Source organism: Curtobacterium sp. PhB142, assembly GCF_004341255.1.
GTDB lineage: Bacteria > Actinomycetota > Actinomycetes > Actinomycetales > Microbacteriaceae > Curtobacterium.
The window spans coordinates 515,097-571,373 of sequence record NZ_SLUT01000002.1 but is presented as its reverse complement, the minus strand read 5'-3'; the positions used below and the strand labels follow the sequence as shown (position 1 = coordinate 571,373).

At 71.1% G+C, this 56,277-nt stretch carries 58 protein-coding genes and 1 tRNA gene (2 of these 59 running past the window's edge); 14 read left to right on the top strand and 45 right to left on the bottom strand.

Translation table 11 applies throughout. From position 1 onward, the window contains the following. A protein-coding gene (locus EDF31_RS06075; RefSeq protein ID WP_131845502.1) for a hypothetical protein crosses the window boundary here: on the bottom strand, positions 1-317 show its 5' portion. The gene continues 175 nt to the left of window position 1, outside the view; 317 of the gene's 492 nt are visible here — the first part of the coding sequence; its start codon is at positions 315-317; the stop codon falls past the left edge of the window. 144 nt (positions 318-461) lie between these two features. Between EDF31_RS06075 and EDF31_RS06070 the strand changes: the two genes are divergently transcribed. From EDF31_RS06070 to EDF31_RS06055, 4 genes are all read left to right on the top strand, one after another. Beyond that, the gene (locus EDF31_RS06070; protein ID WP_243649887.1) at positions 462-977 is read left to right on the top strand and encodes a GNAT family N-acetyltransferase; all 516 of its coding nucleotides are present in this window, start codon (positions 462-464) and stop codon (positions 975-977) included. 39 nt (positions 978-1,016) lie between these two features. Further along, positions 1,017-1,682, top strand: a complete 666-nt coding sequence (locus tag EDF31_RS06065; RefSeq protein WP_207896037.1) for an alpha/beta hydrolase — start codon at positions 1,017-1,019, stop codon at positions 1,680-1,682. A gap of 94 nt (positions 1,683-1,776) precedes the next feature. Then, on the top strand, positions 1,777-2,679 hold the full coding sequence (locus tag EDF31_RS06060) for an arginase family protein (RefSeq protein WP_131845501.1): 903 nt from the start codon (positions 1,777-1,779) through the stop codon (positions 2,677-2,679). A gap of 110 nt (positions 2,680-2,789) precedes the next feature. Further along, positions 2,790-3,383, top strand: coding sequence for a hypothetical protein (locus EDF31_RS06055; RefSeq protein WP_131845500.1), 594 nt, complete (start codon positions 2,790-2,792; stop codon positions 3,381-3,383). 82 nt (positions 3,384-3,465) lie between these two features. Here EDF31_RS06055 and EDF31_RS06050 read toward each other — a convergent pair whose 3' ends face one another. The 4 genes from EDF31_RS06050 to EDF31_RS06035 all read right to left on the bottom strand — a co-directional run bounded on the left by EDF31_RS06050 (position 3,466) and on the right by EDF31_RS06035 (position 5,751). Further along, positions 3,466-3,909: a barstar family protein gene (locus tag EDF31_RS06050; protein WP_111084620.1), complete on the bottom strand. Its 444-nt coding sequence runs from the start codon at positions 3,907-3,909 to the stop codon at positions 3,466-3,468. Between the two features lie 255 nt (positions 3,910-4,164). Further along, positions 4,165-4,238: transfer RNA gene (locus tag EDF31_RS06045), tRNA-Pro, on the bottom strand. Positions 4,239-4,321: 83 nt separating this feature from the next. After that, on the bottom strand, positions 4,322-4,924 hold the full coding sequence (locus EDF31_RS06040) for a hypothetical protein (protein ID WP_131845499.1): 603 nt from the start codon (positions 4,922-4,924) through the stop codon (positions 4,322-4,324). Beyond that, positions 4,921-5,751, bottom strand: a complete 831-nt coding sequence (locus EDF31_RS06035; RefSeq protein ID WP_131845498.1) for an endonuclease/exonuclease/phosphatase family protein — start codon at positions 5,749-5,751, stop codon at positions 4,921-4,923. The genes EDF31_RS06040 and EDF31_RS06035 overlap by 4 nt, the downstream gene beginning before the upstream one ends. Positions 5,752-5,821: 70 nt before the next feature. On the opposite strand from EDF31_RS06035, the gene EDF31_RS06030 reads away from it, so the two are divergent. Together EDF31_RS06030 and EDF31_RS06025 are read left to right on the top strand one after the other, a co-directional pair. After that, a complete protein-coding gene (locus tag EDF31_RS06030) occupies positions 5,822-7,303 on the top strand; it encodes a hypothetical protein (RefSeq protein ID WP_131845497.1) in 1,482 nt (493 codons plus the stop codon). 76 nt (positions 7,304-7,379) lie between these two features. Beyond that, positions 7,380-9,527, top strand: coding sequence for a RecQ family ATP-dependent DNA helicase (locus tag EDF31_RS06025; RefSeq protein WP_131845496.1), 2,148 nt, complete (start codon positions 7,380-7,382; stop codon positions 9,525-9,527). Positions 9,528-9,649: 122 nt separating this feature from the next. On the opposite strand, the gene EDF31_RS06020 is transcribed toward EDF31_RS06025, so the two are convergent. The 6 genes from EDF31_RS06020 to EDF31_RS20295 all read right to left on the bottom strand — a co-directional run bounded on the left by EDF31_RS06020 (position 9,650) and on the right by EDF31_RS20295 (position 15,592). Further along, complete coding sequence (locus EDF31_RS06020; RefSeq protein ID WP_123293894.1) at positions 9,650-10,171, bottom strand: hypothetical protein; 522 nt, start codon at positions 10,169-10,171, stop codon at positions 9,650-9,652. Between the two features lie 137 nt (positions 10,172-10,308). After that, a complete protein-coding gene (locus EDF31_RS06015) occupies positions 10,309-10,950 on the bottom strand; it encodes a hypothetical protein (RefSeq protein WP_131845495.1) in 642 nt (213 codons plus the stop codon). 125 nt (positions 10,951-11,075) lie between these two features. After that, entirely contained in the window at positions 11,076-12,596 is a 1,521-nt protein-coding gene (gene der, locus EDF31_RS06010) for a ribosome biogenesis GTPase Der (protein WP_123293896.1), read from the bottom strand. 108 nt (positions 12,597-12,704) lie between these two features. Beyond that, the gene (cmk, locus tag EDF31_RS06005; RefSeq protein WP_111084641.1) at positions 12,705-13,361 is read right to left on the bottom strand and encodes a (d)CMP kinase; all 657 of its coding nucleotides are present in this window, start codon (positions 13,359-13,361) and stop codon (positions 12,705-12,707) included. A gap of 239 nt (positions 13,362-13,600) precedes the next feature. Then, on the bottom strand, positions 13,601-14,713 hold the full coding sequence (locus EDF31_RS06000) for a prephenate dehydrogenase (protein WP_131845494.1): 1,113 nt from the start codon (positions 14,711-14,713) through the stop codon (positions 13,601-13,603). Between the two features lie 87 nt (positions 14,714-14,800). Beyond that, the gene (locus tag EDF31_RS20295; protein ID WP_243649904.1) at positions 14,801-15,592 is read right to left on the bottom strand and encodes a pseudouridine synthase; all 792 of its coding nucleotides are present in this window, start codon (positions 15,590-15,592) and stop codon (positions 14,801-14,803) included. Positions 15,593-15,823: 231 nt separating this feature from the next. On the opposite strand from EDF31_RS20295, the gene EDF31_RS20290 reads away from it, so the two are divergent. Further along, entirely contained in the window at positions 15,824-16,810 is a 987-nt protein-coding gene (locus tag EDF31_RS20290) for a hypothetical protein (RefSeq protein ID WP_243649885.1), read from the top strand. 49 nt (positions 16,811-16,859) lie between these two features. On the opposite strand, the gene scpB is transcribed toward EDF31_RS20290, so the two are convergent. The 9 genes from scpB to EDF31_RS05950 all read right to left on the bottom strand — a co-directional run bounded on the left by scpB (position 16,860) and on the right by EDF31_RS05950 (position 23,803). Beyond that, on the bottom strand, positions 16,860-17,573 hold the full coding sequence (gene scpB, locus EDF31_RS05990) for an SMC-Scp complex subunit ScpB (protein WP_243649883.1): 714 nt from the start codon (positions 17,571-17,573) through the stop codon (positions 16,860-16,862). Next, the gene (locus EDF31_RS05985) at positions 17,563-18,366 is read right to left on the bottom strand and encodes a ScpA family protein (protein ID WP_111084610.1); all 804 of its coding nucleotides are present in this window, start codon (positions 18,364-18,366) and stop codon (positions 17,563-17,565) included. The genes scpB and EDF31_RS05985 overlap by 11 nt, the downstream gene beginning before the upstream one ends. Next, positions 18,350-19,225 carry a ParA family protein gene (locus EDF31_RS05980; RefSeq protein WP_111084609.1) on the bottom strand — a complete coding sequence of 292 codons (876 nt, stop codon included), beginning with the start codon at positions 19,223-19,225 and terminating at the stop codon, positions 18,350-18,352. The genes EDF31_RS05985 and EDF31_RS05980 overlap by 17 nt, the downstream gene beginning before the upstream one ends. A 97-nt stretch (positions 19,226-19,322) precedes the next feature. Next, on the bottom strand, positions 19,323-20,150 hold the full coding sequence (locus tag EDF31_RS05975) for an SseB family protein (protein WP_131845492.1): 828 nt from the start codon (positions 20,148-20,150) through the stop codon (positions 19,323-19,325). Between the two features lie 4 nt (positions 20,151-20,154). Then, positions 20,155-20,901 (bottom strand): bifunctional 1-(5-phosphoribosyl)-5-((5-phosphoribosylamino)methylideneamino)imidazole-4-carboxamide isomerase/phosphoribosylanthranilate isomerase PriA, encoded by a 747-nt coding sequence (gene priA / locus EDF31_RS05970; RefSeq protein WP_111084607.1) that lies wholly within the window; start codon positions 20,899-20,901, stop codon positions 20,155-20,157. 111 nt (positions 20,902-21,012) lie between these two features. Next, positions 21,013-21,648: an imidazole glycerol phosphate synthase subunit HisH gene (gene hisH / locus EDF31_RS05965; protein WP_123341022.1), complete on the bottom strand. Its 636-nt coding sequence runs from the start codon at positions 21,646-21,648 to the stop codon at positions 21,013-21,015. Continuing rightward, entirely contained in the window at positions 21,645-22,247 is a 603-nt protein-coding gene (hisB, locus tag EDF31_RS05960; protein WP_131845491.1) for an imidazoleglycerol-phosphate dehydratase HisB, read from the bottom strand. The genes hisH and hisB overlap by 4 nt, the downstream gene beginning before the upstream one ends. Next, positions 22,244-23,350 (bottom strand): histidinol-phosphate transaminase, encoded by a 1,107-nt coding sequence (locus tag EDF31_RS05955; RefSeq protein WP_131845490.1) that lies wholly within the window; start codon positions 23,348-23,350, stop codon positions 22,244-22,246. The genes hisB and EDF31_RS05955 overlap by 4 nt, the downstream gene beginning before the upstream one ends. Positions 23,351-23,425: 75 nt before the next feature. After that, entirely contained in the window at positions 23,426-23,803 is a 378-nt protein-coding gene (locus EDF31_RS05950; protein WP_111084603.1) for a LysM peptidoglycan-binding domain-containing protein, read from the bottom strand. 235 nt (positions 23,804-24,038) lie between these two features. Here EDF31_RS05950 and lexA point away from each other — a divergent pair, with 235 nt between their 5' ends. Beyond that, positions 24,039-24,683 carry a transcriptional repressor LexA gene (gene lexA / locus EDF31_RS05945; RefSeq protein ID WP_123293903.1) on the top strand — a complete coding sequence of 215 codons (645 nt, stop codon included), beginning with the start codon at positions 24,039-24,041 and terminating at the stop codon, positions 24,681-24,683. A gap of 179 nt (positions 24,684-24,862) precedes the next feature. Here the strand turns inward: lexA and hflX are convergent, their stop codons facing one another. Further along, positions 24,863-26,401, bottom strand: coding sequence for a GTPase HflX (gene hflX / locus EDF31_RS05940; RefSeq protein WP_111084601.1), 1,539 nt, complete (start codon positions 26,399-26,401; stop codon positions 24,863-24,865). 61 nt (positions 26,402-26,462) lie between these two features. On the opposite strand from hflX, the gene EDF31_RS05935 reads away from it, so the two are divergent. Then, on the top strand, positions 26,463-27,074 hold the full coding sequence (locus EDF31_RS05935; RefSeq protein ID WP_123341026.1) for a methyltransferase: 612 nt from the start codon (positions 26,463-26,465) through the stop codon (positions 27,072-27,074). A 177-nt stretch (positions 27,075-27,251) separates the two neighbouring features. Here the strand turns inward: EDF31_RS05935 and dapF are convergent, their stop codons facing one another. The 14 genes from dapF to EDF31_RS05865 all read right to left on the bottom strand — a co-directional run bounded on the left by dapF (position 27,252) and on the right by EDF31_RS05865 (position 42,065). Beyond that, positions 27,252-28,142: a diaminopimelate epimerase gene (dapF, locus tag EDF31_RS05930; protein WP_131845489.1), complete on the bottom strand. Its 891-nt coding sequence runs from the start codon at positions 28,140-28,142 to the stop codon at positions 27,252-27,254. Beyond that, the gene (miaA, locus tag EDF31_RS05925) at positions 28,139-29,134 is read right to left on the bottom strand and encodes a tRNA (adenosine(37)-N6)-dimethylallyltransferase MiaA (protein WP_347812684.1); all 996 of its coding nucleotides are present in this window, start codon (positions 29,132-29,134) and stop codon (positions 28,139-28,141) included. Before miaA ends, dapF begins: the two co-directional genes overlap by 4 nt. After that, complete coding sequence (miaB, locus tag EDF31_RS05920) at positions 29,121-30,614, bottom strand: tRNA (N6-isopentenyl adenosine(37)-C2)-methylthiotransferase MiaB (RefSeq protein ID WP_123341028.1); 1,494 nt, start codon at positions 30,612-30,614, stop codon at positions 29,121-29,123. Before miaB ends, miaA begins: the two co-directional genes overlap by 14 nt. Positions 30,615-30,640: 26 nt before the next feature. Then, entirely contained in the window at positions 30,641-31,507 is an 867-nt protein-coding gene (locus tag EDF31_RS05915) for a regulatory protein RecX (RefSeq protein ID WP_131845488.1), read from the bottom strand. Then, positions 31,504-32,565 (bottom strand): recombinase RecA, encoded by a 1,062-nt coding sequence (gene recA / locus EDF31_RS05910; protein ID WP_111084595.1) that lies wholly within the window; start codon positions 32,563-32,565, stop codon positions 31,504-31,506. Before recA ends, EDF31_RS05915 begins: the two co-directional genes overlap by 4 nt. A gap of 282 nt (positions 32,566-32,847) precedes the next feature. Next, on the bottom strand, positions 32,848-33,072 hold the full coding sequence (locus EDF31_RS05905) for a DUF3046 domain-containing protein (protein ID WP_111084594.1): 225 nt from the start codon (positions 33,070-33,072) through the stop codon (positions 32,848-32,850). A 77-nt stretch (positions 33,073-33,149) separates the two neighbouring features. After that, on the bottom strand, positions 33,150-33,458 hold the full coding sequence (locus EDF31_RS05900) for a helix-turn-helix transcriptional regulator (RefSeq protein WP_027464765.1): 309 nt from the start codon (positions 33,456-33,458) through the stop codon (positions 33,150-33,152). Between the two features lie 154 nt (positions 33,459-33,612). Beyond that, positions 33,613-34,158, bottom strand: coding sequence for a CinA family protein (locus tag EDF31_RS05895; RefSeq protein ID WP_243649881.1), 546 nt, complete (start codon positions 34,156-34,158; stop codon positions 33,613-33,615). Next, a complete protein-coding gene (pgsA, locus tag EDF31_RS05890) occupies positions 34,155-34,823 on the bottom strand; it encodes a CDP-diacylglycerol--glycerol-3-phosphate 3-phosphatidyltransferase (RefSeq protein ID WP_131845487.1) in 669 nt (222 codons plus the stop codon). Before pgsA ends, EDF31_RS05895 begins: the two co-directional genes overlap by 4 nt. Continuing rightward, the gene (locus EDF31_RS05885; protein WP_131845486.1) at positions 34,820-37,729 is read right to left on the bottom strand and encodes a DNA translocase FtsK; all 2,910 of its coding nucleotides are present in this window, start codon (positions 37,727-37,729) and stop codon (positions 34,820-34,822) included. The genes pgsA and EDF31_RS05885 overlap by 4 nt, the downstream gene beginning before the upstream one ends. Before the next feature lie 119 nt (positions 37,730-37,848). Continuing rightward, positions 37,849-39,525 (bottom strand): ribonuclease J, encoded by a 1,677-nt coding sequence (locus EDF31_RS05880; RefSeq protein ID WP_111084591.1) that lies wholly within the window; start codon positions 39,523-39,525, stop codon positions 37,849-37,851. Positions 39,526-39,574: 49 nt separating this feature from the next. Next, positions 39,575-40,552, bottom strand: coding sequence for a 4-hydroxy-tetrahydrodipicolinate synthase (dapA, locus tag EDF31_RS05875; RefSeq protein ID WP_111084638.1), 978 nt, complete (start codon positions 40,550-40,552; stop codon positions 39,575-39,577). A gap of 182 nt (positions 40,553-40,734) precedes the next feature. After that, the gene (locus EDF31_RS05870; protein WP_123938807.1) at positions 40,735-41,235 is read right to left on the bottom strand and encodes a dihydrofolate reductase; all 501 of its coding nucleotides are present in this window, start codon (positions 41,233-41,235) and stop codon (positions 40,735-40,737) included. Next, positions 41,235-42,065, bottom strand: a complete 831-nt coding sequence (locus tag EDF31_RS05865; protein ID WP_207896040.1) for a thymidylate synthase — start codon at positions 42,063-42,065, stop codon at positions 41,235-41,237. The genes EDF31_RS05870 and EDF31_RS05865 overlap by 1 nt, the downstream gene beginning before the upstream one ends. A 54-nt stretch (positions 42,066-42,119) precedes the next feature. On the opposite strand from EDF31_RS05865, the gene EDF31_RS05860 reads away from it, so the two are divergent. Continuing rightward, entirely contained in the window at positions 42,120-43,040 is a 921-nt protein-coding gene (locus EDF31_RS05860) for a TIGR01777 family oxidoreductase (protein ID WP_131845485.1), read from the top strand. 7 nt (positions 43,041-43,047) lie between these two features. Here EDF31_RS05860 and EDF31_RS05855 read toward each other — a convergent pair whose 3' ends face one another. Both EDF31_RS05855 and EDF31_RS05850 read right to left on the bottom strand, forming a co-directional pair. Beyond that, entirely contained in the window at positions 43,048-43,458 is a 411-nt protein-coding gene (locus tag EDF31_RS05855) for a tetratricopeptide repeat protein (protein WP_131845484.1), read from the bottom strand. Between the two features lie 64 nt (positions 43,459-43,522). Then, positions 43,523-44,269 carry a dihydrodipicolinate reductase C-terminal domain-containing protein gene (locus tag EDF31_RS05850; protein WP_243649879.1) on the bottom strand — a complete coding sequence of 249 codons (747 nt, stop codon included), beginning with the start codon at positions 44,267-44,269 and terminating at the stop codon, positions 43,523-43,525. Positions 44,270-44,292: 23 nt separating this feature from the next. On the opposite strand from EDF31_RS05850, the gene EDF31_RS05845 reads away from it, so the two are divergent. Next, on the top strand, positions 44,293-44,784 hold the full coding sequence (locus EDF31_RS05845; protein ID WP_131845482.1) for a GNAT family N-acetyltransferase: 492 nt from the start codon (positions 44,293-44,295) through the stop codon (positions 44,782-44,784). Here EDF31_RS05845 and EDF31_RS05840 read toward each other — a convergent pair. Both EDF31_RS05840 and EDF31_RS05835 read right to left on the bottom strand, forming a co-directional pair. Further along, positions 44,781-45,383, bottom strand: a complete 603-nt coding sequence (locus EDF31_RS05840; RefSeq protein WP_111084585.1) for a histidine phosphatase family protein — start codon at positions 45,381-45,383, stop codon at positions 44,781-44,783. The genes EDF31_RS05845 and EDF31_RS05840 overlap by 4 nt on opposite strands. 8 nt (positions 45,384-45,391) lie before the next feature. Next, entirely contained in the window at positions 45,392-46,726 is a 1,335-nt protein-coding gene (locus tag EDF31_RS05835; RefSeq protein WP_123938811.1) for a pitrilysin family protein, read from the bottom strand. A gap of 246 nt (positions 46,727-46,972) precedes the next feature. On the opposite strand from EDF31_RS05835, the gene EDF31_RS05830 reads away from it, so the two are divergent. Then, complete coding sequence (locus EDF31_RS05830; protein ID WP_131845481.1) at positions 46,973-47,620, top strand: TetR/AcrR family transcriptional regulator; 648 nt, start codon at positions 46,973-46,975, stop codon at positions 47,618-47,620. Positions 47,621-47,862: 242 nt separating this feature from the next. Here the strand turns inward: EDF31_RS05830 and EDF31_RS05825 are convergent, their stop codons facing one another. Next, positions 47,863-48,828, bottom strand: coding sequence for a ferritin-like domain-containing protein (locus EDF31_RS05825; protein WP_131845480.1), 966 nt, complete (start codon positions 48,826-48,828; stop codon positions 47,863-47,865). Between the two features lie 243 nt (positions 48,829-49,071). On the opposite strand from EDF31_RS05825, the gene EDF31_RS05820 reads away from it, so the two are divergent. Continuing rightward, positions 49,072-49,599, top strand: coding sequence for a YbhB/YbcL family Raf kinase inhibitor-like protein (locus tag EDF31_RS05820; protein ID WP_131845479.1), 528 nt, complete (start codon positions 49,072-49,074; stop codon positions 49,597-49,599). Between the two features lie 69 nt (positions 49,600-49,668). On the opposite strand, the gene EDF31_RS05815 is transcribed toward EDF31_RS05820, so the two are convergent. Further along, positions 49,669-51,936: a polyribonucleotide nucleotidyltransferase gene (locus EDF31_RS05815; protein WP_123293920.1), complete on the bottom strand. Its 2,268-nt coding sequence runs from the start codon at positions 51,934-51,936 to the stop codon at positions 49,669-49,671. A 281-nt stretch (positions 51,937-52,217) separates the two neighbouring features. Between EDF31_RS05815 and EDF31_RS19880 the strand changes: the two genes are divergently transcribed. Continuing rightward, entirely contained in the window at positions 52,218-53,432 is a 1,215-nt protein-coding gene (locus tag EDF31_RS19880; protein WP_165901337.1) for a hypothetical protein, read from the top strand. Positions 53,433-53,442: 10 nt separating this feature from the next. On the opposite strand, the gene EDF31_RS05805 is transcribed toward EDF31_RS19880, so the two are convergent. The 4 genes in view from EDF31_RS05805 to EDF31_RS05790 are tightly spaced (each overlapping or abutting the next) and all read right to left on the bottom strand, a layout consistent with a single transcriptional unit that may run on beyond the window. After that, positions 53,443-53,676 (bottom strand): ferredoxin, encoded by a 234-nt coding sequence (locus EDF31_RS05805; protein WP_131845478.1) that lies wholly within the window; start codon positions 53,674-53,676, stop codon positions 53,443-53,445. Then, positions 53,673-54,989 carry an NADH-ubiquinone oxidoreductase-F iron-sulfur binding region domain-containing protein gene (locus tag EDF31_RS05800; protein ID WP_131845477.1) on the bottom strand — a complete coding sequence of 439 codons (1,317 nt, stop codon included), beginning with the start codon at positions 54,987-54,989 and terminating at the stop codon, positions 53,673-53,675. Before EDF31_RS05800 ends, EDF31_RS05805 begins: the two co-directional genes overlap by 4 nt. Beyond that, positions 54,986-55,543 (bottom strand): ferric reductase-like transmembrane domain-containing protein, encoded by a 558-nt coding sequence (locus tag EDF31_RS05795; RefSeq protein WP_131845476.1) that lies wholly within the window; start codon positions 55,541-55,543, stop codon positions 54,986-54,988. The genes EDF31_RS05800 and EDF31_RS05795 overlap by 4 nt, the downstream gene beginning before the upstream one ends. After that, a protein-coding gene (locus tag EDF31_RS05790) for an FAD:protein FMN transferase (protein WP_207896041.1) crosses the window boundary here: on the bottom strand, positions 55,543-56,277 show its 3' portion. It continues 225 nt past the right edge of the window; the window shows 735 of its 960 coding nt (coding positions 226-960); its start codon lies off the right edge, out of view; it ends in the stop codon at positions 55,543-55,545. The genes EDF31_RS05795 and EDF31_RS05790 overlap by 1 nt, the downstream gene beginning before the upstream one ends.

The following is a 56,277-nucleotide window of genomic DNA, read 5'->3' as shown; positions in this document are numbered from 1 at the left end:
CGGTGTTGCCGCATGACGGCCTCCCGGGCTGTGCCCGCGCACTCCGCAACGAGTCGGTCGTACTCACGGACTGCGCTGAGGTGATCGCCGAGGTCACGTTTGCAGTCTGCGATCAGTGCCCGCACGCGCAGGCTCTCTGGGAGTCGTTCGAGGCCCTCGAGGGCGTTCTGCGCGTGACCGGTCCACAACAGTTCAATGACTGCAACCAGCGGGTCACCTGCCATGCCGTCACGGAACTTCGCGAGATCGGTGATCGCTGGCCGAAGGTCAGCGCACCGAATGACCCAGCCAGGTCCGCCCCCGACGTCACTCGTCATGGCAACACCGTAGAACGGATTGCCCGTGATCCCTCATCCACTCGCCAACACGACCTCGGCCCGCCCGGTAGCCGACCGATTATCGGACCGCTGCGACCGGGGGCTTCGGTCGTATCCACTTAGTCCATCCCTTAGCGTCGCGTCGTGGATCAAGACGAGCTGGCAGTCGAGAGGGCGACGATCGAGGACGTTGCGTTCGCGCAAGCGCTCATCGTTGGCGCGCGGGAGTGGTTGCGATCGCGCGGGATCGACCAGTGGCAGGACGCTGTGCCGAACTCTGTCCTAGTCCGGGACACAGAGCAGGGAAACCTCTTCGTCGTGCGTCGAGGTCCGGAGGTAGCGGCGATGGTCACGGTCTACGACTCAGATCCCGAGGTTTGGGGCGATGATGCGAAGCCGGCACTCTACGTGCACCGACTTGCGGTTGGGCAAGCGCATCGCGGGGCTCAGCTCGGGGAACGGTTGCTGCGGTGGGTGGAGGAGCAAGCGCTCTGCCGTGAGCTGCGAGCAGTGCGGCTTGACTGCGCGACCGACAACCCCGGACTCCGCCGGTTCTACGAACAGCGCGGCTTTCAGTATCTCCGCGATCTGACGGTCACCGCCCCTGACGGCGGACGCATGCTGACGTCAAGCCTCTACGAACGCCTGCTCGTCCGCTGAGCGATCGGATAGTGAAGCTAAGGGTGATTGGCTGGGTGCGTGACGGCGCCCGAAGTGATCCTCGTGCACGGCTTGTACCACCAGCCGCAGCACATGCAGCCAATCCAGGCAGCTCTCGAAGAGCTGGGCGCGATCGTGCACGTTCCTCGCCTGCACCGTGGGTCTCTCGCCGCAGACACCGGTGCCGTGCAACAAGTCGTCGACGCTTGTCGGAACGAGCCGGTCTTGGTCGCCCATAGTTACGGCGGGGCGGTCGCCGCCGGTGTGCGGGGAGCGGCCTCCTTCGTCTTCATGGCAGCCTTCGCACCCAACGTCGGGGAGAGCTGTGCGCAGCTTGGTGGTGCCGACGCACCGGTGAACGCCTTCGTGCGACCGCACCAGGAAGGTGGCACGTTCATCCCTGCCGAGGCGGCCGCCGAGTTGTTCCACGCGGACTGTGATTCGCAGGCGGCGCAGCGGGCGGTGGACCTACTCGTGCCGCAGGCCTCCGGGCACGGAAGAGGTGTCGTCGAAGCAGCCCCGTGGAAGCGTGCGTTCAGCCGCTACATCATCTGCTCGGATGATCGCGCGATGAGCCCCGCGCTGCAACTCCGGATGGCGATGCGATGCAGCAGCCACGAAGTGCTCAGCGCCAGTCACTCGCCGTACATCTCACAACCCCAACAGGTAGCAACCTCGGTGCTGAATAGCAGCCCAGTCCGGTAGCCGATCGTCAATCGGACGCCCCTCGCCGCGGTGTGCTGTCGTATCCATTTAGCTGCGCGAGGAGGAGCGGAGCCGTTCTGACAGGATCGGTCGGATGATCGCGCTTGTCTCGGCCCCGACCAACCTCGGCCTGCGGCCACCAGAGCTGGGCGCAGTCCCCGGAGCGGCAAAAGCGCCCGAAGCGCTCCGCGAAGCCGGTCTCTACCGCCGGTTTGTGGAGCAGGGAGCGGCCGACGCCGGCGTGGTCCTTCCTGGTCGGTACGTTGACGACGACGCAACCCGCAGCCCGGGTGTCGTCCGAAACGAGGGCGCGATGATCGATCATGCGCGGCGGCTTGCGGACCGTATCGATGCGGTACTGGCGACCGGGGCGGCGCCATTGGTCGTCGGTGGAGACTGCAGCGTGCTCCTCGGGGCCGGCCTGGCGATGAAGCGACGTGGCGGTATCGGGCTGGTGCACGTGGATGGGCACACCGACTTCCGGCATCCGGGGAACAGCCACGAATGTGCGAGCGTCGCGGGGGAGGACCTGGCCGCCGCAGTTGGGCTCCACTGGCCCGCCGTGTCTGACATCGACGGTGCCGGCCCGTACTTCGACCCCGCACAGACTGCACATGTCGGCTGCCGCGACGGCGACGCCGAATTGGCGGAGGTTCGCACCGTGGTCGGTGCAGTCGTACCAACCTCAGAGTGGCGTGGTCGCGGCACCACTGCCGTCGTCGACGTCCTGCGGACGACAGCGGGTGCTGCCGGCTATTGGTTGCAAGTCGACGTCGATGTGCTCGACGCGTCGGTGATGCCCGCCGTCGACAGTCCCGACCCGGGCGGCTGCGCGCCGGAGGAACTGATCGAGCTGCTTCGCGGGCTCGCACCTCGCGCTGTCGGCGCGTCGATCACGGTCTACGACCCAGACCTCGACCCCAACGGCAGGCACGCACGCCTCTTAACGGACGTCCTCACGGTCAGCCTCGGTGACCTCGGAAGCGAGCTGCAGTAGCAGCGTCCGGTAGCGGATCGTCAACCGGACGGTTCGCACGCCGCTGTCGCAGTGCTCTCGGTGACGGTGTGAGCATTCCGCTGCACCGCGGGTTCTGGCATTGTCGATCCGTGCGCCCGTCGACGATCCTCCTCGCCGCCATCACCGTCGTCTTCGGCGCCGCGACGATCGTCCTCGCGGTCTTGATCGGCAACGACGAGGGCCGAGCCCTGACCACCGAGCTCCGTCTCGGCATCCTCATCACGTTCGGGTTCGGCGTCGCCTGCGTCACCACCGAGATCAACCACCGCCGGCGGGCGCGCCTACAGCAGAAGGCCGAGATCCATCCAGGTACCGCGTTCGTCACCGCGCACGCGACAGATACGACGGCCGCCGACCTCGCGGCTTGGAGCCCGAGGCTGCGCATCTGGTTTCCGTGCGACCTCGGCTTCGACCGGACGGGCATCACGAGCTGGTCGACGCGCAACGACGGGCGGGGGACACCGATCGCCCTCCGTTCGGAGGTGCTCGGCTTCGATGTGTTCAGCGAGCCCACACCGCGCGGCGTCGCGTACAGATGGGGGATCGTGGTCCACCTTGCAGCCAGAACATCGGGGCCCGGAGCAGTCCACTTGTGGGTGGCCGACGACCAGCCGGCGCAGGACGAGTACGCGATGCGCCGGACGATCAGCCGGATCGAGTCCGCGCTCGGCAGAGGCCGCTGACCAAGCCCGTGCGGTACCGGCGGCTCCGAGCCATGGGGGTCTACCGCTCGAGGCGGTCAGCCCGTCTGGTTGACGATCCCCTTCAGGACAGGATCGTGAGGAGGCGATTCCCGAAGAGTGCTGCGTAGCGTCCCTGCCTCTGAAGAATCTGCTGCACGGAGTCGGCGGTCCGTGGGAGTCGTTGAGCGAAGTGGTCGAAGCCGGAGAGGATCAGGACGAGGCCAGTCTCGGATGCATCCCATCCGTAGTCCGCCTCGGCGACGTCTGACATGCAGTCGTTGAGCGCGTCCAAGTTCTTCCCGAAGTGGCGAGGGAACTGAAGGCCCTTCGCGAAGGCCATGAGCATCTGCTCGTCGTCACTCCAGGCCCCGGCGTCCATCGCTATGACCCGGTAGCCCTCGCGCCGAAGCCACGTCTCAGCGTTACGCAACACAGCATCGTTTCGCAGCCTGCCGACGAACCCGTCCCGGGCGATCTCGAAGTCCAGCCTGTTGCCGAGGATGTTGTCAGTGGAGAATGCTGGCACGCTCGAACCGTAGTACGCCAACAGGTCGCAGTAGGGCCGTGCACGAGGCGCAGAGAGTGGCCGTCGCTGCCCGTCCGCGTCTCTGATGGAGGTCCCGATGGACGTCCGCCAGCCGGTCCCGTCGCGGAACGCGGTGCGTCGATCACGTGAATCCGAGGGGCGCCATGTGACTGCCTTGCACAGCTGCCACCCAACAACGAAGAAGCCCACCGAGATCCTCGGTGGGCTTCTGTCGTCGTGTCAGACACGTTTCGGTCGGGCTGACAGGATTTGAACCTGCGACCCCTTGACCCCCAGTCAAGTGCGCTACCAAGCTGCGCCACAGCCCGCGAGTTCCGGAGAACTCAGGATCCCGGAGGATCCTCGCCCGCTTCCGACCGGAGCGCGAGCGACCGGTCCAGCATAGCGGACGTCAGACCCCCTCCGTGCCACGGCGAGTCGGCCGCACCACCTCGCGCCGCGCCGCCAACCACGGCAACCCGAGCCCGACGAGCAACCCACCGGCCCCGTCCGCCGCCAGGTCCCCGATGGTGTCGTCGTACCCGACGTAGATCGCCGAGTCGACGAAGTTGTGCCCGAGCCACTCCCCCATCTCCCACGCCGCCCCGATCGCGAGCCCCGCACACAGCCCGAGGATCGCGACGACCACTCGTCGTTCCCCGTCCGGCGCCGGCACCGCGCGCAGGTCGGCGCCGATGACGTACAGCACCGCGGCGAGCAGCCCGGTGAGGACGACGTGCATGAACTTGTCCCACAGGAACACGCTCGTGTACCACTCGAGCACGCTCGACCACCCGGCGAGGAGCACGAGCACGCACACCGCCAGGTCGAACGCCGGCCGCAGTCCGAGCATCCGCGGCACCACGACCCCGAGCAGCGACAGTGCCATCACCGGCAGCGCGGTCCCGCCCCATCCGATGCTCGCGACGACCAGGCTCACGAGTGTCAGGGCACGCACCACGTCGGCCACCAGGAACCTCGGGCGCAGGAACGTCGGTCCGAGCGTCCGGATCACGAGGCCCACCGCACGACTGCGTGGACGGCCGCGTGGTCAGAGGGCCACACGCCACCCGGCCGCCGGTTCGACACGGCCACCCGGTCGACGGTCGTGTCCGGCGTCACCAGGACGCCGTCGATGCGCCGGCCACCGACACGCGGGCTCCCGTAGTGCGGGTACGTCCCGTACGGCTCGCCCACCTGCCTGGAGGCCCGTCCCCAGCTGTCGACGACGCCAGCGTCCGCCAGTGCTCTCCATGGTGCGGACCCTGCCGGACTGTTCCAGTCGGCCATCACGACGGCAGGCAGGCCGCGCTGTCGCACGATCCGGCCGAGGAGTTCGGCGGACCGCATTCGGGCCCACGGCGATGCGACGTCGAGGTGCGTCGCGATGGCCAGGAACCGGACGCCGGTCGCGCGGTCGTCGACGACGGCCCCGACGGCGTGCCGGGGGAAGGACGTGACCCACGAGCGGGACCCGGGGCGGTGGGGCGTGCGGGACAGCGCCCAGGTGCGCTGCTCGACGACGTCGAGGCGGGAGCGGTCCAGGAAGAGCCCGACCTGCTCCCCACCGCCGCGCGCGCCGCGCCCGACCAGGACGGGCTCCCAAATCGACCCAAGAGCGGCCGTGAGGTCCGCTGCCTGCGTGGGGAGGGCCTCCTGGACGGCGAGGACGGTGGGCGCTTCGGACGTGACGAGCGCGGTGATGGCATCGCGGCGACGCTCCCAGGCGTCCGGGTGCGCGGACGGTCGCGGCACGCGGCGCCGCACGTTGAGGGTCATGCAGTGGACCTCGGGCGACCGGACGGCTCCGATGAGCGGGTGGTCGTCGGGGTGGTGGGGCATGCCTCCCTTCTACGAGACGACACCCGTCGGATTCCCAGGGACCTCTCCGCGTGGCTCGTAGGGTGGCCCGATGCGTTCTCGTTCCACCCCTCGTGTCCTCGTCGCGATCGCCGTCTCCGGACTGCTGCTGGGAGCCGCCGGGTGCACGTCGGGCGGGCCGGACACGAGCCACCCGACCCTCGCGAAGGCCACGGCGGGGACGGTCACGGTCGCCGACGCCTCCGACGCTGCGGCCCGGTCGGTGCGGGTGAGCACGGCCCTGTTCGCGAGTGCTCCCGGCGCGATCGTGGCGACGGCCGGTGATGCCGACGCGATCTCCGATGCAGCGAAGGCCGCGGCGAGCGCCCACGTCCCGGTGCTGCTGACCGCGAAGGGCGCGAAGGCCAGCGCGGCCGTCGCCGGCGAGCTCGATCGACTCGGGGCCGACTGGTACCAGGCCGAGGGCGACGTGGCGCTCGACACGGACGTCGAACAGCGGAAGGCGCCCGAGGATGGCGACGCGCCGGAGTCGAGCCGGGCCTCCCGGCAGGCGACCGTGGTGGTGGCGGACGCGAGCGCGGACGCTGCGGCCGTGGCGACCGCGAAGGCCGCCGGTGCCAAGGTGGTGACCATGCCGAGGGGCGTGACCGACCCGGCTGCCGCGCCCGACGTGGTGACGGCGCTGCACGAGCGGAAGCAGCACCCGACGGTCCTGGTCGGTACGGCGTTCGACGCGCTGCAGGACCCGGAGTGGACGGTGCGGGCGGCCGAGGGCGGCTTCCAGCTGCGGAACGGCGGCCAGCGGCCGTTCGACGGGCACCGCTACGTGGCGCTGTACGGGGCTCCCGGCGCGCCGGCGCTCGGTGTGCTCGGTGAGCAGGGGCCGGAGGCCACCGTCCAGCGTGCCGAGCAGGTCGCGAAGCCGTACCGGGCCGAGTCCGACGAGCTGGTGACGCCTGCGATGGAGGTCATCGCGACCGTCGCCGCGGGTGACGCGGGGGCGGACGGCGACTACTCGACCGAGCTGCCGGTGTCGACGCTCGAGCCCTACATCGACGCCGCGCACGACGCCGACATGCCCGTGATCATCGACCTGCAGCCGGGCCGCTCGGACTTCCTGTCGCAGGCGAAGAAGTACGAGTCGCTGCTGAAGAAGCCCGGGGTGTGGCTCGCCCTCGACCCGGAGTGGCGGCTGACGAAGGACCAGGTGCCGCTCGAGCAGATCGGCAGCGTGTCGGCGGCCGAGGTGAACGAGGTGTCCTCGTGGCTCGCATCGCTCGTCAAGAAGGAGGGGCTGCCGCCGAAGGCGCTCGTGCTGCACCAGTTCCGGCTCTCGATGATCCAGGACCGGTCGGCGCTGAAGACCCATCCGGAGCTCGACATGCTCGTGCACGTCGACGGGCAGGGGTCGCAGCCGGACAAGCAGGCGACGTGGAAGGCGCTGCACGAGGGTGCTCCCGAGGGCCTGCACTGGGGCTGGAAGAACTTCACCGACGAGGACACGCCCATGCTGACGCCCGGGCAGACGATGGCGGACGTTCAGCCGACGCCGTCGTTGGTCACCTACCAGTAAGGCCCGGTTGGTCCGGTTGTCCACAGCCGGGAGGCGCGGCCTGCGTTTCGTCGGTTGCTCCTGACAGCATGGGGGCATGGACACCCCCACCGCCGCCCCGTCTGTCGTCTCGCCGTCTGCGGACATCGCCGCCGAGGCACAGCAGGCGCTCGCTGCGCTCACCGGGCGCCCCGACGCGGTCTTCCACCCCGGCCAGCTCGAGGCGATCTCCGCCCTGGTCGAGCACCGGCAGCGCGCCCTCGTCGTGCAGCGCACGGGGTGGGGCAAGTCCGCGGTGTACTTCCTCGCGACCCTGCTGCTCCGACGCCGTGGTGGCGGCCCGACCGTCCTGGTGTCGCCCCTGCTCGCACTGATGCGCGACCAGGTGGCTGCGGCTGCCCGGGCGGGGGTCCGTGCTGTGTCGATCAACTCGGCGAACGCACACGAGTGGGGCGAGACCCAGGCCGCGCTCGCCCGTGACGAGGTCGACGTGCTCCTCGTCTCCCCCGAGCGCCTGAACAACCCGAAGTTCCGCGACGAGCAGATGCCGACCCTGATCGCCCGGATGGGCATGCTCGTGGTCGACGAGGCGCACTGCATCTCGGACTGGGGCCACGACTTCCGACCGGACTACCGCCGCTTGGCCGAGCTCATCCGGTCCCTTCCCCACGGCGTGCCCGTCCTGGCGACCACCGCGACGGCGAACGAGCGCGTGGTCGAGGACGTCGCCGAGCAGCTGACCGCCGGCCCGGCCGACCCGGTGTTCACGATCCGTGGGTCGCTCGCCCGGGCATCGCTGCGGCTCGGGGTCCTCACGCTGCCCGACGCCCGGCAGCGGCTCGGCTGGCTGCTCGCGCACCTGGGCGACCTGCCCGGCAGCGGCATCATCTACACGCTCACCGTCTCGGCTGCCGAGGACATCGCGCGGCTGCTGCGCGACAACGGGTACGCCGTCCGGGCCTACACGGGGCGCACCGACACCGACGAGCGGGAGCAGCTCGAGCAGCAGCTCAAGGGCAACGAGCTGAAGGCCCTGGTCGCCACGAGTGCGCTCGGCATGGGGTTCGACAAGCCGGACCTCGGGTTCGTCGTGCACGTCGGCGCTCCCTCGTCGCCCGTCGCGTACTACCAGCAGATCGGTCGTGCGGGTCGTGCCACCGACAACGCCGACGTGCTGCTGCTTCCCGGTCGTGAGGACCGTGAGATCTGGCAGTACTTCGCGAGCGCGTCGATGCCGACCGAGGCCCGGGCCTCCGCCGTGCTCGGCGCCCTGTCCACCGACACCGCGATGTCGACGGTCGCGCTCGAGGGTCTGGTCGACATCAAGCGCTCCACCCTCGAACTCCTGCTCAAGGTGCTCGACGTCGACGGGGCGGTCCGACGCGTCACTGGCGGCTGGGTCTCCACCGGGCAGCCGTGGCAGTACGACGCCCCGCGGTACGAGCGGGTCGCGGCTGCACGTTCCGCCGAGGCTGCCTCGATGCTCGACTACGAGTCCACCTCGGCGTGCCGCATGCAGCTGTTGCAGCAGGACCTCGACGACCCGTCGGCGGAGCCCTGCGGTCGGTGCGACAACTGCGCCGGGGCGTGGTTCCCGACCGCGGTCTCCGACTCGGACTCGTCCGGTGCGGCTGCCGCGCTCGACAAGGCCGGTGTCGAGATCGCCCCGCGTGCCCAGTGGCCGTCGGGCATGTCGTCGCTCGGAGTCTCGGTACGGGGCAAGATCGGCGCCGACGAGCTCGTGCAGCCCGGCCGTGCAGTGGCTCGTCTGACCGACCTCGGCTGGGGCGGGCCGCTCCGTGCGCTGTTCTCGCCGTCCACGCCCGATGCCCCGATCTCCCGCGAGCTCGTCGACGGCTGTGTCCGGGCGCTCAAGGACTGGCCGTGGGAGACCCGGCCGACCGGGGTCGTCGCGATGTCCTCGCGGTCGCGGCCGCAGCTCGTGGGGTCGCTCGCCCAGGCCCTGTCGACGATCGGACGGCTGCAGTTCCTCGGCACGCTCGACCGGAACGGCGGCACACCCCGCGGCGACGGTGCGACGAACAGCGCGTACCGGTTGTCCGGCGTGTGGGACACCTTCGTGGTGGATTCGTCGCTCGCCGCTGCCCTGCAGTCCCACGACGGCCCGGTGCTGCTCGTCGACGACCTGGTCGACAGCCGGTGGACGATGACCGTCGCGGGCCGCGAACTCCGGCGTGCCGGGGCCGCCGCCGTGCTGCCCTTCGCGCTGGCCACCGTCGCGTAGCGCTGCGCTCCGCCCGCCGCCCGCCGCCCGCCGCCGCACCCGTTCCGCGACAGTTTACGAGTCGATCGACGCGTGGTCTGTCGCAAGAGTGGTGCGGGCGCCGGAGCCGGCGGTCGACGGCGCTAGCGGCGGGCGGGCTTGGGGAACGTGGCGCGCATGTGGTCGGTGGTGAGCACGTCGCCGATGCCGATCATGAGCAGCGAGAACACGATCTGCTCGATCACCATCCAGAACGGGTACAGCCCGGGGATCGCCGCCACGATGAGCGTCACGATCGGGAAGATCCGGCTGAACAACCGCACTCGCTGGTACGCCCAGTAGTACCCGAGCTGCGCCCGCCACGCGAACACGTAGAGCGTCAGCGTGATGAGCAGCACGACCGTCGCCCGGAACCACACCGCCCACGGCACGGTCTCCCCCGCGCGCGTCAGCAGCACGGCCACGACGATGGCCGCGAGTCCGACGATCGTCTCCGCGACGAGCAGCCACCGGATCCACCGGAACGAGCGCACGGTGTCGGGGTGCTCGAGCATGTCCTGGCGGATGACGTACCCGCCCTGGCGACCTCCGGCCAGCCGGTCGAGCCGCAGCCGGCACCACAGACGGTCGGCGAGGCCACCGAGTCCGTCGTTGCGCTGCGTCACCAGTACATCGTGCCGCATCGAGCGACCGCCGGCGTACCGCGCTGTCGCCGTCGCCGACCCCGACCCCGAACGACGTCCTCGAGGTCGCACGACGTCGACGATGTCGTTCCGGGTCGGCGCAGGGCTGCCCAGCCGGCTCAGTCGCTCGGCACCAGCGCCGCGCCACCCAGCACGGTGCCGGTCGCCGCATCGAGCAGGACGAGGGAGCGGACCTCGTCGGGCAGGGTCCACGGGTCGCTCAGCACGACGGTCAGCCCCTGCTCGACGCCGGCGGCCTGGAAGACGTCGAAGGACTCCCCCGCCGGCGTCCACTCCGGGTCCTTGCCTCCGGTGACGGTCCCACCGGACAACACGACGTCGACCGGGCCGCTCGTACCCGTCTTCAGGTGCGAGATGTCGACCGCGAGGGTCGCGTCACCCGTGTTCCCCGCGATGTGGACGTGGCCCGAGGCAGCGGCGCCGTCGATGCCGACGATGTCCCCGGAGACCGGCGGGACACGGCGCCACCACGGCTCGATCGGCGACGAATCGACGGGTTGCACGGCCGGGGACGCCTCGGGCAGGGGTACGCCGAGGCCGTTCGAGGGTCGCAGCCCCTCCGCGGGCGACTGCGCGGGCTCGGGCACGGGCGCAGCGCGTTCGGAGCGGGTGACGTTGTCGTCCTCGGACGGTGCGTGCGAGACCGCCCAGAGTGACACCGAGCCGACGACGACCACGGCGACGAGGGCACCCACCAGGGCGAGCCGACGTCGATCCGTTCCCCACCGCCCGATGCGCACGGTCCCATGATGCCGCGCCGACGCTGCGGACGCGCTCCGGGCCTCCCGTCCGAACGCGAACGCGAACGCGAACGCACAACGCGCCCCGTGCAGACGGGAGGCGTTGTGTGTGACGGAGCTGCGACTCAGCGCTTCCGGCGCTCGCGCACGCGCATGTTGACGTTGATCGGGGTGCCGGAGAAGCCCCAGACCTCGCGGAGTCGACGGGTGATGAACCGTCGGTACTGCGGGTCGAGGAACGCCGACGTGAAGAGCACGAAGGTCGGCGGCTGGCTCGACGCCTGGGTCCCGAACAGGATGCGGGGCTGCTTGCCGCCGCGCACGGGGTGGGGGTGCTCCTGGACGAGCTCGGCGATGAAGGCGTTGACCTTGCCCGTCGGGATGCGGGTGTCCCACGACGCGAGGGCGGTCTCGAGCGCCGGCACGAGCTTCTCGAGGTGGCGGCCGGTGCGGGCCGAGATGTTGACGCGCGGGGCCCAGGCGACGTGCGCCAGGTCCTGCTCGATCTCGCGCTCGAGGTAGCGGCGGCGTTCGTCGTCGAGCAGGTCCCACTTGTTGTAGGCCAGGACGAGTGCACGGCCCGACTCGAGCACCAGGTCGATGATGCGCAGGTCCTGCACGGAGACGGGCTCGGTGACGTCGAGGACGACGACGGCGACCTCGGCCTTCTCGAGCGCCGCGGTGGTGCGGAGCGAGGCGTAGAAGTCGGCGCCCTGCTGCATGTGGACGCGCTTCCGGATACCGGCGGTGTCGACGAAGCGCCACACCTTGCCGCCGAGCTCGATCTGCTCGTCCACCGGGTCGCGGGTGGTGCCGGCGATGTCGTTCACGACGACGCGCTCTTCACCGGCGGCCTTGTTGAGCAGCGAGCTCTTGCCGACGTTCGGGCGGCCGAGGATCGCGACGCGACGGGGGCCACCGACCTCCTGCTTGGCGACGGCCGAGGTGTCGGGCAGCGTCTTGATGATCAGGTCGAGCAGGTCCGCGACGCCACGGCCGTGCAGGGCCGACACGGGGTGCGGCTCGCCGAGCCCCAGGTTCCAGAGCTCGTAGGCGTCGAGTTCGCGGCGCTCGTCGTCGGCCTTGTTCGCGACGACGATGACGGGGCGGTCGGTGCCGCGGAGCATCTTGACGACGTGCTCGTCGGTGGCGGTGATCCCCACCGTGACGTCGACGACGAACAGCACGGCGTCGGCGAGGTCGATCGCGACCTCGGCCTGCGCGGCGACCGAGGCGTTGATGCCCTCGGCGCCGGGCTCCCAGCCGCCCGTGTCGACGAGAGTGAAGCGCTTGTCGTTCCAGTCTGCCTTGTAGCTGACGCGGTCACGCGTGACGCCGGGGACGTCCTGCACGACGGCCTCGCGACGACCGAGGATGCGGTTGACGAGCGCGGACTTGCCGACGTTCGGGCGGCCGACGATCGCGAGCACCGGGTAGGCGGGCAGGTAGTGGACGCCGTCCTCGCCGACCTGACCGGCCTCGAGCAGGGCGAGGTCGTCGTCCTCGAGGTCGTACTCCTCGAGTCCGGCACGGAGCGCGGTCGCGCGCTGCTCGGCCTCGGCCTCGTCGAGTCCGGCGAGCCGCTCGCCGAGGGCGTCGTCGTACTGGGGGAAGTCGTCGTTGTCCGGGTTGTCCAACTGAGCCATGGTGGGTTCCTCGCGAGCGGCCGGAGCCGCGGTGTCGGTGGCCGTTCCCGGCCGGGCCGGAGATCCGGCCGTGGTGTGACCAGGCGGCCGAGGCCGTCCGGTCGTGCGTCAGTGCGTGGCCGCGCGGGCCAGGTCGACGACCGCCTGCACGGTCTGGTCGAAGTCGAGGTCGGTGGAGTCGAGCGTCGTGACGCCGTCTGCGGCGTTCATGAAGTCGACGACCTTCGCGTCCGCCGCGTCTCGACGAGCGAGTGCGGCGGAGGTCTCTGCGGCCGACTGGGTCGTGACCTCCGCCGAGCGCCGGGCCATTCTAACGGACTCGTCGGCCGTCAGCAGGATCCGGACCTCGGCGTCGGGTGCGACCACCGTGGTGATGTCCCGACCCTCGGTGATGATGCCCGGTGCGTCGGTCTTCCGCATGACGTTCCGGAACAGCTGCACGAGGCGGTGTCGGACGTCGGGGAGCTTCGCGATGTGGGCCACCGCGCCCGTCACGTCCGGGGTGCGGATCGCGTCGGTGACGTCGGTCTCCCCCACGCGCACGTAGTAGTCGTCGGGGTCGGTGCCGATGGCGTAGTCGAAGGTGTCCCAGCTCGCCAGGATCGCCGCCGCGTCGTCGAGGTCGACCCGCTGCTGCAGGGCGTGCCAGGCGAGGGCGCGGTAGGCGGCGCCGGTGTCCTGGTAGCCGTAGCCGAGGGCACGGGCGGCCGCGCGGGAGACGCTCGACTTGCCGCTGCCCGCGGGGCCGTCGACCGCGATGACGATCTTCGCGACGTAGGCACCGTCGGTGAGACCGGCCGGCACCGGTGCGCTGGTCGAACCGGGCTCGCCGCCGGGTTCGCCGAGGCCGCCGGCCGGACCGCCGAGCGGGCCGCCGTCCGCGCCACCGCGAGCGCCGTCACCGGGGGTCGGGGTCGGGAGGCCGGTGTCGGGCCCGTCGGGTCCGCCGGTCACGCCGGAGTCGGCGGTCACACCGGAGTCGTTCGTCGCTGCGTTCGTGTCGTTCAGGCCCATGCTGCTGCGATCCTCCATCCGCGACCCTCGAGTTCCTCGACGAGTCGCTGTTCCTGCTCGGGCAGGACCGACACCTCGACGATGCCGATCTGCGCGCCCGGTGAGTGCTCGAGGCGCATGTCCTCGAGGTTGATGCCGATCTCCCCGATGAACGTCAGGAGCGCGGCGATCTGCCCGGGGGTGTCGTCGACGAGGACGACCACCTGGGCGAAGCGCTTGGTGGTGCCGTGCTTGCCGGGCAGCCGTTCGACCCCACGGTTGCCGGCGGCGATCGTCTCGGCCAGGGTCCGCGGAGCCCCGGCGGCGGCGGGGTCGTCCAGCGCCCCGATCACGTCGCTCAGCTCGTCGCGCAGGTCGGACAGCACCCGCCGCACGTTGGCCGCGTTCGCGCCGATGATCTGCACCCACAGGCCGGGGTCGCTCGCGGCGACACGGGTGACGTCGCGGACGCCACCTCCGGCGAGACCGAGGGACCCGTCCGGGGCGTCACGCAGCCGCGAGGCCATCAGCGTCGACACGAGCTGCGGCACGTGCGAGACGTAGGCCACGGCCAGGTCGTGCGACGCCGGGTCCATCGGCACGACGGTCGCGCCGACGTCGAGCGCCAGGTCCTCGACCACGGCGGCGCGCTGGTAGCTGATGGCGTCGTGGCCGGCGATCACCCAGGGGCTGCCGACGAACAGGTCGGCGCGGGCGGCGCTCGGTCCGCTGCGTTCACGGCCGGCCATCGGGTGCGACCCGATGTAGCGGGTGACGTCGGCGCCGGCGGCCACGAGCTCGGCCAACGGTCCGGCCTTGACGCTCGCGACGTCGGTCACGATGGCGTCCGGGTACGCCGACAGTTCGCGGGCGACGACGGTCGCCACGACGTCCGGCGGGACCGCGACCACCACGAGTTCCGGCTGGTCACCGGGTTCGGGCCGCCGGCCGGCGCCGTAGTCGACGGCGAGCGCCAACGCGCCGGGTGAGACGTCGTCGAGGACGACGTCGACCCCCTTCTCGCGCAGCGCCAGACCGATCGAGGTGCCGAGGAGCCCGGTGCCGACGACCCGCACCGGGCCGCGCACGCGGCGGTCGATGTCGGGTGGGGTCAGGTCGGTCACCGGGCAAGCCTACCGACCGGCACCCGGGCATCGGTCGACGCCCGGGTGGCAGTCACGGCCCGAGGGCCGGTCGCAGGCCGGTCGCGGTCAGTCCGCGGTCTCGTCGTCCCAGTCGTCGTCCTCGCCCTGGTCGAGGTCGACGTCGCGGTCGTCACGAGCGGAGGGCTTCGCGTCGCGGACGGTGCCGAGCAGCTTGCCGACCTCGACCGTGCCCAGCTCGCGCATCTTGCCCGGCGGCAGGCTGCCGAGGTGCAGCGGTCCGAACGAGCGGCGGACGAGTTCGAGGACGGGGTGGTCGACGGCCTCGAGCATGCGACGGACGATCCGGTTGCGGCCGGAGTGCAGCGTGATCTCGACGAGCGACTCACCCCGCGAGGACTCGAGCAACCGCACCTTGTCGGCCTTGATCGGACCGTCCTCGAGCTCGACGCCCTCGGTCAGACGCTGCACCACGGCCGGGTTCACGTTGCCGTGCACCTTCGCGATGTAGGTCTTCTGCACGCCGAACGACGGGTGCGCGAGCACGTGGGCCAGGTCGCCGTCGTTCGTCAGGACGAGCAGCCCGGAGGTCTCGGTGTCCAGGCGGCCGACGTTGAACAGGCGCTCCTCGTAGCGGTCCACGAACTCGGTCAGGTCGCGGCGACCGCGCTCGTCCTGCAGGCTCGAGACGACACCGGTCGGCTTGTTCAGCACGATGTACCGCCGCGAGGAGTCGATCTGCACCGGCACCCCGTCGACCGAGATCGCGTCGGTCGCGGGGTCGACACGACGCCCGAGGGCGTCCACGACCTGGCCGTTGACCGTCACGCGGCCCTCGACGATCAGGTTCTCCGCGACGCGGCGAGATGCCACGCCCGCAGCGGCGATCACCTTCTGCAGGCGCTCCCCCTCTGCCTGGAGGCCCGGCTCGGCCCCGGCAGACGCCGTCCCGTCCGCCGCGTCCCAGTCTTCGATGATCGGGCGTTCGGGCGTGCCCTCCACCGGAGCACCGTGGCTGTCGCGCTCACCGCTCGGCTTCGGCGTGGTGCGGTTGCCCGCGCTGTTGCCGCCCTTGCCGGGGCGGTCGCTGTTGCGGACGCTCGTGGTTCCGCCGACGTAGCGGCGGCCATTGTGCCACACGCGGCTCTGCTGGCCGTCGGGGCCGCGGCGGTCCTCGCGGCTGTCGCGGTTGTCGCGAGGTGCCGAGCTGCGGTCGTCACGACCGCGGTACCCACCACGGTCGTCGCGCGGCGCGGCGCTGCGGTCGTCGCGGCCGCGGTAGCCACCACGGTCGTCACGGTTGTCGCGGGGTGCCGAGCTGCGGTCATCGCGACCCCGGTACCCACCGCGATCGTCGCGCGGAGCCGAGTTGCCCCGGTAGCCACCACGGTCATCGCGCGGCGCGGAGCTGCGGTCATCGCGACCCCGGTACCCACCGCGATCGTCGCGCGGAGCCGAGTTGCCCCGGTAGCCACCACGGTCATCGCGCGGGGCCGAGCTGCGGTCATCGCGACCCCGGTACCCACCACGGTCGTCACGCGGCGCGGCGCTGCGGTCGTCGCGCCCGCGGTAGCCACCACGGTCGTCGCGCGGGGCCGAGCTGCGGTCGTCGCGACCCCGGTAGCCACCGCGATCGTCACGCGGCGCGGAGTTCCCGCGGTAGCCACCGCGGTCATCGCGCGGAGCCGAGCTGCGGTCATCGCGCCCGCGGTAGCCACCACGGTCATCGCGCGGCGCGGAGTTCCCGCGGTAGCCGCCACGGTCGCCGCCGCCGGCACGGTCGTCACGGCCTCGGTACCCACCGCGGTCGTCACGCGGAGCCGAGTTGCCCCGGTACCCGCCACGGTCGTCGCGCGGAGCCGAGCTGCGGTCGTCACGGCCGCGGTACCCACCACGGTCATCACGCGGCGCGGAGCTACGGTCATCGCGACCCCGGTAGCCGCCACGGTCGCCACCACGGTCGTCGCGCGGCGGGTAGCCGCCACGACGGTCGTCGTCACGCGGCGGACGTGCGCCCCCGCGGTCGTCGCGACCGTACCCGCCGGAGCGGCCACCGGCACTGGAGCCGGCCCCGCCGCGGCCGGGAGCCGAACGCCCGGGGCGATCCGGGCCTCCTGAGCGTCCGTTGCGGTCGTCTCGGTCTCGGGGCGCGCCGCGCCCCCGGTCGTCAAACCCGGCCATCGGGGATCCCTTCGTTCTGCCCGAAGCCGTCCGCACCGTCGTCCAGGAGGGGCGAGATGAGCGGCAGCTCGTCGAGCGAGTTGATGCCGAGCTGCTGCAGGAGCAGATCGGACGTGACGTAGTTGATGGCGCCGGTCTCGGAGTCGGTGAACGACTCCTCGATGAGACCGCGCGCGACCAGCGTTCGGACGACGCCGTCGACGTTGACGGCGCGGATCGACGCGATCTGGGATCGCGTGATCGGTTGCTTGTAGGCGACGACCGCGAGGGTCTCGAGTGCGGCCTGCGACAGGCGCGAGGGACGCTCGGCCTCGACGAACTGCTCGACGACGGCGTCCAGGTCCTGGCGGACGTAGAAGCGCCAGCCGCCGCCGACCTCGCGGAGTTCGAACCCGCGGCGGGTGGTGCCGTCGACGCCGTCGAAGTCCGCGACGAGGCGTTCGACGGCCTGGCGGACGGCGGGGACGGGGGCGTTCACGGCGGCGCCGAGCGCGACGAGCGACTGGGGCTCGTCCGCGATCATCAGGATCGCCTCGAGCTGGCGATCGATCGGGATCGCCGCGTGCGCCTGCGGGGCGCGGTCGTGCTCGTGGTCGTGCTCGGCGCGCGCGTGCATCTCGTGCTCGATCGCGCGGGCGTCGGCCATCTCGTCGGCGCCGCCGGGTTCGGCGCTGGACGTGTCGTGCACGTCATCCGTCATAGTCGGCTCCCAGGTTGGCGAGGCTCTCGTCGGACCAGTCCTCGGCGGTCCATCGGAGCGTGAGTTCCCCGAGCGGCTCGAGTTGTTCGAACGAGATCGATGCGTTCCGGTACAGCTCCAGGATCGCGAGGAAGCGAGCCACCACGATACCCGTCTGGTCGACACCCGCGACCAGTTCGCGGAACGAGACCCCCTCGCCGTCGCGTGTCCGCAGGATCGAGACGACGATCGCGGCCTGTTCGCGGATGCTGATGAGCGGCGCGTGCAGGTGGTCGAGTCCGACCGTCGGGATCTCCCGCGGGGCGAACGCCAGCGCTGCCAGTGCGGCGAAGTCCTGCACCGAGAGCGTCCACACGAGCTCGGGCGTGCGGGCGCGGAACCGCTCCTCGAGCCGGACGCTCCGGACGTGCCGACGCGACTCCACACCCCAGCGTTCGCCGAACCAGTCGGCGGCCTGCTTGAACGCCCGGTACTGCAGCAGCCGCGCGAACAGCAGGTCGCGGGCCTCGAGCAGGGCGACGTCCTCGGCATCGACGAGCTCACCCTGCGGCAGCAGCCCGACGATCTTCAGGTCGAGCAAGGTGGCGGCGACGACGAGGAACTCGCTCGCCTCGTCGAGTTCGTCCGCCGACTCGGCCTGACGCACGTACTGGATGAACTCGCCAGTGACCGCGCCGAGCGAGACCTCGGTGATGTCGAGCTCGTGCTTCGTGATGAGCGACAGCAGGAGGTCGAACGGGCCGTCGAAGTTGGTGAGTCGGACCCGGAACCCCGACTCAGGCGACGGCGCCACGCTGGACGAGCTCTCGTGCGAGCTGCCGGTAGGCGTGGGCGGCGGCGTGGTCGGGCGCCGTCTGGGTGATCGGCCGCGCGGAGACCGTGGCGTCCGGGAACTTCACGGTGCGCCCGATGACGGTGTCGAGGACCCGGTCGTCGAAGGTGTCGACGACGCGCTCCATGACCTCGCGCGAGTGCAGGGTGCGCGAGTCGTACATGGTGGGCAGGATGCCGTCGAGCGTCAGCGCCGGGTTGAGGCGGTCGCGCACCTTGTCGATCGTCTCGATGAGCAGGGCGACACCGCGCAGGGCGAAGAACTCGCACTCGAGCGGGATCAGCACGCCGTGCGCCGCGGTCAGGGCGTTGACGGTGAGCAGGCCGAGCGACGGCTGGCAGTCGACCAGGATCACGTCGTAGTCGTTCGCGACCTTGCGCAGCACGCTCGCCAGGATCTGCTCGCGGGCGACCTCGTTGACCAGGTGCACCTCGGCCGCGGACAGGTCGATGTTCGCCGGGATCACGTCGAGCCCCGGGGTGTTCGTCGGCTGGATGACCTGGATCGGGTCCTTCACGGCGCCCATCAGCAGGTCGTAGACGGTGTGGATGTCGTGCGTGCGGACACCGAGGCCCGCGGAGAGCGCACCCTGCGGGTCGAAGTCGACGGCCAGGACCTTGCGGCCGTACTCCGCCAGGGCTGCACCGAGGTTGATCGCCGTGGTGGTCTTGCCGACGCCGCCCTTCTGGTTGCAGAGGGCGATGATGCGCGCAGGGCCGGTGCTGTCGAGTTCCTCGGGCACGGGGAACTCCCGGACAGGACGACCCGTCGGACCGATGGAGGTCGCGCCGGTGGGGTTGGTCGTCGGGTTCGTGCTCACCCGGCCATCGTACCGGCGACGTCGGCCGGCCCGGGGCCGCACCGCCGCGCGCGGCCGGGTCTGCGTTGCTCGTGGCAGCGGCGGACGCGAACGCGGCTCAGGCTGCCCGCAGGGCCACGCGCATGCTGTCGACGCGCTCGGCGATGACGGCGTCCGTCGACCACCGCTGCTGCAGGCGTCCGACGAGCTCGCCGACCTGCTCGCGGTCGAGCCCGGGGTGCAACGCCAGTCCGACGGTCAGCTCCGGGCCGGCGAAGCGTCCGACCGGGTCACCGGGGGTCAGTTCGACACGGGCGACACTGCGTTCCCCCACGACCGAGTCGGCGAACGCCTGGGCGACCTCGGGGTCCTCGAAGCACGGGGTCCACGGCAGGTCCTGACCGAGCGCCCACACCGCGGGACGGCGCAGCACGAACTCGGTCGCCGACTTCGGGTCGAGCACGACGAGCTGCGTTTCCTCGCTCGCCGCGGCCATCGCCACCCGGCGTGACTCCACGGGCACGGGCCGGGCATCGGCGTCCCAGACGTGCATTGCTTCGACCGAGGTGAACGCGGGCATCACGCTCCGCCCGTCCGGCCCGGCGACCGTCACGATCGAGAGCTCCTGGGTCTTGTCCACGAGCTTGCCGGCGTCGGTCTCGCCGAGGTCGCCAGCCTCGGCGATGAGCGGGATGAGCAGCCGGGCGGTGCGCAGTGCATGAACGACCGCCGCCTGCGATGCACCGGCGGCCACGCCCGCGATCGCCGCTGTCAGCGCCGGGTCGGCCAGCCCGTCGTCGTCGGCGAAGGCGGTGTCGTGGTGGTCGAACGTTCGGCCTTCCCACGCGAATCCGGCCGAGTCCGCCGCGCCACCCGGGGTGTGCGCGTCGTCGGGACCGGTTGCCGCGTCCGGACCGGTTCCGCGCCCGTTCGAGATCCCCGCCACGCCGCTACTCCGAGGCGATGTCGAGTGCGGCCGGCAGCGTGAACGCCCCGGAGTACAGCGCCTTGCCGATGATCGCGCCCTCGAGCCCGAACGGCACGAGCTCGCGCAGCGCCCGCAGGTCGTCGAGCGTCGAGATCCCACCAGAGGCCACGACGGGCTGGTCGGTCCGGTCGCACACCTGGCGCAGCAGCTCGACGTTCGGGCCCTGCAGCGTGCCGTCCTTCGTGACGTCGGTGACGACGTACCGGGCGCACCCCGCGGCCTCGAGCCGGTCGAGGACCTCCCACAGGTCACCGGCGTCCTCGGTCCAGCCACGGCTGGCGAGGGTCGTGCCACGCACGTCGAGCCCGACGGCGATCTGCTCGCCGTACTCGCCGATCACCCGAGCGGCCCAGTCCGGGTTCTCGAGCGCCGCCGTGCCGAGGTTGACCCGGGCAGCGCCGGTGGCCAGCGCGGCTTCGAGCGAGGCGTCGTCACGGATGCCGCCCGACAGCTCCACGGAGACGCCGTCGACCTCGCGGATCGCGTGCGCGATGACCTTGCGGTTGTCGCCCCGACCGAACGCTGCGTCGAGGTCCACCAGGTGGATCCACTCCGCGCCCTGGTCGCGCCAGGTGCGCGCGGCGGCGACGGGGTCGCCGTAGCCGGTCTCGCTCCCCGCCTCGCCCTGGGTCAGCCGGACGGCCTGGCCATCGACGACGTCGACGGCAGGCAGCAGGACGAGGGGCGAGGTGTCGGTGAGGTCGGTCATGATCCTGTCGGTTTCGTCACGGTGGAGAAGGGGCGGTGGTGAAGGTGCGGGGTTCGGCCTGGAGGCCCGTGGCGCGTCCGGCGGCGCCGTCGCGCCAGTCGCGGGCCGGGTTCAGAGCGAGCGCACCCAGTTGGTCAGCAGGCGGATGCCCGGCTCGCCGGACTTCTCGGGGTGGAACTGGGTCGCGGTGAGCGGCCCGTTCTCGACCGCGGCGATGAACCGCTGTCCGTGTTCGGCCCACGTCAGGCCAGGGGCACGGAACGGGCCGTAGGCGTCGAGCGGGAAGTCGGTCACGCCGTACGAGTGCACGAAGTAGAACCGCTCGTCGTGCAGCCCGTCGAACAGCACCGAGTTCTCTGGTGCCTGGACGGTGTTCCAGCCCATGTGCGGCAGGACCTCGGCTTGGAGCTGCTCGACGGTGCCGGGCCACTGTCCCAGACCCTCGACGTCGGCTCCGCGTTCGATGCCGCGGGAGAACAACACCTGCATGCCCACGCAGATGCCGAGTACCGGACGACCACCGGCCAGACGGTGGTCCACGATCTCGCCGCCCTGGACGCCCTCGAGCTGGTCGATGACCGCGGCGAACGCCCCGACCCCGGGTACGAGCAGGCCGTCGGCACGGAGCGCCGCCTGCTTGTCGGAGGTCAACGTGACCTCGGCCCCGGCCCGCTCGAGTGCCTTGGCGGCGGAGTGGACGTTGCCCGACCCGTAGTCGAGGACGACGACGTTCGGCTTCGCGGTCACAGTGCGCCCTTGGTGGAGGGGATGCCGTCGACGCGCGGATCGAGCTCGACTGCCTTGCGCATCGCACGCGCGAACGCCTTGAACTCGGCTTCGGCGATGTGGTGCGGGTCGCGGCCACCGAGCACGCGGACGTGCACGGTGATGCCCGCGTTGAACGTGATCGCCTCGAACACGTGGCGGATCATCGACCCGGTGAAGTGACCGCCGATGCGGTGGAACTCGAACCCCTCGGGCTCACCCGAGTGCACGAGGAACGGGCGCCCGGAGACGTCGACGACCGCCTGGGCCAGCGCTTCGTCGAGGGGCACGAGGGCGTCGCCGTACCGGCCGATGCCGGACCGGTCGCCGAGGGCCTGCTTGAGCGCCTGCCCGAGCACGATGCCGGTGTCCTCGACCGTGTGGTGCACGTCGATGTCGGTGTCACCGGTCGAGCGCACGCGCAGGTCGATGAGCGAGTGCTTGCTGAACGCGGTCAGCATGTGGTCGAAGAACGGCACGCTCGTCGAGACGTCGGACGAACCGGTGCCGTCGAGGTCGAGCTCGAGTTCGACGCTCGATTCGCTCGTGCTGCGGCTGATCGAGGCGGTACGGGCGGTCATGCCCCAACCCTAACCGGCGGCTGCTCGGCGGCGACCTGCCGCATGGCGTCGAGGAACGCGGTGGTCTCCTCTTCCGTGCCGGCACTCACGCGCAGGTGGTTCGGGATGCCGAGGTCGCGCACGATGACGTCCCGCTCGAGCAGCGACTCGAACGCAGCGTGCGGGTCGGCGACCCCACCGAACAGGACGAAGTTCGACCAGGTGTCGTAGGTCCGGTAGCCCATGGCCTGCAGCTCGGTCACCATCCGGTCGCGCTGCTGCTTGATGTCGTCGACCATCGCGAGCATCTCGGGCGCGTGGCGCAGTGCGGCGACGGCGGCCGCCTGCGTCAGGACCGACAGGTGGTACGGCAGCCGGACGAGGCGGACGGCATCGATCACGGCGGGGTGTGCCGCCATGTAGCCGACCCGTGCACCGGCGAACGCGAACGCCTTGCTCATGGTCCGGGAGACCACGAGTCGCTCCCGCCCGGGCAGCAGCGTGAGGGCACTCGGCACGTCGGCCGGCATGAACTCGGCGTAGGCCTCGTCCACCATCACGATGCCGTCGGTCGCGGCGTACGCGGCCTCGATCGTCTCGATCGGCAGCGGTGTTCCCGTGGGGTTGTTCGGCCCGCACAGGAACACGATGTCCGGTCGGTGCTGCTCGATCGCCGCCACGACGGTCTCGGGTGAGATGCGGAACTCGTCGTCGCGCTGCGCCGGGATCCAGGTCGTGCCGGTGCCGGACGCCAGGATCGAGTGCATCGAGTAGGTGGGCGGGAACCCGAGGACGGAACGCCCCGGGCCACCGAAGGCCTGCAACAGCTGCTGGAGGACCTCGTTCGAGCCGTTCGCCGCCCACAGCTGTTCTGCCGACAGACCGTGGCCGAGGTACCCCGCCAGCGACTCGCGGAGCTCCGTGAACTCGCGGTCCGGGTAGCGGTTCACCGTCGCGAGCGCCTGTCGGATCGAGGCGATGATGTCGTCAGCCACGTCGTCCGGCACGGGATGCGTGTTCTCGTTGACGTTCAGCTGGACGCGGACGTGCTTCTGCGGAGCGCCGTAGGGGCTCTGACCGCGGAGGTCGTCTCGGATCGGGAGGTCTTCCAGCGTGAATGCCACCGATCCATCGTAGGCCGCTGTGGCCACCGGACGACCAGCCGTCCGGACGGGACTGCCCTCGACCACTCGCCGCGGCTACTGGCCGGAGGTGTACTTCGTCGGGATGGCGATCTGCTCGCCGGCCTGGAGCCCGGAGCCGTCGAGGGCGTTGAGGCTGATGACGTCCTGCACGAAGTCGCGCGGGTCGGCGTTCGGCGCGGTGTCCTCGGCCAGCTGCCAGAGCGTCTCACCCGGCTGGATCGTGACCGTGTCGAACTGCGTCCGAGCGCCACCAGCGGCGGCGTCACCGGCGGACGCCTGGCCGCCGTTCAGGACGAAGAAGGCGACGACGATGAGGAGGGGGAGCGCGGCGAGCGTCGTGAAGACGATGCGCCCGCGGCGCGTCAGGCGCAGGCGGACGCGCACGGCGGGGGCCGCGGTGCGCTGGATGTCAGCGATGGCGATGGTGCTCATGTCGTTCTTGCCTTCCCGTTCGGGTGAACCGAAGTCGTGTACCGAACATAGTTTCGAATCAGACGACGCACAAGCCCTGGGAGAGGATTTCTGCGGGGTTTTCTTGCGACACGCTCGAACAGGTGTTTGTCCGGGGTTGACCGGTCGGATACTGTTTCGATCGACTGGGACAAGTCAAACGGGGACCACCGACATTCCCGCCACGGCCGCTCAGCACCGACGAAAGCGAGACGACGTGGTGGACGAACTGCGGGGCCAGAAGCCGCTGACCGCGAAGCAGCAGACGATCCTCGACGCCATCCGCGCGTCCATCGCCTCTCGGGGCTACCCGCCGAGCATGCGCGAGATCGGCGACGCAGCCGGGCTCTCCTCGCTGTCGAGCGTGTCCCACCAGCTCGGCCAGCTCGAACTCGGCGGCTGGATCCGCCGCGACCCGAACCGTCCCCGTGCGCTCGAGGTCCTGGTCGACGAACCCACGCCGGACGTCACCGGACCCGACGTCGACGCCACGACCCTCGTGCCGCTGGTCGGCCGGATCGCCGCCGGTGTCCCGATCACGGCGGAGCAGCACGTCGACGAGATCGTCCCGCTCCCCCGGCAGCTCGTCGGCTCGGGCGACCTCTTCATGCTCAAGGTCGTCGGCGAGTCGATGATCGACGCCGCGATCTGCGACGGCGACTGGGTGGTCGTCCGTGCGCAGCAGACCGCCGAGAACGGTGACATCGTCGCCGCGATGCTCGACGAAGAAGCGACCGTCAAGGTCTTCCGCCAGCGCGACGGCCACACGTGGCTGCTCCCCCGCAACACCGCGTTCGAGCCGATCCTCGGCGACGCGGCCTCGGTGCTCGGCAAGGTCGTCGCAGTCCTCCGCTCCCTCTGAAGCACGCCGGGCACTGACCCACGACGGGCAGACCCGCGCACAACCACAATCGGCTCGAACCACGAGATCTCGTGGTCCGAGCCGATTGCGGTTGTGCGGCGTTGAACGGAACCGCGGCCGGAAGGAACCCGCCCGACGGACGCTGGGCGGGCCTCCCGGCCGTCAGCCGGTACCGGCCGTCAGGACGTGACGGGCGCGACCACGTACGGATCGAGCTCCGCGACCTGCCGCTGGAAGACGCGCACGCGCAGGCGGGTGCCGTCCTCGACGTAGTCGACCGAGTCGACCGCGCCGGCGTCGTGCAGCGTGGAGACGAGGTCACCCCGGTCGTAGGGCACGACCACCGTGAGCTCGACGTCGGGCTCCGGCAGGCGCTCCTCGATGGTGCGGAGGAGCTCCGGGATCCCCTCACCCGTGCGGGCCGACACGAAGACGGCGTCCGAGGCGAGCCCGATCAGGACCAGGCGCTGCGCGTCGTCGATCAGGTCGGCCTTGTTGAACACGACGATCTCGGGGATGTCGTGCGCGCCGACGTCGCCGATGACCTCGCGCACGGTCGCGAGCTGCGCCCCGGGGTCGGGGTGCGAGCCGTCGACCACGTGCACGATGACGTCGGCCTCGCCGACCTCCTCGAGGGTGGAGCGGAACGCCTCGACCAGCTGGTGCGGCAGGTTCCGGACGAAGCCGACCGTGTCCACGAACGTGAACTCGCGGCCCTTGGTGCTCTCGGTCCGGCGGACCGTGGCGTCCAGCGTCGCGAACAGCTGGTTCTGCACCAGCACGCCGGCGCTCGTCAGACGGTTCAGGAGCGAGGACTTGCCCGCGTTCGTGTAGCCGGCGATCGCGACGCTCGGCACCTCGTTGCGGTGACGGTCGGCACGCTTCGCCTCGCGCGCGGGACGGAACCCGGCGATCTGGCGGCGGAGCTTCGACATGCGGGTGTGGATGCGACGTCGGTCGAGCTCGATCTTCGTCTCACCGGGACCACGCGAACCCATGCCCGCACCGCCGGAGACCTGACCACCGGCCTGCCGGGACATCGAGTCACCCCAGCCGCGCAGTCGGGGCAGCAGGTACTGGAGCTGCGCGAGCTCGACCTGTGCCTTGCCCTCTCGGGTCTTCGCGTGCTGGCTGAAGATGTCGAGGATCACGGCCGTGCGGTCGATGACCTTGACCTTCACGACGTCCTCGAGCGCGCGGCGCTGCGACGGGGCGAGCTCGGTGTCCGCGATCACCGTGTCGGCGCCGGTGGCCTTGACGACCATCGCGAGCTCTTCCGCCTTGCCCTTGCCGAGGTAGGTCGCCGGGTCGGGGTTCGGTCGACGCTGGAGGAGCCCGTCGAGGACCACCGCGCCGGCGGTCTCGGCCAGGGCGGACAGCTCCCGCAGGGAGTTCTCGGCGTCCTGCGCGTCACCGTGCGGGTACACGCCGATCAGGACGACCTGCTCGAGCCGCAGCTGGCGGTACTCGACCTCGGTGACGTCCTCGAGCTCGGTGGAGAGGCCGGCGACGCGGCGCAGGGCCGCCCGGTCCTCACGGTCGTACTGGTCGCCGTCGCCGTCCCACCCGTGCTCGTCGACCGAGCGGGTCTGGATCGCCTGGGCAGGGGCGAAGATGGACGATGCTGCGCGGCGATCGGCGTTGCGCAACACCCGTTCGACGACACCGTCTGCGCTGTCGTCGTTGGTCTGGTCGTTCTGCTGATGGGTATCCGTCATCCTGTCCACAGGGTACCTCCGGCGGGCCTCGGACACACCGGGTTCCCGCTACGGTTCATCCATGGCGAACGACCACTACTTCTCCGCGAACCCGTCATCGGACACCCGCGAACGCCAGATCGACGTCACCCTCGCCGGCCGGTCGCTCACGCTGACCACGGCCGCAGGGGTCTTCAGCCCGGACGGCCTCGACCGCGGCACCCGCGTGCTGCTCGGTTCCGTCCCGCCGCCCGCGCACGACGGCGCCCTGCTCGACGTCGGCTGCGGCTGGGGCCCGATCGCGATCACGATGGCGTTGCACTCCCCCGACGCGTCGGTGTGGGGCGTCGACGTCAACGAACGGGTGCTCGGGTTGGCGCGGACCAATGCTGAGGCCGCCGGTGCGTCGAACGTCACCATCGCCCTGCCCGACGACGTCCCGGACGACCTGCGGTTCCGGACGATCTGGTCGAACCCGCCGATCCGCGTCGGCAAGGACGAACTCCACGAGATCCTGCTGACGTGGCTGCCCCGGCTCGAGGTCGAGGGCGACGCCTGGCTCGTGGTGTCGAAGGACCTCGGGGGCGACTCGTTGCAGAAGTGGCTCGTCGGTGCGCTCGGGGCAGGGTTCCACGTCGCGCGGGCGTCCACCGACAAGGGGTTCCGCGTCATCCGAGTGCGCCGGACGGCGTAGGCGGGCGCGCGCCGCGCCGGGCGCCGCGCGCCGCCCGCGCCGCGCCGCGCCGCGCCGCCCGCGCCACTTCGTGAGCAGAAATGGTCGAGTCGCCGCAGCGCACGCGACCATTTCTGCTCACGAAGCGAAGCGCGCCACGCGGCCCCGCCCCGCACGCCGCGGCCCCCGCGCCCCGCGTCAGACCGTCAGGTCGCCGGAGAACACCAGCTCGGCGGGCCCGGACAGCGACACGTGCTCGCCGTCCTCCGCCGCGAACATCCGCACCGTCACGACGCCACCGGGAACCCGCACGCGCCAGGTGTCCGGCGCACCGGAGCCCACCCAGTACCGCGTCGCGAGGGCCGCAGCCACCGCACCGGTGCCGCACGACAGCGTCTCGCCGCTGCCCCGCTCGTGCACCCGCATCGTGATCTCGCCGACGCCGTCGTTGATCAGGGGGTCGCCGGGCAGCACGAACTCGACGTTGGCACCGTGCTCGGGCGCCGGGTCGAGCACGGGCAGGAAGGTCAGGTCGAGGTCGGCGAGTTCGTCCTCGGTCGCGACGGCGACGACCACGTGCGGGTTGCCGACGTCGATGCCGATGCCGGGCCGGGCACCGTCGAGGTTCTTGGCGCGCACCATGACGTCGTCGGAGCCGCCGTCCTCGATGCCCAGCCCCCACCGGCCGAGGTCGGCAGCGAAGCCGTTGGTGGTCCGCTGGATGTCGACCAGGCCCTTGCGGCTGCCGACCGTCAGGGTCTCGCCGGGTGCGAGCTCGACCAGGCCGGACTCGGTCATGTACCGCGCGAACACCCGGATCCCGTTGCCGCACATCTCGGCGACCGTGCCGTCGGCGTTGTGGTAGTCCATGAACCACGTCGCCGCGGGTTCGACGGCCACCAGGGCGCGTCCTTCGGGGATCGATTCGGACCGCACCGCACGGATCACGCCGTCGCCGCCCACGCCGAAGCGTCGGTCCGCGATCGCGCGGATCCGCTCGGGGGTCAGGTCGACGGTGGCGTCGGGGTCGGCGAACAGGACGAAGTCGTTGCCGGTCCCCTGGCCCTTGGTGAAGTGCAGCTCGGTCACGGGACGATCCTACGGGCCAGTTCCGACAGGTCTCCGCGGTCGGCTCCGGTGACGTCGAGGGTCTCGGCGACGGCGTAGCGGCGGAACCAGGACACCTGCCGTCGGGCGTACTTGCGCGTCGCGATCCCGGTCGCCTCGACCGCGGCCTCGATCGTGAAGGTCCCCCGCAGCACGTCGAGCGCCTGCGAGTACCCGATCGCGGCCCGCGCGGTCTTCCCGTCTTCGATGCCCTGCTCGCGCAGAGCCGCGACCTCGTCGACGAGCCCCGCGGCGAACATGCCCGCTGCACGCGTGTGCAGCGCCGCGACGAGCTGCTCACGATCCCGTCGCAGGTGCAGGATGCGGGACGGTCGCCAGGCGCGGGGCGCGGACGGGAGGCTCGGGGTCACCACCTCGGATCGGCTCGCGATCTCGAGTGCCCGGATCAACCGCCGTGGGTTGCGTGCATCGATCGTCGCTGCGGCCGCCGGGTCCAGGCCGCGGAGCCGCTCGAGCAGGATGCCCGGACCGAGCGCGTCGTGCTCGCGCTCGAGCTGCGCGCGGAGTTCCGGGTCGGTGCCGGGGAACGCCAGGTCGAACAGGACGGAGGACACGTAGAGCCCGCTGCCCCCGACGAGCACGGCGACGCCGCCGTCCGCCTGGATCCGGTCCACGTCGGCTCGGGCAGCCACCTGGTACGCGGCGACGCTCGCCTCGTCGGTGACGTCGAGCACGTCGAGTTGGTGGTGCGGGACGCCGTGCCGTTCGTCGAACGACAGCTTCGCGGTGCCGATGTCCATGCCCCGGTACAGCTGCATGGCGTCGGCGTTGACGATCTCGGCGTTCCGGCCGGCGGCGCGGAGGCGTTCGGCGATCGCGATCCCGAGGTCGGACTTGCCTGTCCCGGTCGCCCCGACGACGGCGATCAGATCAGCGTCGGCGGCGTCGAGCCCGCGGTACTGGACCGGGTCGCGCTCGGGGCCGTCCCCGACGGGGGCGTCAGCGCCCGACACGGAGCGTCGGCAGCCCGAGCGACACCGGGCGCGGACCGTCGCCGGGCGCCGCCGGGGTCGGCACGCCGCAGCTCTCGGCCTCGGCGCGGTCCCAGGCGTCGCCCGCACGGGTGCGTCGGATGCGCAGCGGAGCGTCGTCGTCGGCGATCAGGAAGTGCGGGGCCGCTCGGGTGATCTCGACCGTCACGACGTCGCCGGGTCGCGGGACCGCGGAGCCCTCCGGCACGGCGAAGTGCACGAGCCGCGAGTCCTCGGCGCGTCCGGACAACCGGCGGGTGGCGTCGTCCTTCCGCCCCTCGCCCGTCGCGACGAGGACCTCGACGCTCCGGCCGACCTGCGCGGCGTTCTCTTCCGCGGTGATGCGTTCTTGCAGCGCGACGAGCCGCTCGTACCGCTCCTGCACGACGTGCTTCGGCAGCTGGTCGTCCATCGTCGCTGCCGGGGTGCCGGGACGGATCGAGTACTGGAAGGTGAAGGCGCTGGCGAACCGTGCCTGCTCGACGACGCGGAGGGTGTCCGCGAAGTCCTCTTCCGTCTCGCCGGGGAACCCGACGATGATGTCGGTCGAGATCGCCGCGTTCGGGATCTTGGCGCGCACCCGGTCGAGGATGCCGAGGAACCGCTCGCTCCGGTAGCTCCGCCGCATCGCCTTGAGGACCCGGTCGGACCCGGACTGCAACGGCATGTGCAGCTGCGGCATGACGTTCGGGGTCTCGGCCATGGCGTCGATGACGTCGTCGGTGAAGGCTGCCGGGTGCGGGCTCGTGAAGCGGATGCGCTCGAGGCCGTCGATGGTGCCGGCCGCGCGCAGCAGCTTGCCGAACGCCTGACGGTCGCCGAACTCGACCCCGTACGAGTTCACGTTCTGCCCGAGCAGCGTGACCTCGATCGCACCGTCGTCGACGAGCGCCTGGATCTCGGCCAGGACGTCACCCGGGCGGCGGTCCTTCTCCTTGCCGCGGAGCGACGGGACGATGCAGAACGTGCACGTGTTGTTGCACCCGACCGAGATCGACACCCACCCGCTGTGGGTCGAGTCGCGCTTGGTCGGCAGCGTCGACGGGAACACGTCGAGCGCTTCGAGGATCTCGATCTGCGCCTCGTCGTTGTGCCGCGCACGTTCGAGCAGCGTCGGCAACGAGCCCATGTTGTGCGTGCCGAAGACCACGTCCACCCACGGCGCCTTCTCGAGGATGACGTTCTTGTCCTTCTGCGCCAGGCACCCACCGACGGCGATCTGCATGCCGGGGTGGTCGCGCTTGATGCCGGCGAGCTGTCCCAGGTTGCCGTACAGACGGTTGTCCGCGTTCTCGCGCACCGCACAGGTGTTGATCACGACGACGTCGGCCTGCTCGCCGTCGGCCGCCGTGTAGCCCGCTGCCTGCAGCGACCCGCTCAGCCGCTCGGAGTCGTGGACGTTCATCTGGCACCCGTAGGTGCGGACTTCGTAGGTGCGCTGGCGCGCTGCGACGGTGGCCATGGTCGTCCCAGTGTAGGTCGGGGCGACTACTCGAAGCGCACGGTCCCGCGGCCCGTCGGAGGGCGGCGTCCGCCGCCGTCGAGGGCCCGCTGGACGGCGATCCGAACCACGCCCGAGCCGTAGCCCTTGCGCATCAGGAACCCCGACAACCGACGCTCGGCGGTCGCACGGTCGAGCCCACGCATCTGCGGCGCACGCTTGTCGGCGAGCTCCTGGGCGCGGATGAACTCGTCGTCCTCGTCATCGGCGGCTTCGTCGAGCGCGGTGTCGATCGCGATCTGGTCGATGCCACGACGACGCAGCTCGGTGACCACGCCCTGCCGCCCCAGACCCTTGCGGGCGTGCAGGCGGTCCACCAGGTCGGTGGCGAGGGCGACGTCGTCGAGCAGCCCGACGCGGGTCAGGCGTTCGATCTCGTGCTCGACCACGTCGGGGTCGAGGTCTTGCTGGGTGAGCAGTGTCCGCATCTCGGACTCGCTCACGCCCTTGCGGCCGAGCGCCCGCATGCTGAGCCGCTCGGCGTCGGCGCGCTGCTCCTCGAGGGGACGCGGAGCATCCGCAGGGTCGAGTTCTTCGCCACCGGCGATCGAGAAGACCGACGCCGTCGTGGCGTCCGCCCCGTCGTCGCCGTAGCCGTCCTGCTCGGCCCGCGCGGTCCGGCCGGAACCGTCGCCGATGACCGGCGAGACCCAGTCGGCCTGTCCACGCGGCCCGAGGATGGGCAACGGGACGGGGGTGTCCGCATCGTCCTCGAGCACGGGCTCCGGAATGCTGGGCACCGTCTGCTCGGGTTCGGGGGTGGGCTCCGCAGCTGCCGGGGCCCGACGACGGGACCTCGCACCGAACAGGTCGGTGACCGGTGCGAGGCCGTCGTCGTCGTGGTCGGTGCTCACGCGCCCTTGCGCTCCGCGAGCTTCGGCGCGATCGACTCGACCGGAGCCTCTTCCGCCTTGGCGCCACCGACGCCGAGCTTGGCGAGGATCTTGCCCTCGATCTCAGCCGCGGTGTCGGGGTTCTGGATCAGGAAGGAACGCGAGTTCTCCTTGCCCTGCCCGAGCTGGTCGCCGTCGTAGGTGTACCAGGCACCCGACTTCTTGACGATGCCGTGGTCGACACCGAAGTCGAGCAGCGAGCCTTCGCGCGAGATGCCGACGCCGTACAGGATGTCGAACTCGGCCTGCTTGAAGGGCGGCGCCATCTTGTTCTTGACGACCTTGACACGCGTGCGGTTGCCCACCGCGTCGGTGCCGCTCTTGAGCGTCTCGATGCGACGGATGTCGAGGCGGACGGACGCGTAGAACTTCAGTGCCTTACCGCCCGAGGTGGTCTCCGGGGAACCGAAGAACACACCGATCTTCTCGCGCAGCTGGTTGATGAAGATCATCGTGGTCTGCGTCTGGTTCAGCCCACCGGCGAGCTTGCGCAGCGCCTGGGACATGAGGCGGGCCTGCAGACCGACGTGGGAGTCACCCATCTCGCCCTCGATCTCGGCGCGCGGCACCAGTGCTGCGACCGAGTCGATCACGATGAGGTCGATCGAGCCGGAGCGGACGAGCATGTCCGCGATCTCGAGCGCCTGCTCGGCGGTGTCCGGCTGCGACACGAGCAGGGCGTCGATGTCGACACCGAGCTTCTTGGCGTACTCCGGGTCGAGCGCGTGCTCGGCGTCGATGAAGGCCGCGATGCCACCGGCGCGCTGGGCGTTGGCGATGGCGTGGATGGTGAGGGTCGTCTTACCCGAGGACTCCGGGCCGTAGATCTCGACGATGCGGCCGCGGGGCAGTCCCCCGATGCCGAGCGCGACGTCCAGCGCCACCGACCCGGTCTGGATGACGTTGACGGGTGCGCGTTCGTCCGAACCGAGGCGCATGATCGCACCCTTGCCGAACTGCCTGTCGATCTGTGCGAGTGCGGTCTCGAGGGCCTTTTCGCGGTCTGCCGGTGATGGCATGGGGTGCTCCTTCGTGCTCGTGTTCGGCCGCCTGTAGGCTGTCGCGTCCACGCCGGCCGGTGGTGCAAGGCCGATGGTTCTGCGACAAGGCTTCGGGCTGTTCCCGATGTCCATCAACCTATGGCTGGCCACCGACATCACTGCCGACGGTCACGCGATCTGTGGATGGAACACCCGGGCGACGCCGCTGTGGAGGAACGTACCACCGATCGAACACCCGTTCGAGCAACACGCCGAACACAGTTTCGGGCGGTGGCGTTGGCGCGACGGAGCGCGGACGCCTCAGTTCTGCGGCTCGGCCAACCCCTTGCCGTGCCGCCGGTCGAGCGGGACGTCCTGCGAGTCACAGAGGGCATCCCACACCCGACGGGCGTCGATGCCGGCGGCGAGGGCATCCACAGCCGAGCGGCCACCGAGGTCCTCGAGCACGACGTCACGGCTGACCACGGATCCGTAGGCCTCGCCGAACACCTGGTCGACGGCACGCCAGAACTCACTCACCCGCATCCGACAAGCCTAAAGCGTCCCCGAACGCAGAACGCCCCCGCCGGGAGGTTCCGGCGGGGGCGTTCAGTGCGAGGCGCTCAGCGCACCGCGAGGTCGTTGTCGAACTCGGCGACGAGGTCGTCCGGGAGCGTGTCGGGGACGGGAGTGAGTCCCTCGACGATCGCGAGGCGGTCGCCCACTTCGCGCATGATCGTGGAGATGGGGGTGTCCAGCGCATCCGCAACGGACGCGAGGATCTCCGAGCTGGCCTCTTTCTGACCACGCTCGACCTCACTGAGGTACCCGAGAGCCACACTGGCCTTGGACGCGACCTGACGGAGGGTCCGGCCCTTCTGCAAGCGGAAGTCCCGAAGCACATCGCCGATTTCCTGACGAACGAGAACCATGAGAACTCCTCCTCTCTGTCGTCTCCGCGCCCGCCCGATCCGGAGGATCGAGTTCGGGTTCAGCAACTTTAGCGTTGCCGGTTGAAGCATGCTAACCAGGCTGGCTGCCGTCCTGCTGGAGATTGCGTGAGATGTAACCCAGTGGAAACGGGACCTATTCCCGGCCCCGGACCACGGACGACATCCGTGTCAGGAGTTCGGAGACGGACGCCGTGCGGATTGCACCGCGGTCCCCGTCGAGGTGGAGTTCCCACGCAGTGGCGCCGTCCGCCGACGCGATGCCGACGTACACGGTGCCGACCGGCTTGCCGTCCTGCGGGTCTGGCCCGGCGACGCCGGTCGTGCTGATCCCCCACGTCGCCGGCTCACCATCGACGGACAGCGCGATGCGGACACCGGCCGCCATCTGCCGCGCGACCTCGGGATCGACGGCCCCGTTGGCCGCGAGCAACGCCGACGACACCCCGAGCACGGTGTGCTTGACGGGCGTCCCGTAGGCCACGACTCCCCCGCGCACCACGGCGCTCGCCCCCGGGACACCGACGAGCGTCGACACCACCATCCCGCCGGTGAGCGACTCCGCCACGGCGACGGTCTCACCGCGACGCGTCAGGTCGGCGACCAGGTCCCGCGCGATCGCGTCGACCGTGTCGGCAGGGCCGGGAGGCACGGCGCCGGTCGCGTCGTCGGCCTGCGTCACGCGGTGGTCCGGTTGTGCTTCCACGCCTGGTACAGGTAGTCGATGCCACTGAGCACGGTCGCCAGGAAGGCGGCGCTCATCAGCACCACGTTCACCCAGTGCGCCCAGTCACCGACGAGCTCCCACCACGGGAAGAGTGCCGACGTCAGCGCGACGGCCTGCAGCACGGTCTTGATCTTGCCGCCACGGCTGGCCGGGATCACCCGGTCCGACAGCACCGCGAAGCGGAACACCGTGATGCCGATCTCGCGCACCATGATGAGCACCGTCACGTACCAGGGCAGCTCGGCCAGGATCGACAGGGCGACGAGCGCGCCGCCGATCAGGACCTTGTCGGCGATCGGGTCGACGAGCTTGCCGAAGTCGGTGACCAGGTTCTGCCGCCGGGCGATGATGCCGTCGGCGCTGTCGGTCACGATCGCGACGACGAAGACGATCGCCGCCCAGATGCGTAGCGGGCCGTCGTGGCCGGCGTCGGCGAGGAGCAGCACGAAGAACAGCGGCGCCATGAGGATGCGCACCACGGTGATGATGTTCGCGACGTTCGCCGTCGATGCGGGGCCGGGACCCTTGCGGAGCAGTCGCCCGCGCCAGGGGAACTTCGCGCCGTGTGTCGTGGCGCCGTCCGTCGTCTCCGTGCCGTCCGAGGCGGTCATCGCCTTCACTCCCTGCCCGTCAGTCCCCACGCGTCCTCATCGGGCTCGTCGTGCACTTCATCGTACCCGCGGGTCATGTCGCCCACGGGGTCGGCGCCGTAGCGGTCGCCGTCGTCACTCGGGCCGGCGACGGGGGCCGCGGGCGCCGGAGCAGCCGGCGGCTCCTCGCCGCGGAGCTTCGCGAGCACCGCGGGCAGCTGGTCGGTGGTGACGAGCACGTCGCGGGCCTTCGACCCCTCGGACGGCCCGACGATGTCGCGGGACTCCATCAGGTCCATCAGGCGACCGGCCTTGGCGAAGCCGACCCGGAGCTTGCGCTGCAGCATCGAGGTCGAGCCGAACTGCGTCGAGACGACCTGTTCGACCGCCGCGAGCAGCAGTTCGAGGTCGTCGCCGATGTCGGCGTCGATCTCCTTGCGCTCGACCACGGCCTGGACGTCCTGGCGGTACTCGGGCTGGGCCTGGCGGGTGACGTGCTGGACGACCTCGGCGACCTCGCCCTCCTGCACCCACGCTCCCTGCACGCGCAGGGACTTCGACGATCCCATCGGCAGGAACAGCGCGTCGCCCTGGCCGATGAGCTTGTCCGCGCCGGGCTGGTCGAGGATGACGCGGGAGTCCGTGACGCTCGTCACCGCGAAGGCGATGCGGGACGGCACGTTCGCCTTGATCAGGCCGGTGATGACGTCCACCGACGGGCGCTGCGTCGCGAGCACCAGGTGGATGCCGGCGGCGCGGGCGAGCTGGGTGATGCGGACGATCGACTCCTCGACGTCGCGCGGGGCGACGAGCATGAGGTCCGCGAGCTCGTCGACGACGACGAGCAGGTACGGGTACGGCTTGAGCTTCCGCTCGCTGCCCGCGGGCAGGACGATCTCGTTGTTCTCGATCGCCTTGTTGAAGTCGTCGACGTGGCGGAACCCGAACGACGCCAGGTCGTCGTACCGCATGTCCATCTCCTTCACGACCCACTGCAGCGCTTCGGCCGCCTTCTTCGGGTTCGTGATGATGGGCGTGATGAGGTGCGGGACACCCGCGTAGATCGAGAGCTCGACGCGCTTCGGGTCGACCAGGACCATGCGGACCTCGGACGGCTTCGCCCGCATGAGCAGCGACGTGATCATCGAGTTGATGAAGACCGACTTGCCGGAACCGGTCGAACCGGCGACGAGCAGGTGCGGCATCTTCGCCAGGTTCGCGACGACGAAGCCGCCCTCGACGTCCTTGCCGACGCCGATCGTCATCGGGTGCTTCGACTTCCGCGCCGCGTTCGAGCGCAGCACGTCGCCGAGGGACACGATCTCGCGGTCGGAGTTCGGGATCTCGACGCCGATGGCGCTCTTGCCCGGGATCGGCGAGAGGATCCGGACCTCGTTGGAGGCCACCGCGTAGGACAAGTTCTTCGACAGCGCCGTGACGCGCTCGACCTTGACGCCCGGTCCGAGCTCGATCTCGTAGCGGGTGACCGTCGGACCGCGGGAGAACCCGGTGACCTTCGCGTCGACCTTGAACTCCGTCAGCACGCCGGTGATGGCGGCGACGATGTCGTCGTTCGCCTGGCTGCGAGCGACCGAGGGGGTGCCGGAGCTCAGGGTGGTGGCGGCCGGCAGGCGGTACGGCTTCGATGGGTCGTCGTCGGTCGCCGCCGCGGAGAGATCCTCGGGCTCGTCGACGACGGGGTCCTCGACGAGGGGTGCCGCGACCACTTCGGGCACCGCGGGGCGGATCGCCGCGGTCGGCTCCGGACGCGCGGGGACATCGGTGCCGAAGTCACGCAGGGCCTGCTCGGCGACCTGCAGGTCCTGTTCGACGGAGTCGTTGAGGTTGACCGACGCGGGTTCGGCCGGCGTCAGGTCCACGAGACCGGCCGCAGCGCCCGCGTTGGGGTTACCCACCGGGGCAGCGGGTGCAGCCGCCGCGGCGGGCGGGGCCGTCGGTGCGACACCGGTGGCCGGGGGCAGGACGGGGCTGTCGTACGCCGGGTCCTCTTCGCGCCCGGACTTGTTCCGCCGCCACCACGGCACGTTGTCGCCGCCGGCGTCACCGTCGGCAGCGGCCTGCTCCTCGCCGAAGCCGAGGTCGTCGAACAGCTGGAAGTCGGTGTCGCCCTTCTTGCCGCGCTTGGTCGTCTTGGTGCGGGTGGCGGGTGCCGCTGCTGCCGCTTCGACCTCGGGCTCGGCCGCCGGGGCCGGCGCTCCGAACAGGTACGCGTACAGCTCGTGCAGCCGACGCCCGACCTTGTTCGGCGGCGTCTTGGTGATGATGAAGAGGGAGAGCACGAGCAGCACGATCGCCACCGGGACCGCGACCCAGGCGGTCGCGATCGTGACGAGCCAGCCGATCACGACCCAGCCGAGCACACCGCCGGCCGCAGCCAGGGCGGGCATGCCGTCCGCTGCGCTCGGCTGCCCGCCGAAGACGTGGCAGAGCGAGGCGATCGCGACGAGCAGGATCCCGAGGCCGATGCCGATCCGGGTGTTGTCGTGCACCGAGGCCGGGTGCCGGAACAGCCATCCGGCGAAGACGATCATGATCACCGGCAGGGCGAATGCCAACCGGCCGAACAGCCCGCCGAACGTGTACGCGTCGAGTGCGACCGACACGCCGTTCGTCGGGTTGAGCCACTCGACGACCGCACCGGCGATGGCCAGTACGAACAGCAGGAACGGGAACCCGTCACGCCGCTGGTCCTTCTCGAGGGACTCCTTGCCGAGCAGTCGGAACATCGCGCCGACGCCGTGCGCCATCGCGAGCCAGAACGTCACGAGCGGGTTCTGCTCGCGGAACACCGGTGTCGGTGCCGCCTGCGGCAGCTTCTTCGTCGTGGCCTGGGTGCGCGACGAACCGCGCGTCCCGTCCCCACGGGACGACGTGGACGCGCGCGAGCGCGTGGTCGACTTGGTGCCTCCGGCCATGGGCAGAACCCTAATCCCCACTCAGGACAAACCAAGGGAGGCCCGCCGCAGCATCCGTGACGGACGCTGGACGGGCCTCCCGGTCGACCGCGATGAACGCGGCGAACGCGACTGACGCGCTACGCCTCGATGACCACCGGGACGATCATCGGACGGCGGCGGTGCTTGGTGTTGACCCAGCGGCCGACCGTGCGACGGACGACCTGCGCGAACGCGTGCGAGTCGCGCGTGCCGTTGGCGGCCGCCTCGGCGATCGCCTTGGCGATCTGGGGACGGACGTCGTCGAACACGGAGTCGTCCTCGGCGAAGCCGCGCGACTGGATCTCCGGGCCGATGACGCACTGGCCGGTGGTGAAGTCCACCGCGGCGAAGACCGAGATGAAGCCCTCTTCGGACAGCACGCGGCGGTCCTTGAGGTCGGCATCGGTGATCTCGCCCACGGTCGAGCCGTCGACGTACACGTAGCCGATGTCGAGCTGCCCGGCGACCGTCGCGACGCCGTCCTTCAGGTCGACGACGATGCCGTCCTGCCCGAGGATCACGTTGCGCGGCGGTACACCCGTCTGGATCGCCAGGTCGGCGTTCGCGTACAGGTGGCGGTGCTCGCCGTGCACGGGCAGGACGTTGCGCGGACGCAGGATGTTGTAGCAGTAGAGCAGTTCGCCGGCCGAGGCGTGTCCGGAGACGTGCACCTTGGCGTTGCCCTTGTGCACGACCTTCGCGCCGAGCTTCGTCAGCCCGTCGATGACGCGGTACACGGCGTTCTCGTTGCCCGGGATCAGCGACGAGGCGAGGATGACGGTGTCGCCCTCGCCGATCTCGATCTGGTGCTCGAGGTTCGCCATGCGCGCGAGCACGGCCATCGGCTCGCCCTGCGACCCCGTCGACATGTAGACGATCTGGTCGTCGGGGACGTTCTTCGCCTTCTTCGTGTCGATGAGGACGTTCTCGGGCACGCGGAGGTAGCCGAGGTCGGCGGCGATGGTCATGTTGCGGATCATCGAGCGCCCCATGAACGCGACCTTGCGGTTCGCGGCCGCGGCGGCGTCGAGGACCTGCTGCACACGGTGCACGTGCGACGAGAAGCTCGCCACGACGACCTTCTTGCGGGCGCGCGTGATGATGTTCTCGAGGACCGGGCCGATGTCGCGCTCCGGAGCGGTGAAGCCCGGCACGTCGGCGTTGGTCGAGTCCGGCAGGAACAGGTCGACGCCCTGCTCCCCCAGACGCGCGAACGCACGGAGGTCGGTGATGCGGTCGTCCAGCGGGAGCTGGTCCATCTTGAAGTCACCCGTGTGCAGGACACGACCGGCGGGGGTCGTGATCGAGACGGCGAGGGCGTCCGGGATGGAGTGGTTCACGGCCACGAACTCGAGGTGGAACGGGCCGAGCTGCTCGGTCTGGTCCTCGGCCACGACGAGCGTGTACGGCTTGATCCGGTGTTCCTTGAGCTTCGCCTCGACGAGCGCGAGGGTCAGCGTGGAGCCGATCAGCGGGATGTCGTCGCGGAGCTTCAGCAGGTACGGCACGGCGCCGATGTGGTCCTCGTGGCCGTGCGTGAGCACGACACCGAGGACGTCGTCGAGACGGTCACGGATCGGCGCGAAGTCCGGCAGGATCAGGTCGACCCCCGGCTGGTGCTCCTCGGGGAAGAGCACGCCGGCGTCGACGATGAGCAGCTTGCCCTCGTACTCGTAGACGGTCATGTTGCGACCGATCTCGCCGAGTCCCCCGATGGGGATGACGCGGAGGGTGCCGGGTTCGAGCGGCTGCGGTGTGGAGACTTGTGTGGGCATTCGGTCCTACGGATTCAGGCGACGCGCGAGGAGCGCGCCGCGGTGTTCGCTAGCGGGTGGTGCCTGGCACCTTTGGCAGTGCGCCGCCGGCCGCAGCGTTGCGGTCGGGGCGGAAGTTCGAGAAGTCGGCGCCGGGCACGTCGCGCACGGCTTCGAGCGAGGTCTCGATGGCGTACGCCTCGGAGTCCTCGGGGCCGACGAGCGGCAGACGGACGCGCGGGCTGCCGATGCGGCCGAGCCCGTGCAGGATGTACTTCGCCGCGACGGTGCCGGGCACGTGGGTCATCACGGCGCGGACGAGGGGCTCGACGCGCTTGTGCTCGGCGGTGGCGGTCGCCAGGTCGCCGCGGTTCACGGCGTCGATGATGGTGCGGTACGGCGTGCTCGTGATGTTCGCGGTGACGCCGATCAGGCCCGTAGCGCCGATCGACAGGTGCGGGAGCACGTTGGTGTCGTCGCCGGAGAAGTACATGAGGTCGGTGTTGTTGAGCACGCGGGACACCTCGGCGAAGTCGCCCTTGGCGTCCTTCACGGCGAGGATGTTCGGGTGGTGCGACGCCCGCACGATCGTCTCGTACGTGATCGGGATGCCGGTGCGCCCCGGGATGTCGTACAGGATCACCGGCAGGTCGGTGGCGTCGGCGATCATCCGGAAGTGGGTGAGCACCCCCGACTGGGTCGGCTTGTTGTAGTACGGCGTGACGATCATCACACCGTCCGCGCCGGCCTTCTCGCTCTGCTTGTACAGGTGGATCGCGTGCGCGGTCTCGTTCGACCCGCCACCCGTGATGATCTTCGCGCGCCCGGCGGCGACGGACTTGCCGACCTCGACCAGACGGAGCTTCTCGGGGTCGGTCAGGGTGCTGGTCTCGCCGGTGGTGCCGGTGACGACGATGCCGTCGGCGCCGGCTGTGATGCAGTCGTCGATGTGCTGCTCGACGCCGGGCCAGTCGACCTCACCGTCGGCCGTGAACGGGGTCACGAGGGCGACGAGGACCTGACCGAAGGGATTCTCACGCGGGGACACGGGCACCAGCGTACCGGGGATGGGCGCGATGGCCGCCGTCCGGGCGGACGGTCGCCTGCCTGCGGCGCGGACGGGAGGCCCGGATCGCGTCCGTCACGCCGCTCACGCCCGGTGGGAACCAGGTTCCGGACACCACACCACGGGATCGCGCGGTGCTGTGTCCGGAACCTGGTTCCGAACGTTCAGGCGCTGCTCCGGCGCCACTCGAGGAAGCGGTAACGGGTCCCGGTGCGGGACACCTGCCACGGGCCCTCGTCGGTGAGCGTCCAGCCGGCCGACTCGCCGAGCGTCGGTGCGACGGTGTCGCCGGGCACGTCGACGTCGATGACGGTCTCGGACACCCGGTCGGCACGGTCCAGCGCCGCGGCGTAGACCTGGCCGCCGCCGATGACCCAGACGGGGCTGTCGGCACCGTCGGCACCGTCGAGCGCGGCGCGGAGGTCGTGCACGACCTCGGCGCCGTCGGCGGTCCAGGACGCGTCGCGGGTGAGCACCACGTTGCGGCGACCGGGCAGCGGACGGAAGCGTTCCGGCAGGGACTCCCAGGTGCGCCGGCCCATGAGCACCGTGGCGTCGCCGGTGACCTGCTTGAAGTGCGCGAGGTCCTCGGGCACGTGCCAGGGCATGCCGCCGTCGGCCCCGATGACCCCGTCGGTCGACCGGGCCCAAACCATGCCGATCATCAGACGGCGACCGCGCCCTTGATCGCCGGGTGGTGGTGGTAGCCGACGACGGTGAAGTCCTCGTACTCGTAGTCGTCGATCGAGTCGCGCGGCGCGAGCTCGAGCGTCGGCAGGGCGTACGCCGTGCGGGACAGCTGCTCCTCGACCTGCTCGACGTGGTTGTCGTAGACGTGGCAGTCGCCGCCGGTCCAGACGAAGTCGCCGACCTCGAGCCCGGTCTGCGCGGCGATCATGTGGGTGAGCAGGGCGTACGAGGCGATGTTGAACGGGACGCCGAGGAACATGTCGGCGCTGCGCTGGTAGAGCTGGCACGAGAGCTTGCCGTCGTTGACGTAGAACTGGAAGAACGCGTGGCACGGCGCGAGCGCCATGTCCGGGATCTCGGCGACGTTCCACGCCGAGACGATGAGCCGGCGGCTGTCCGGGTTCGTGCGGATCTGGTCGATGACCTGGGCGATCTGGTCGATGTGCTCGCCGGACGGGGTCGGCCACGAGCGCCACTGCACGCCGTAGACGGGGCCGAGGTCGCCGTCCTCGTCCGCCCACTCGTTCCAGATCCGGACACCGTGCTCCTGCAGCCAGGTGGCGTTGCCGTCGCCGCGCAGGAACCAGAGCAGCTCGTACGCGATCGACTTGAAGTGCACGCGCTTCGTTGACACGAGCGGGAAGCCCTTCGACAGGTCGTAGCGGAGCTGCGCGCCGAACAGGCTGCGGGTCCCGGTGCCGGTGCGGTCACCCTTCGGCGTGCCCTCGGTCAGGACCCGGCGGAGCAGGTCCTCGTACGGGGTCGGCGCGGTGGGGTCGGGCTGCACGGTCTCGCTGTCGCTCACACACAGAAGCCTACGTCGGCGAAAGCCGACGGCAGCGTGAGTAGCGTGGCCGGCATGGCAGACACGGCGGCAGAGCCCCTCTCGATCCTGATCGCCGGCGCGTCCGGTTTCATCGGCACCCCGCTCGTCCGCGCGCTGCGCGGGGCGGGCCACCACGTGACCACGCTCGTCCGGCGCGAGCCGCACACGGCCACCGAGTTCCGCTGGGCTCCGGGTCGCCGGCCGCTCGACCCGGCCATCGTCGACGGTGCCGACGTGGTGATCAACCTGGCGGGGGCGAACATCGGCAAGCTGCCCTGGACCGCGAAGTACCGCGAGGAGATCCGGCGCTCCCGCGTCGACGCGACCGACACCCTGGTCGAGGCCATGCGACACGCCAGCACTCCCCCGGCGCTGTTCCTGTCCGGATCGGCGTCCGGCGTGTACGGCGACCGCCCGGCGGACGTCCTGCAGGACGACGCGGCGCCCGGCACCGGGTTCCTCGCCGAGGTCTGCACCGCGTGGGAATCCGCGGCGAACGCTGCCCCGGACGGCGTCCGTGTGGTGACCCTGCGCACGGGCATCGTGATCGGCGAGGGCGGCGGCGCGCTCGCACCCCTCATCCCGCTCACCCGGGCAGGGCTCGGCGGTCGCCTCGGCACCGGCGGGCAGCACTGGCCGTGGATCGCACTCGAGGACGAGGTCGGGGCGATCGTGCACCTGGCGACGAGCCCGTCGGCGTCCGGTGTCAGCGGACCGGTCAACCTCGCCGGGCCGGAAGCCGTCGTCGCCGACCGCATCACGAAGCGCGTCGCCGAGGACCTGCACCGGCCGTACCTGTTCCGGATCCCGGAGTTCGCGCTGCGCCTGGCGCTGCAGGACGCCGCCGACGAGATGCTGCTGTCGAGTCAGCGGATGGTGCCGACGAAGCTGCTCGAGTCCGGCTACGTGTTCCGGTACACGCGTGCGGTGGACGCCGTCGACGCGGTCCTCTGACCGGGTCTCAGGCGCTCGATCGCGACAGGGCCGTGCGCATCGCGGCTCGAGCGCGCTTGCGGTCGCCCGCGGCGTCGTAGACGACCCCGAGCCGGTACCAGGCGCGCCAGTCCGCCGGGTTCTGCTCGACGGCGGCCTTGTACTGCGGGAAGAGCTCGTCGGCGGCCTCGCGCGTCGGACGCCCGGACGGACGCACGGGCACGACGTCCTCCGGTGCGCCGCCCTCGGCTTCGAGCCGGGATCCGAGCCGGGTGATCCGGATGCCGAAGCGGAACTCGAGCACGAGCAACAGCGCCCCGATCGCGGCGACGACGAACAGGGCGACGCCGATGCCGATCCCGATCGGGATGCCGGTGGCGATGAACGCCACGGCCCGCTGCCCGACGAGCACGATGTAGAGCGCCAACAGCAGGGTCATCAGCGCTGCTCCCCAGAACGGCGACCGGATCGCGCTACCGGCACGCGCTGCACGTCCCACCGGGTCAGCCGATGCCGAGGACGCTGCCGAGGCCCACGGTGAGCCCGCGGGCGGATCCGAGGGCGGACAACGCCGCCCGGATCCCGGCGACGTAGGCGACGTCGTCGTTGGTGTCGTGCCGGATCGTCAGGGTCTCGCCGGGACCGCTGAGCAGGACGTCCTGCACGGCCTTCACGCCCGGCAGCCGGAGCGAGTGGATCGGCACGCTCGCCACCTGCTGGCCGCGGGCGCGCTGGTCGACGTGCGGAGCCTCGGCCGGGCCGACGTCGCGACGGGCCTCGGCGATGAGCTCGGCGGTGCGCACCGCGGTGCCGGACGGCGAGTCGATCTTGCCGGCGTGGTGCGTCTCGACGATCTCGACCGAGGGGAACCACGGCGCCGCGATGGTGGCCAGGTGAGTGCCGAGCACCGACCCGATCGAGAAGTTCGGCACCACGAGGACGCCCTGGTCGGGACGCTCCTGCAGGGCGGTACGGAGCTTCGCGAGACGGTCGGCGGACCACCCGGACGTGCCGACGAGGACGTTCGCCCCGCTCGACAGCGCGTTCTCGACGATCGCGGGGCTGAGCGCCGGCACCGTCACGTCCACGACGAGCGCGGCACCGCCGAACACCGACGGCGGTGCTTCGTGGGCACCGTCCTTCGACGACAGGCGGGCGACGAGCTCGAACTCCGGGAGTTCCTCGACGACGGAGGCCACGAGGCCCCCGAGACGACCGGTGGCGCCGACGACGGCGACGGGAGTGACCATGCGGTCCATCCTAGGATCGACGCATGTCAGTCGAGGTCAGGACCGTGCCGGCCGATCTGCCCGAGGTCGACGTCCTGCTCGACGCGTACCTCGACGAGCGCGAGGCGACGTTCCCCAGTGCGCAGGGCGCGTACTCGCGGAAGCGCACCCCGGCGGCGGAGTTCACGCCGCCGAACGGGGTCTTCGCGGTGGCGTACGACGGCGGGGTCGCGGTCGGCTGCGGCGGCCTTCGGCGGATCGCGGACGACCCCGACGCGACCACCACGGACGTCCGGTTCGAGGTCAAGCACGTCTTCGTCACCCCGGCGGGACGGGGCAAGGGCGTGGCAACGGCGCTGATGGACGCGCTCGAACGGGAAGGCGCCGCGCTGGGGGCGACGAGCATCGTGCTGGACACGAACGACTCGCTCGTCGCCGCGGGCGCGATGTACCACAGCCGGGGCTACGAGCGTGTCGCGCCGTTCAACGACAACCCGAACGCGACCGCCTGGTTCCGCAAGCCGGCCTCCCGCTAGACGGGCTGGTCGACCGGCAGCCCGGTGCGGAGCTCCACCGGCAGGTGGGCCAGGTCGTTCAGGGCGACCACCTCGGCCGGTTTCGCGGAACGGATCCGGATGATCGTGAGCGCGGTGTGCGCGACGTTCGTGCCCATCCAGCGCCACTCGGGTGCCTGGAACGCCTCGCGCACGAACCAGCCGATCACGGCGTTGTGGGTGATGAGCAGGTCGTGCCGGTCCTCGCGCGCCGGGGTGAACCACTCGGAGACGGCGTCGCCCATCTGCGCCTGGCCGGCGATGATCTCCTCTTCCGTGACGCCGCCGTACCAGCCCTGGTAGGCGTGCGGCATGTCCGGGGTCGGGCCGGAGGGGACGCAGTCGAAGAGCAGCGTCGACGGTTCGGGCTGGATCGACGGCAGTCGCTGCGCCAGGAACGCGGCGGTCTCGCTCGGGGCCTCCAACGGGGAGTGGTAGACGCCGTCGAACGGCAGCCCGCCGAGACGGTCGGCGACGAGCATGGCCTGGCGCTTGCCGCGTTCCGACAGCTTGCCGTCGCGGAGGCCGTGCTCGGCGTCCTGGTGTTCGCCGTGCCGGACGAGGTACAGGTAGTGCGACATGTCCGTGCTCAGCTGCCCATCCCGATCGCTGCGGCGAGCTCGTCCTGCTGCACCGCCCCGACCACCGACGTGATCGTCGGGCGGGTCAGGAGGTCGCGGGCGAGTTCGAGCACGCCGTCGGTGGTGACCCGGTCGACACGCTCCAGTGCGGTCGACAGGTCGGTGTACTCCCCGGTGCCGAGCTCGGACCGGCCGAGGCGGGTCATCCGGGCGTCGGAGTCCTCGAGCGAGAGCGTCAGGGCGCCCTCGATCTGGCCCTTGGCACGGCGGAGCTCGTCGTCGGTGATGCCGTCGTCCACCATGCGGCGGAACTCGGCGTCGATGATCTCGATGACCCCGGGGACGTTGTCGGGCGCACAGCCCGCGTAGACGCCGAAGGCGCCGTTGTCGAGGTAGGCGGGCGCGAAGGACGACACCGCGTAGGCGAGGCCACGTCGCTCGCGGACCTCTTGGAAGAGCCGGGAGCTCATGCCCCCGCCGAGCACGGCGTTCAGGACGCTGAGGGACGGCCGGCGGTCGTCGCGCAGGTCGAGCCCCTGCGAGCCGCGCAGCATGCTGACCTGCTCCGTCGGACGGTGGACCACCGACAGCTTCGGCTCGATGGGGTCGGCGACGGTCTGCGGCGTCCGTCGTGCGAGCGGCTCGGCGGGCGGGGCGTCGTGGAACACCGCGGCGACCGCGTCGCAGAACCGGTCGTGGTCGACGGCACCGGCGGCGGTCACGACGATGCCGTTCGGTGCGTAGTGCTCGCGGTAGTGAGCCAGGACCTCGTCCCGCTGGACCGCGCGGATGCTGTCCGGGGTCCCGCCGATCGGGCGACCGAGCGCGTGTCCGCCGAAGGCCGCGGCGAAGAACGCTTCACCCGCGACGTCGGCCGGGTCGTCGGCAGCCATCGCGAGTTCTTCGAGGATGACGCCGCGCTCGACGGCGAACGCCTCCGGGTCGAGCACCGAGCCGGTCACCATGTCACCGATGACCTGCACGGCCATCGGGACGTCGGCGTCCCGCACCCGTGCGTAGTAGCAGGTGTACTCCTTGGCCGTCGCGGCGTTGTGCTCGCCGCCGACCGAGTCGAACGCGATCGCGATGTCGAGCGCCGACCGGGTCTCGGTGCCCTTGAACAGCAGGTGCTCGAGGAAGTGGGTCGATCCGAACTGGCCGTCGCGTTCGTCGCGGGAACCGACGCCGACCCAGAACCCGATGCTCGTCGAAGCGGCACCGGGCACGGCTTCGGTCAGCACGCGGACACCCGACGGCAGCACGGTGCGGCGGACGAAGGCCCCTCCGGACGTCAGGAAGGACGTGTCCGGGGCCCCGAGCGGCAGTGGCACTGGCTGGTTCATCGCAGACGAGCCTACTGATGCTCCGGAGCCCACCGCCCAGTTTCCACAGGCCCACGGACTGTCACTCGAAGAGGGGTACAGAAATTGCGGACAGACCGACTCGTCTGTCTGTCCTCCTTGTGGTACAGTGGTGCACGCCGGATCGAAAGCCCCCCTAAGTTCCGATCCGGCGGCTCGGGACATCAGTCCTCGCGGCCACGAGTCCCCCCACTCGTCCGCGGAGCCGATGAACCAAGGAGCCACGCTGTGACGGTCGATTCCCCCCAACCGGCCGTCCAGCGTCTCCCTGGTCCGAGCACGAACCTCGCGTCGCCGGACGGGTCGAGCGTCCCCCCGACTCCCCGCTCCGGCGGCGCGAAGGTCCGCATCCTCGAGACGGCCACGCGACTCTTCTACGAAGAGGGCATCCACAGCGTCGGCGTCGACCGCCTCATCTCCGAGGCGAGCGTCACGAAGGCGACGTTCTACAAGCACTACGGGTCGAAGGACAACCTGATCCTCGCCTACATCCGCACGCAGCACGAGCGGGTGCAGGAACGCCTGGAACAGCTCGTCACCGACGCCGGCTCCTCCGCCGCAGCGGTCCGCGCGTGGGTCGCCGCCCTGGCGGACGAGGTCAACGACGCCGACTTCCGCGGGTGCGCGTTCCTCAACGCCGCCGCCGAGTACCACGACCCCCGCGACCCCGTGCGCGAGGTGGTCGCCACCCACCGCGACTGGTACACCGACCGGCTCGCCACCCTGCTGCAGGAGTCCGGCCACCAGCTGCCGGGCGACGGTGCCGACGAGCTCATGCTCGCGCGCGACGGTGCGATGGCCGGCGCCTACGCCGGTGACGCCATCGCGGCGACGGCAGCGCTCGGTCGCGTCGTCGACCGCGTCCTCGCCGCCTGACGCCCGGCTGCCGTCGGGGCCCCGCTCGGCTGCGGCCCATCTGCCGCCCGCCTGCCGCGAAAGCGACAGTCTGCCGCGAACTGTTCGCGGCACACTGTCGCCCTCGCGGCACGGATCCGCCGACGTGACGGACATCCGTCGCTTTCGCGACCACGAGCGGACGGGAGGCACGGTGCCAGCTGGCACCGTGCCTCCCGTCCGCACTGTGGTCGCGCTCACCGCGACCGGTCGCGTCGCGCGGATCAGGCCGGTCCGGTGGCGCTCCCGGGGTTGCCGCTCGCGACGATCGACCCGTTGACGCCGTCCGGGAAGAACCCGCCCTTGTCGATCTGGTTCGGGTTCAGGAACACCACGTTCAGGACACGCTCCGCGGTGCGGCCGTAGGCGAGCGAGTTCGAGTCCGTCGGCACGAGGTTCACCGCTCCCGACCGGGTCGTCACCCCCTGGTCGTCGTCGGTCGGACCGTCGAGCGAGTCACGGGCGTCGGAGATCTTGTTCGCCGGCACCTGCAGCCCCTTGTCCGAGAGCTTCGACCGGATGATCCCGGCGTGGTAGGCCTCGACGGCGAGGATGCCCGCCGCGGCACTGAGGTACGTCTTGCTGGTGATGAGCGGCGCGGCTCCCTTGTAGGCGGTCACCCCGACGTCCTCGAAGATGTACGCCCCGAGCAGGAAGTTCTCCTCGCTGGCGAACGGGTCGAAGGTGCCGGTCGGACCGACCACACCCGCAGCGCGCGCCGCCGCGGTGAAGCTCGACACGAGGTCGATCTTCGGACGCGAGACCTTCGCACCGCCGAGGGCGGATCGGAGGAACGCCACGTGCGCGCGCTCGTCGTTCGCGATCTCGGTGGCGATGCCGCGGATGGCCGCGGTCTTGAACGGCACCTTCTTGCCACCGATCACCGGCCCCTGCGGGTCGATGCCGGTGATCATGCTGTCGGCGAGGCCCGCGCCGAACACGGCACGCAGGTAGAACTCGGCCTCGAGGTACTCGAGGTTCAGGGCGAAGTTGAGGATGGCGGCGTCGGAGACGGCACCGTCCTCTTCCGGGGTGGCGGCGGCGCGGTCGGTGGTGAGCACCGACGAGCCGAGCGCGGCGATGCCGGCTGAGGCGCCGGCGACGCCGGCGGCTGCGAAGAACCGTCGTCGGTCGAGCGCGTTCTCGGCGCTGCGATCGATGGCGTGGTGGATGAAACGCTTGTCGAACATCGTTGTCCTCATGTCGTGCTGGCAGCACGGGACCCCACCGACGCTGCAGGGAAACGGGTCGGTCGAGCCGCGATCGGCGGGATGGTCGATCGTGCGGCGAAGATACCCCCGAACAGGGGGCGACTCCAGCGTTCGGCGGCGTTCGACGCGGATCAGCGCACATCGGCCAGGCCGAGCAGCGAGCAGCCGGCGTCGGGCGACCGCGTCGGGCAGTCGCCGAGGCTGTGGGTGTTGGCTGGGCGCATGGCCAATGACCCCAACTGGAACCTCCCCGAGGTCCCCTCGTTCACCCTGACCAGCCCCGACTTCGCCGACGGCGGCGCGCTGCCGACCTCGGCGCGCGGCACCGACGCGGGTGGCCAGGACCGCTCCCCCGCACTCGAGTGGTCCGGCGCTCCCGAGGGCACGAAGAGCTTCGTGCTCACCGTGTACGACCCCGACGCCCCGACCGGTTCGGGCTTCTGGCACTGGAGCCTGACCGACATCCCGGGCTCGGCGACCTCGCTGCCCGCCGGCGCCGGCACCGACGACGCCCTGCTGCCGGCCGAGGCACTCCGCCGCCGCAACGAGTTCGGCACCGACACGTTCCTCGGCGCCGCTCCGCCCGCGGGCCACGGCGTGCACCGCTACTTCTTCACGCTGAGCGCCCTCGACGTGCCGCTGCTCGAGGCGCCTGCCGACGCGACCCCCGCGGTCGTCGGGTTCGTGCTGCGCGAGCACCTGCTCGGCCGTGCACAGCTCGTCGGCACGCAGGAGACCCCCGCCGCGTAGGACGACCCAGCAACGACGAACGGCCGCCGCCCCGGAAGGGACGACGGCCGTTCGTGTGCCAGGGGTGGATCAGACGGTGGCGTCCGTCGACTCCTCGCGGGCACCGCTGGAGTCGGTGTCCGACTCCTCGGCGACGACCGGCGCGAGCGACAGCTTGCCGCGGTCGTCCACCTTGGTGACCTCGACCAGGACCTTCTGGCCGACGCCCAGGACGTCCTCGACGTTCTCCACACGCTTGCCACCGGCGAGCTTGCGCACCTCGGAGACGTGGAGCAGACCGTCACGGCCCGGGAGCAGCGACACGAAGGCGCCGAACGTGGCGATCTTCACGACGGTGCCGAGGAACTGGTCCCCGATCTCCGGGTTGGTCGGGTTCGCGATCGCGTTGACCGACGCACGAGCAGCCTCGGCCGACGGTCCGTCGACGGCACCGATGTAGACGGTGCCGTTGTCCTCGATCGAGATGTCGGCACCGGTCTCGTCCTGGATGCCGTTGATCGTCTTGCCCTTCGGGCCGATCAGCTCGCCGATCTTGTCGACGGGGATCTGCACCGAGATGACGCGAGGAGCGGTGTCCGCCATCTCGTCGGGGGCGTCGATCGCCTCGTTCAGCACACCGAGGATGGCCGAGCGGGCCTCCTTGGCCTGCTTCAGCGCCGCGTCGAGCACCGTCGACGGGATGCCGTCGAGCTTGGTGTCGAGCTGGATCGCGGTGACGAACTCCGAGGTACCGGCGACCTTGAAGTCCATGTCGCCGAGGGCGTCTTCCGCACCGAGGATGTCGGTCAGGGCCGCGTAGCGGGTCTGACCGTCGACGGTGTCGGACACCAGGCCCATCGCGATGCCGGCGACCGGGGCCTTGAGGGGCACACCGGCGTTGAGCAGCGAGAGGGTCGAGGCGCAGACGGAACCCATCGAGGTCGAGCCGTTGGAGCTGAGCGCCTCGGAGACCTGACGGATGGCGTACGGGAACTCTTCACGCGTCGGCAGCACCGGCACGAGGGCGCGCTCGGCGAGGAAGCCGTGCCCGATCTCGCGACGCTTCGGCGAACCCACACGGCCGGTCTCACCGGTCGAGTAGGGCGGGAAGTTGTAGTGGTGCAGGTAGCGCTTCTTCGTGACGGGCGACAGCGAGTCGATCTGCTGCTCCATCTTGAGCATGTTCAGCGTGGTGACGCCGAGGATCTGCGTCTCGCCGCGCTGGAAGATCGCCGAACCGTGGACGCGCGGGATCACGGCGACCTCGGCGTCGAGCGGACGGATGTCGGCGAGGCCGCGACCGTCCATGCGGACCTGCTCGGTCAGGATGCGGCCGCGGACGACCTTCTTCGTGACCGACTTGTACGCGGCGCTGACCTGCGAGTTGGCGACGTCGGGCAGTTCGCCCGCCGACACCTTCGCCGCGATGGCCTCCTTGACGCGCGACTTGAGTGCGTCGTCGGCGTCCTGGCGCTCGGTCTTGGCGGCGATCTTGTAGACGTCACCGAGCTCGGAGAGCGCGATGGCCTCGACGGCCGAGTAGACCTCGGGCGCGTACGGCGGGAAGACCGGGTAGTCCTGGATCTCCTTGGCGGACTGCGCGGCGAGCTTCGCCTGGGCGTCGACGAGGGACTTGAGGAACGGCTTGGCCGCCTCAAGACCCTGCGCGACGACGGCCTCGTCGGGCTTGGTGGCGCCGCCCTGGATGAGCTCCCAGCTGTGCTCGGTGGCCTCGGCTTCGACCATCATGATGGCGACGTCCTCGTTGCCCGCCTCGTCGGTGACGACACGGCCGGCGACCGTGAGGTCGAAGACGGCGTCGGCGAGCTGCGATGCCTTCGGGAACGCGACCCACTGTTCGCCGATCAGCGCGAGGCGCACACCGGCGATCGGGCCGGAGAACGGCAGACCGGAGATCTGCGTCGACGCGGACGCGGCGTTGATGGCCAGCGCGTCGTAGAACTCGTCCGGAGCGATGCTCAGGACGGTGATGACGATCTGGACCTCGTTGCGCAGGCCGTCGACGAACGACGGGCGCAGCGGCCGGTCGATGAGTCGGCAGACCAGGATGGCCTCGGTCGACGGGCGGCCTTCGCGGCGGAAGAACGAACCGGGGATCTTGCCGGCGGCGTAGGAGCGCTCCTCGACGTCGACGGTCAGCGGGAAGAAGTCGAATCCTTCACGCGGGTGCTTGCCGGCGCTGGTGGCCGAGAGGAGCATCGTTTCCTCGTCGAGGTACGCGGCGACCGCGCCCTGCGCCTGCTGTGCGAGCCGACCGGTCTCGAACCGGACGGTGCGCTTGCCGTACTTGCCGTTGTCGATGACGGCTTCGGCGAACTTGATCTCGGGACCCTCCAAAAGGGTGCCTCCTTGATGTGTGTTCGGCAGGCCGTGGCGACGGCACTCGATGGTGCGTGCGCGCCGATCGTTCCGGACGCATGTCTGGCCAGCAGTAGAAGCACTCGGGAAACCGTTCCGGCCCGCGAGCCACCACCGATGACCAGCTCCGTGCCCGGCCTGCGCAGTGTTGTGTCGAACATCCGGGGAAACGGTCCTCGGACACGATGGACTTTACCAGTCCACAGGGAATCGGCGGCGCGGCTCGCTGACGGCCGGGCGAGCCTCGGTAATCTGCTGCCATGCGTCTCACCCCCTCGCGGGGCGTGCTCGTCGCGGCCGCCGTGGTCGTCGGCGCGCTCGTCGCCCCGGTCCTCACCGCTGTCCCGGCGTCCGCGACGGAGTACCCGACCTGGCAGGACGTGCAACAGGCCAAGGGGAACGAGACCGCCAAGCGCGCCGAGGTCACCAAGGTGCAGGCCGCGCTGCAGTCGGCGCAGGACGAAGCAGCGGCGAAGTCGCAGGCCGCGCTGACGGCCTCGTCGAAGGCGGACGCGGCCGAGGCGGAGCTGGCGGAGGCCACCCAGGCCGCCACGAGCCTCCAGGCCCAGGCGCACCGCGCGTCCGAGACGGCCGAGCGTGCGCAGACACGCGCCGGGCAGCTGGCGGCGAACCTGTACCGCGACGGCAGCACGAACCAGATGACCACCCGGATCGCGACCGCGGGGAACCCCGACCAGCTGCTCTACCAGCTGGGCGCGCTCGACCAGCTGTCGTCCACGTGGTCCGGCGTGATGGACGAGGCGTCCGTCGCGGCCGGCACGGCATCGTCACTGCACGAACAGGCCGAACGCGCCGAGACCGAACGCGCGACGCGTGCGCAGGCGGCCGAGGAACGGTCCGCGGCGGCGAAGTCCGCCGAGGCCGTGGCGAACGCCGCGGTCGAGTCGACCGAGCAGCACAGCGACGAGCTGTACGCGCAGCTCGCGTCGCTCCGGGACACCACCGCGAAGCAGGCCGCCGGGTACGAGCTCGGGCAGAAGGTCGCGGCGCAGAAGGCCGAACAGCAGCGCAAGCGTGCGGCGGCCGCCGCGGCACAGGCGGCGGCAGCAGCCTCGGCGAGCGCCGACACCGGCAGCGGCGGGAGCACCAGCGCCAGTGGGGGCGGGGGCACGAGCTACCCGAGCACCGGCGGTGTCGTGGTGGACCCTGCGGCCGCACAGGCGTACGCGCGGAGCGCCCTGAGCTCGTACGGCTGGGGCGACGACCAGTTCTCCTGCCTGGTGTCGCTGTGGACGCAGGAGTCCGGCTGGCGGGCGAACGCGCTGAACGCCTCGAGCGGCGCCTACGGCATCCCGCAGTCCCTGCCCGCTGACAAGATGTCGGCGGCCGGGGCGGACTGGCGGACGAACGCGAACACGCAGATCAACTGGGGACTCGCCTACATCAAGAGCGCCTACGGGTCGCCGTGCGGTGCGTGGGGCCACGAGATGAGCGTCAACCCGCACTGGTACTGAGCACGACTGCTCACTGCTCCACCATTCGCAGTGCCTGCAGCGGGCACATCGCCACCGCGTCCGCAGCGGCGGCGCGTTCGTCCGGCCGCACCGGCACATCGCGGGTGCCGCCGCTGTCGCGCGCGATCGGGTAGCCCCACTCGTCGCGCGCCAGCCGCTCGGCGAAGAGTTCGGTGCACAGGCCGCGTCCCCGGCAGCGGGTCCAGTCGACGTGCAGCACGACGGGACCGGCGGCGGCGGTCATCGGAGTCCACCGACCGAGCCGGACCCCGCCGAGCCGGACCCGGCCGCACCGGGCCCGACCAGGCACGCGCCCCGCAGGTGCGCCTGCACGTCGTCGTGGAACACGTCGAGGGCGCTCCGCACCATCCGCGCGACGCCGTCCGGGTGGTGGCAGGCCCCGCGTCCGTCGACCAGGGCAGCGACCCGCCGGACCTCGCCGGCCAGGTCGCCCGCCCGACGCCCGGAGGCCAGGTCGGCGACCACGTCGGCGATCCGCGGCAACCCGTTCACGCACGGCCCGCAGCGGCCGGCGGACGCCCCGGCGAGCGCCGCGGCGAGGCCTGCGGTGACCCCGACCGGGCAGGTCCGGTCGTCGAGCACGGCCAGCACGCCCGCCCCGGGCGCCGCCCCCCACGGTGCGAGCCCGTCGACGTCGAAGGCCGCGTCGAGCGCTGCGGCCGGCACCCAGGTGCCGCCCCACCCGCCGAGCAGGACGGCTCGCGTCCGTCGAGGGTCGGCCGCCGGTAGCCGGTAGGCCCCCAGCAGCTGCCCGAGCGGCGCACCCCCGGCGGTCTCCAGCACCACGGCCCCGCCAGGGTCGGTCACGTCGCTGACCGTCACGAGACGGGTGCCGGGAGCGCTCGCGCTGCCGACGCTCCGCGCCCACGCCGCCCCGTACCGTGCGACGAGTGCCGCCTGGGCCAGGGTCTCGACGTTCGACACGAGGGTCGCGCGACCGCTCGGGCCACGGTCGGCGAGCCGCACGACGCGGTCCTCCGGCAGTCCTCGTCCTCCGGCGACGGCCGAGGCGAGTGCCGTGGCCTGCCCGGCGACGAAGGTGGTGTGGGGCAGTGCCCGGACCTCGATGGCGACCGGGTCGGTGCCGGTGCCGCGCCGGCCGTCGGTGCGTTCGGCGAGTGCCTGCCGGACCCGGTCGGCGAGCCGCGCGCTCGTGGCGACCACGGCCTCGGTCGCACCGATCGCGAGCGCCGCGACGACGATGCCGTCGAGCACCAGGTGCGGTGCGCGTTCGAGCAGGACGGCGTCCTTGCGACTGGCGGGTTCCCCCTCGGCACCGTTGGCGATGACGATCGGGGCACCGCGGCTCCCGCGCCGGGTCCGGCCCGCCACGGCGTCGAGCTTGCGGGCGAGCGGGAACCCGGCTCCGCCGCGGCCGTCGACCCCGGCGAGACCGATCTCGTCGATGATCCCGGGTCCCACGTGCGGCAGCGACCCGTGCGTGCGGTGGTGGGCGTCGAGTCCAGGGCCGGGGGCGGCGAGGAGTCGCTGCGTGCCGGTCGGTGGTGGCACGGTGAGCGGGTGGGTCAGCGTCATCGGAGGGCCTCCTTCGGGGTCGGACGGAACGCGGTGACGCCGGCCGTGCAGCGCCAGGCCACGGCGCCGAGGACGGCGGCGGCGCAGCTCCCGGCGACCACCAGGAACCAGGCGGACGTGCCGTCGGTCCCGGTGCCGATCGCGTGCGCCATCGCGATCGGCCACATGGCGTAGGCGGTCCAATGCACGGCGCGGAACACCCGCGGACCGATCACCCGGCGGAGCATCCCCGTGACGACGAGCACCACGAGCAGGTCGACCGCCAGGGTGCCGAGCCCGAGCCAGAACCAGCGGTACGCGCCGACGAACGGCACGACGGCGTCCAGCAGGCGCAGTTCGGCCTCGGTGTCGAGCAGCAGCGTCACCACGTGCACGGCCACGAACACGGTGGACGCCAGGGCGACGTCCCGGTGCACGAGCTGCACGCCGAACCGCGGCAGGCCGGGGAGCGGTCGTCCGCCGCGGGTCACGATGCCGAGCAGGACCGTCAGGGTCAGGAGCACGACGGCGGCGACGCCCGTGCCGCGGCCGACCACCCAGAGCGCGGTGTCCATCAGGCGGCGTCCGCCCCGTCGACGGTGACGGCACCGTCGGCAGCCTGGTCCTCCGGCCAGCCGCCGATCCGCAGCACGGAGCCGTCGGCCGCGACGAGCCGGGCCGCACGGCCGCTCTGTCGGAGCCAGTCCACGGCGCCGTGCCCCCGGACGACGGCGGCGGTGGTCATCGTGTTGGCGGTGGTGCACGAGGGGGCGACGACCGTCACCGACCGCCACACCGGGTCGGCGGGCAGACCCCACCGCGGATCGAGGATGTGGTGCCGCGCGGTCCCGTCCTGCTCCCAGCGGCGCTTCTGCGTGCTCGAGGTCGCGACGGACCACCCGGAGGCGATGCGGACGTGGTCGACGGGGTCGTCCGCCAGGTCCTGCACGCGCACCTGCCAGCCGCCGGAGGGGTCCGGGCCGGCCGTGGCGACGTCCCCGCCGAGCGAGACGAGGGCACCGACGCCGAGCCGCGCGGTGATGCTCGCGGCCGCCATGTCCGCGGCGGCGGCCTTCGCCGTGGCACCGAGGTCGAGCGTGACGCCCTCGGGGACCCGCAGGAACGTGCCGGACAGCAGGATCCGCTGCCACGCCGGGCGGTCGTCGAGCGATCGGGCCACGGCGTCGGATGACGGGACCGGTAGCGCGTCGGCGAACGCGGCGTCGTACCCGAGGGACACCATCCGTCGGCCGAGCGTCGGGTCGACGTCCCCGTCGGACAGCCGGGCGGCGTCGACGGCCTGGTGCAC

Coding starts and splice junctions, on each gene's coding strand:
- EDF31_RS05900 (WP_027464765.1), bottom strand. CDS start 33,458: ATGGTTCTCGTTCGTCAGGAAATCGGCGATGTGCTTCGGGACTTCCGC.
- EDF31_RS05850 (WP_243649879.1), bottom strand. CDS start 44,269: ATGGTCACTCCCGTCGCCGTCGTCGGCGCCACCGGTCGTCTCGGGGGC.
- recA (WP_111084595.1), bottom strand. CDS start 32,565: ATGCCATCACCGGCAGACCGCGAAAAGGCCCTCGAGACCGCACTCGCA.
- der (WP_123293896.1), bottom strand. CDS start 12,596: ATGGCTCAGTTGGACAACCCGGACAACGACGACTTCCCCCAGTACGAC.
- EDF31_RS05840 (WP_111084585.1), bottom strand. CDS start 45,383: ATGTCGCACTACCTGTACCTCGTCCGGCACGGCGAACACCAGGACGCC.
- EDF31_RS05905 (WP_111084594.1), bottom strand. CDS start 33,072: ATGCGGGTGAGTGAGTTCTGGCGTGCCGTCGACCAGGTGTTCGGCGAG.
- EDF31_RS06030 (WP_131845497.1), top strand. CDS start 5,822: ATGCGTTCTCGTTCCACCCCTCGTGTCCTCGTCGCGATCGCCGTCTCC.
- miaB (WP_123341028.1), bottom strand. CDS start 30,614: ATGGCCACCGTCGCAGCGCGCCAGCGCACCTACGAAGTCCGCACCTAC.
- EDF31_RS05860 (WP_131845485.1), top strand. CDS start 42,120: ATGGCAGACACGGCGGCAGAGCCCCTCTCGATCCTGATCGCCGGCGCG.
- EDF31_RS05935 (WP_123341026.1), top strand. CDS start 26,463: ATGGCGAACGACCACTACTTCTCCGCGAACCCGTCATCGGACACCCGC.
- EDF31_RS05825 (WP_131845480.1), bottom strand. CDS start 48,828: ATGTTCGACAAGCGTTTCATCCACCACGCCATCGATCGCAGCGCCGAG.
- EDF31_RS05835 (WP_123938811.1), bottom strand. CDS start 46,726: ATGAACCAGCCAGTGCCACTGCCGCTCGGGGCCCCGGACACGTCCTTC.
- EDF31_RS06025 (WP_131845496.1), top strand. CDS start 7,380: ATGGACACCCCCACCGCCGCCCCGTCTGTCGTCTCGCCGTCTGCGGAC.
- EDF31_RS05870 (WP_123938807.1), bottom strand. CDS start 41,235: ATGATCGGCATGGTTTGGGCCCGGTCGACCGACGGGGTCATCGGGGCC.
- scpB (WP_243649883.1), bottom strand. CDS start 17,573: ATGACGGATGACGTGCACGACACGTCCAGCGCCGAACCCGGCGGCGCC.
- EDF31_RS05885 (WP_131845486.1), bottom strand. CDS start 37,729: ATGGCCGGAGGCACCAAGTCGACCACGCGCTCGCGCGCGTCCACGTCG.
- EDF31_RS06060 (WP_131845501.1), top strand. CDS start 1,777: ATGATCGCGCTTGTCTCGGCCCCGACCAACCTCGGCCTGCGGCCACCA.
- EDF31_RS05795 (WP_131845476.1), bottom strand. CDS start 55,543: ATGGACACCGCGCTCTGGGTGGTCGGCCGCGGCACGGGCGTCGCCGCC.
- EDF31_RS05820 (WP_131845479.1), top strand. CDS start 49,072: ATGGCCAATGACCCCAACTGGAACCTCCCCGAGGTCCCCTCGTTCACC.
- EDF31_RS05805 (WP_131845478.1), bottom strand. CDS start 53,676: ATGACCGCCGCCGCCGGTCCCGTCGTGCTGCACGTCGACTGGACCCGC.
- EDF31_RS06035 (WP_131845498.1), bottom strand. CDS start 5,751: ATGCCCCACCACCCCGACGACCACCCGCTCATCGGAGCCGTCCGGTCG.
- hflX (WP_111084601.1), bottom strand. CDS start 26,401: ATGACGGATACCCATCAGCAGAACGACCAGACCAACGACGACAGCGCA.
- priA (WP_111084607.1), bottom strand. CDS start 20,901: ATGACCGACCTCACCGACACCTCGCCCCTCGTCCTGCTGCCTGCCGTC.
- hisB (WP_131845491.1), bottom strand. CDS start 22,247: ATGACCGCCCGTACCGCCTCGATCAGCCGCAGCACGAGCGAATCGAGC.
- EDF31_RS05800 (WP_131845477.1), bottom strand. CDS start 54,989: ATGACGCTGACCCACCCGCTCACCGTGCCACCACCGACCGGCACGCAG.
- EDF31_RS05950 (WP_111084603.1), bottom strand. CDS start 23,803: ATGAGCACCATCGCCATCGCTGACATCCAGCGCACCGCGGCCCCCGCC.
- EDF31_RS05855 (WP_131845484.1), bottom strand. CDS start 43,458: ATGACCCTGCTGTTGGCGCTCTACATCGTGCTCGTCGGGCAGCGGGCC.
- EDF31_RS05880 (WP_111084591.1), bottom strand. CDS start 39,525: ATGCCCACACAAGTCTCCACACCGCAGCCGCTCGAACCCGGCACCCTC.
- EDF31_RS19880 (WP_165901337.1), top strand. CDS start 52,218: ATGCGTCTCACCCCCTCGCGGGGCGTGCTCGTCGCGGCCGCCGTGGTC.
- EDF31_RS05845 (WP_131845482.1), top strand. CDS start 44,293: ATGTCAGTCGAGGTCAGGACCGTGCCGGCCGATCTGCCCGAGGTCGAC.